This window comes from Aliiroseovarius crassostreae (assembly GCF_049803815.1).
In the GTDB taxonomy this organism is placed as follows: Bacteria; Pseudomonadota; Alphaproteobacteria; order Rhodobacterales; family Rhodobacteraceae; genus Aliiroseovarius; species Aliiroseovarius crassostreae_A.
This window is the reverse complement of the sequence record NZ_JBNAGI010000006.1, coordinates 1-54627: the sequence shown is the minus strand read 5'-3', so window position 1 is coordinate 54627 and position 54627 is coordinate 1. Positions and strand designations below refer to the sequence as shown.

61 protein-coding genes are annotated in these 54627 nt (G+C 59.0%); 42 read left to right on the top strand and 19 right to left on the bottom strand.

Annotation, left to right across the window (positions count from 1 at the left end; all coding sequences use genetic code 11):
• Positions 1 to 38: 38 nt before the first annotated feature.
• The 3 genes from ACP15V_RS14625 to ACP15V_RS14615 all read left to right on the top strand — a co-directional run bounded on the left by ACP15V_RS14625 (position 39) and on the right by ACP15V_RS14615 (position 2515).
• Positions 39 to 1478, top strand: a complete 1440-nt coding sequence (locus tag ACP15V_RS14625) for a cryptochrome/photolyase family protein (RefSeq protein ID WP_424944460.1) — start codon at positions 39 to 41, stop codon at positions 1476 to 1478.
• A 104-nt stretch (positions 1479 to 1582) separates the two neighbouring features.
• Positions 1583 to 1936, top strand: coding sequence for a hypothetical protein (locus tag ACP15V_RS14620; RefSeq protein ID WP_424944459.1), 354 nt, complete (start codon positions 1583 to 1585; stop codon positions 1934 to 1936).
• Positions 1937 to 2020: 84 nt separating this feature from the next.
• Entirely contained in the window at positions 2021 to 2515 is a 495-nt protein-coding gene (locus ACP15V_RS14615; protein ID WP_424944458.1) for an NUDIX hydrolase, read from the top strand.
• Between the two features lie 196 nt (positions 2516 to 2711).
• Here the strand turns inward: ACP15V_RS14615 and ACP15V_RS14610 are convergent, their stop codons facing one another.
• Together ACP15V_RS14610 and ACP15V_RS14605 are read right to left on the bottom strand one after the other, a co-directional pair.
• On the bottom strand, positions 2712 to 3254 hold the full coding sequence (locus ACP15V_RS14610; protein ID WP_424944457.1) for a L,D-transpeptidase family protein: 543 nt from the start codon (positions 3252 to 3254) through the stop codon (positions 2712 to 2714).
• A gap of 102 nt (positions 3255 to 3356) precedes the next feature.
• Positions 3357 to 4529: a MalY/PatB family protein gene (locus ACP15V_RS14605; RefSeq protein ID WP_424944577.1), complete on the bottom strand. Its 1173-nt coding sequence runs from the start codon at positions 4527 to 4529 to the stop codon at positions 3357 to 3359.
• A gap of 289 nt (positions 4530 to 4818) precedes the next feature.
• On the opposite strand from ACP15V_RS14605, the gene def (ACP15V_RS14600) reads away from it, so the two are divergent.
• From def (ACP15V_RS14600) to ACP15V_RS14580, 5 genes are all read left to right on the top strand, one after another.
• Positions 4819 to 5346 carry a peptide deformylase gene (gene def, locus ACP15V_RS14600; protein WP_424944456.1) on the top strand — a complete coding sequence of 176 codons (528 nt, stop codon included), beginning with the start codon at positions 4819 to 4821 and terminating at the stop codon, positions 5344 to 5346.
• Positions 5347 to 5349: 3 nt separating this feature from the next.
• Positions 5350 to 5856: a peptide deformylase gene (def, locus tag ACP15V_RS14595; protein WP_424944455.1), complete on the top strand. Its 507-nt coding sequence runs from the start codon at positions 5350 to 5352 to the stop codon at positions 5854 to 5856.
• Positions 5853 to 6752: a methionyl-tRNA formyltransferase gene (fmt, locus tag ACP15V_RS14590; protein WP_424944454.1), complete on the top strand. Its 900-nt coding sequence runs from the start codon at positions 5853 to 5855 to the stop codon at positions 6750 to 6752. The genes def (ACP15V_RS14595) and fmt overlap by 4 nt, the downstream gene beginning before the upstream one ends.
• Positions 6753 to 6955: 203 nt before the next feature.
• Positions 6956 to 7192, top strand: coding sequence for a GlsB/YeaQ/YmgE family stress response membrane protein (locus tag ACP15V_RS14585; RefSeq protein WP_424944453.1), 237 nt, complete (start codon positions 6956 to 6958; stop codon positions 7190 to 7192).
• A gap of 52 nt (positions 7193 to 7244) precedes the next feature.
• On the top strand, positions 7245 to 7919 hold the full coding sequence (locus ACP15V_RS14580; protein ID WP_424944452.1) for a hypothetical protein: 675 nt from the start codon (positions 7245 to 7247) through the stop codon (positions 7917 to 7919).
• A 20-nt stretch (positions 7920 to 7939) separates the two neighbouring features.
• Here ACP15V_RS14580 and ACP15V_RS14575 read toward each other — a convergent pair whose 3' ends face one another.
• The 6 genes from ACP15V_RS14575 to ACP15V_RS14550 all read right to left on the bottom strand — a co-directional run bounded on the left by ACP15V_RS14575 (position 7940) and on the right by ACP15V_RS14550 (position 11928).
• The gene (locus ACP15V_RS14575; protein WP_424944451.1) at positions 7940 to 8560 is read right to left on the bottom strand and encodes a trimeric intracellular cation channel family protein; all 621 of its coding nucleotides are present in this window, start codon (positions 8558 to 8560) and stop codon (positions 7940 to 7942) included.
• A 27-nt stretch (positions 8561 to 8587) separates the two neighbouring features.
• Positions 8588 to 9040 (bottom strand): ribonuclease HI, encoded by a 453-nt coding sequence (rnhA, locus tag ACP15V_RS14570; protein ID WP_424944450.1) that lies wholly within the window; start codon positions 9038 to 9040, stop codon positions 8588 to 8590.
• Positions 9041 to 9056: 16 nt separating this feature from the next.
• Positions 9057 to 9644, bottom strand: coding sequence for a class I SAM-dependent DNA methyltransferase (locus ACP15V_RS14565; RefSeq protein ID WP_424944449.1), 588 nt, complete (start codon positions 9642 to 9644; stop codon positions 9057 to 9059).
• Positions 9641 to 10252 carry a LysE family translocator gene (locus ACP15V_RS14560; RefSeq protein ID WP_424944448.1) on the bottom strand — a complete coding sequence of 204 codons (612 nt, stop codon included), beginning with the start codon at positions 10250 to 10252 and terminating at the stop codon, positions 9641 to 9643. The genes ACP15V_RS14565 and ACP15V_RS14560 overlap by 4 nt, the downstream gene beginning before the upstream one ends.
• Positions 10249 to 11214 (bottom strand): 4-hydroxy-3-methylbut-2-enyl diphosphate reductase, encoded by a 966-nt coding sequence (ispH, locus tag ACP15V_RS14555; protein ID WP_424944447.1) that lies wholly within the window; start codon positions 11212 to 11214, stop codon positions 10249 to 10251. Before ispH ends, ACP15V_RS14560 begins: the two co-directional genes overlap by 4 nt.
• 153 nt (positions 11215 to 11367) lie before the next feature.
• Positions 11368 to 11928 (bottom strand): NYN domain-containing protein, encoded by a 561-nt coding sequence (locus ACP15V_RS14550; protein ID WP_424944446.1) that lies wholly within the window; start codon positions 11926 to 11928, stop codon positions 11368 to 11370.
• Between the two features lie 98 nt (positions 11929 to 12026).
• On the opposite strand from ACP15V_RS14550, the gene folK reads away from it, so the two are divergent.
• The 15 genes from folK (at position 12027) to ACP15V_RS14475 (ending at position 22998) form a co-directional block, all read left to right on the top strand.
• Positions 12027 to 12623 carry a 2-amino-4-hydroxy-6-hydroxymethyldihydropteridine diphosphokinase gene (gene folK / locus ACP15V_RS14545; protein WP_424944445.1) on the top strand — a complete coding sequence of 199 codons (597 nt, stop codon included), beginning with the start codon at positions 12027 to 12029 and terminating at the stop codon, positions 12621 to 12623.
• Positions 12624 to 12735: 112 nt separating this feature from the next.
• The gene (gene rpoZ, locus ACP15V_RS14540) at positions 12736 to 13092 is read left to right on the top strand and encodes a DNA-directed RNA polymerase subunit omega (protein WP_424944444.1); all 357 of its coding nucleotides are present in this window, start codon (positions 12736 to 12738) and stop codon (positions 13090 to 13092) included.
• A gap of 89 nt (positions 13093 to 13181) precedes the next feature.
• The gene (locus tag ACP15V_RS14535) at positions 13182 to 15281 is read left to right on the top strand and encodes a RelA/SpoT family protein (RefSeq protein ID WP_424944576.1); all 2100 of its coding nucleotides are present in this window, start codon (positions 13182 to 13184) and stop codon (positions 15279 to 15281) included.
• 50 nt (positions 15282 to 15331) lie between these two features.
• Entirely contained in the window at positions 15332 to 15979 is a 648-nt protein-coding gene (locus ACP15V_RS14530; RefSeq protein ID WP_424944443.1) for a DUF2062 domain-containing protein, read from the top strand.
• A 32-nt stretch (positions 15980 to 16011) separates the two neighbouring features.
• Positions 16012 to 16779, top strand: coding sequence for a pyridoxine 5'-phosphate synthase (locus ACP15V_RS14525; RefSeq protein ID WP_424944442.1), 768 nt, complete (start codon positions 16012 to 16014; stop codon positions 16777 to 16779).
• On the top strand, positions 16776 to 17399 hold the full coding sequence (locus ACP15V_RS14520; protein ID WP_424944441.1) for a LysE family translocator: 624 nt from the start codon (positions 16776 to 16778) through the stop codon (positions 17397 to 17399). Before ACP15V_RS14525 ends, ACP15V_RS14520 begins: the two co-directional genes overlap by 4 nt.
• A 35-nt stretch (positions 17400 to 17434) precedes the next feature.
• Positions 17435 to 17776 carry a Dabb family protein gene (locus tag ACP15V_RS14515; protein ID WP_424944440.1) on the top strand — a complete coding sequence of 114 codons (342 nt, stop codon included), beginning with the start codon at positions 17435 to 17437 and terminating at the stop codon, positions 17774 to 17776.
• Positions 17748 to 18254: a hypothetical protein gene (locus ACP15V_RS14510; RefSeq protein ID WP_424944439.1), complete on the top strand. Its 507-nt coding sequence runs from the start codon at positions 17748 to 17750 to the stop codon at positions 18252 to 18254. Before ACP15V_RS14515 ends, ACP15V_RS14510 begins: the two co-directional genes overlap by 29 nt.
• Entirely contained in the window at positions 18251 to 18658 is a 408-nt protein-coding gene (acpS, locus tag ACP15V_RS14505) for a holo-ACP synthase (protein WP_424944438.1), read from the top strand. Before ACP15V_RS14510 ends, acpS begins: the two co-directional genes overlap by 4 nt.
• 70 nt (positions 18659 to 18728) lie before the next feature.
• On the top strand, positions 18729 to 19508 hold the full coding sequence (gene lepB / locus ACP15V_RS14500; RefSeq protein ID WP_424944437.1) for a signal peptidase I: 780 nt from the start codon (positions 18729 to 18731) through the stop codon (positions 19506 to 19508).
• Complete coding sequence (gene rnc, locus ACP15V_RS14495) at positions 19505 to 20191, top strand: ribonuclease III (protein WP_424944436.1); 687 nt, start codon at positions 19505 to 19507, stop codon at positions 20189 to 20191. Before lepB ends, rnc begins: the two co-directional genes overlap by 4 nt.
• Positions 20188 to 21093, top strand: coding sequence for a GTPase Era (gene era, locus ACP15V_RS14490; RefSeq protein ID WP_424944435.1), 906 nt, complete (start codon positions 20188 to 20190; stop codon positions 21091 to 21093). The genes rnc and era overlap by 4 nt, the downstream gene beginning before the upstream one ends.
• A complete protein-coding gene (locus ACP15V_RS14485; protein WP_424944434.1) occupies positions 21090 to 21422 on the top strand; it encodes a DUF1491 family protein in 333 nt (110 codons plus the stop codon). Before era ends, ACP15V_RS14485 begins: the two co-directional genes overlap by 4 nt.
• Positions 21423 to 21599: 177 nt before the next feature.
• Positions 21600 to 22346 (top strand): DNA repair protein RecO, encoded by a 747-nt coding sequence (gene recO, locus ACP15V_RS14480; protein ID WP_424944433.1) that lies wholly within the window; start codon positions 21600 to 21602, stop codon positions 22344 to 22346.
• Positions 22333 to 22998 carry a DNA-3-methyladenine glycosylase I gene (locus tag ACP15V_RS14475; RefSeq protein ID WP_424944432.1) on the top strand — a complete coding sequence of 222 codons (666 nt, stop codon included), beginning with the start codon at positions 22333 to 22335 and terminating at the stop codon, positions 22996 to 22998. The genes recO and ACP15V_RS14475 overlap by 14 nt, the downstream gene beginning before the upstream one ends.
• 6 nt (positions 22999 to 23004) lie before the next feature.
• On the opposite strand, the gene ACP15V_RS14470 is transcribed toward ACP15V_RS14475, so the two are convergent.
• Both ACP15V_RS14470 and ACP15V_RS14465 read right to left on the bottom strand, forming a co-directional pair.
• The gene (locus ACP15V_RS14470; protein ID WP_424944431.1) at positions 23005 to 23397 is read right to left on the bottom strand and encodes an META domain-containing protein; all 393 of its coding nucleotides are present in this window, start codon (positions 23395 to 23397) and stop codon (positions 23005 to 23007) included.
• 64 nt (positions 23398 to 23461) lie between these two features.
• Complete coding sequence (locus ACP15V_RS14465; RefSeq protein ID WP_424944430.1) at positions 23462 to 24022, bottom strand: TetR/AcrR family transcriptional regulator; 561 nt, start codon at positions 24020 to 24022, stop codon at positions 23462 to 23464.
• Between the two features lie 119 nt (positions 24023 to 24141).
• On the opposite strand from ACP15V_RS14465, the gene ACP15V_RS14460 reads away from it, so the two are divergent.
• A complete protein-coding gene (locus tag ACP15V_RS14460) occupies positions 24142 to 24480 on the top strand; it encodes a hypothetical protein (RefSeq protein ID WP_424944429.1) in 339 nt (112 codons plus the stop codon).
• Positions 24477 to 24887 carry a DUF3995 domain-containing protein gene (locus ACP15V_RS14455; protein ID WP_424944428.1) on the top strand — a complete coding sequence of 137 codons (411 nt, stop codon included), beginning with the start codon at positions 24477 to 24479 and terminating at the stop codon, positions 24885 to 24887. The genes ACP15V_RS14460 and ACP15V_RS14455 overlap by 4 nt, the downstream gene beginning before the upstream one ends.
• 82 nt (positions 24888 to 24969) lie before the next feature.
• Here ACP15V_RS14455 and ACP15V_RS14450 read toward each other — a convergent pair whose 3' ends face one another.
• Positions 24970 to 26619 (bottom strand): acyl-CoA dehydrogenase family protein, encoded by a 1650-nt coding sequence (locus ACP15V_RS14450; RefSeq protein WP_424944427.1) that lies wholly within the window; start codon positions 26617 to 26619, stop codon positions 24970 to 24972.
• A 194-nt stretch (positions 26620 to 26813) separates the two neighbouring features.
• On the opposite strand from ACP15V_RS14450, the gene ACP15V_RS14445 reads away from it, so the two are divergent.
• The gene (locus ACP15V_RS14445) at positions 26814 to 27584 is read left to right on the top strand and encodes a sulfite exporter TauE/SafE family protein (protein WP_424944426.1); all 771 of its coding nucleotides are present in this window, start codon (positions 26814 to 26816) and stop codon (positions 27582 to 27584) included.
• Between the two features lie 16 nt (positions 27585 to 27600).
• Here ACP15V_RS14445 and ACP15V_RS14440 read toward each other — a convergent pair whose 3' ends face one another.
• On the bottom strand, positions 27601 to 28428 hold the full coding sequence (locus ACP15V_RS14440; protein ID WP_424944425.1) for an alpha/beta fold hydrolase: 828 nt from the start codon (positions 28426 to 28428) through the stop codon (positions 27601 to 27603).
• A gap of 172 nt (positions 28429 to 28600) precedes the next feature.
• Between ACP15V_RS14440 and ACP15V_RS14435 the strand changes: the two genes are divergently transcribed.
• Together ACP15V_RS14435 and ACP15V_RS14430 are read left to right on the top strand one after the other, a co-directional pair.
• Positions 28601 to 30520 (top strand): helix-turn-helix transcriptional regulator, encoded by a 1920-nt coding sequence (locus ACP15V_RS14435; protein WP_424944424.1) that lies wholly within the window; start codon positions 28601 to 28603, stop codon positions 30518 to 30520.
• 195 nt (positions 30521 to 30715) lie between these two features.
• Complete coding sequence (locus ACP15V_RS14430) at positions 30716 to 31069, top strand: CBU_0592 family membrane protein (protein WP_424944423.1); 354 nt, start codon at positions 30716 to 30718, stop codon at positions 31067 to 31069.
• A gap of 142 nt (positions 31070 to 31211) precedes the next feature.
• On the opposite strand, the gene ACP15V_RS14425 is transcribed toward ACP15V_RS14430, so the two are convergent.
• Positions 31212 to 32810 carry a phosphoenolpyruvate carboxykinase gene (locus ACP15V_RS14425; RefSeq protein ID WP_424944422.1) on the bottom strand — a complete coding sequence of 533 codons (1599 nt, stop codon included), beginning with the start codon at positions 32808 to 32810 and terminating at the stop codon, positions 31212 to 31214.
• 408 nt (positions 32811 to 33218) lie between these two features.
• On the opposite strand from ACP15V_RS14425, the gene ACP15V_RS14420 reads away from it, so the two are divergent.
• The 9 genes from ACP15V_RS14420 (at position 33219) to ACP15V_RS14380 (ending at position 42740) form a co-directional block, all read left to right on the top strand.
• Positions 33219 to 33923, top strand: a complete 705-nt coding sequence (locus tag ACP15V_RS14420) for a response regulator transcription factor (RefSeq protein WP_424944421.1) — start codon at positions 33219 to 33221, stop codon at positions 33921 to 33923.
• Between the two features lie 68 nt (positions 33924 to 33991).
• Positions 33992 to 35686, top strand: coding sequence for a sensor N-terminal transmembrane domain-containing protein (locus tag ACP15V_RS14415; protein WP_424944420.1), 1695 nt, complete (start codon positions 33992 to 33994; stop codon positions 35684 to 35686).
• Between the two features lie 59 nt (positions 35687 to 35745).
• Positions 35746 to 36174, top strand: coding sequence for an HPr kinase/phosphorylase (locus ACP15V_RS14410; RefSeq protein WP_424944419.1), 429 nt, complete (start codon positions 35746 to 35748; stop codon positions 36172 to 36174).
• Positions 36164 to 37129, top strand: coding sequence for an RNase adapter RapZ (rapZ, locus tag ACP15V_RS14405; RefSeq protein ID WP_424944418.1), 966 nt, complete (start codon positions 36164 to 36166; stop codon positions 37127 to 37129). Before ACP15V_RS14410 ends, rapZ begins: the two co-directional genes overlap by 11 nt.
• Entirely contained in the window at positions 37126 to 37527 is a 402-nt protein-coding gene (locus ACP15V_RS14400; RefSeq protein ID WP_424944417.1) for a PTS sugar transporter subunit IIA, read from the top strand. Before rapZ ends, ACP15V_RS14400 begins: the two co-directional genes overlap by 4 nt.
• Positions 37524 to 37796, top strand: coding sequence for an HPr family phosphocarrier protein (locus tag ACP15V_RS14395; protein WP_424944416.1), 273 nt, complete (start codon positions 37524 to 37526; stop codon positions 37794 to 37796). The genes ACP15V_RS14400 and ACP15V_RS14395 overlap by 4 nt, the downstream gene beginning before the upstream one ends.
• 63 nt (positions 37797 to 37859) lie before the next feature.
• Positions 37860 to 38756, top strand: coding sequence for a lysophospholipid acyltransferase family protein (locus ACP15V_RS14390; RefSeq protein ID WP_424944415.1), 897 nt, complete (start codon positions 37860 to 37862; stop codon positions 38754 to 38756).
• Between the two features lie 94 nt (positions 38757 to 38850).
• On the top strand, positions 38851 to 41220 hold the full coding sequence (locus tag ACP15V_RS14385) for a methyl-accepting chemotaxis protein (protein ID WP_424944414.1): 2370 nt from the start codon (positions 38851 to 38853) through the stop codon (positions 41218 to 41220).
• Positions 41221 to 41912: 692 nt separating this feature from the next.
• The gene (locus ACP15V_RS14380; protein ID WP_424944413.1) at positions 41913 to 42740 is read left to right on the top strand and encodes a DUF6473 family protein; all 828 of its coding nucleotides are present in this window, start codon (positions 41913 to 41915) and stop codon (positions 42738 to 42740) included.
• Between the two features lie 65 nt (positions 42741 to 42805).
• On the opposite strand, the gene ACP15V_RS14375 is transcribed toward ACP15V_RS14380, so the two are convergent.
• From ACP15V_RS14375 to ACP15V_RS14350, 6 genes are all read right to left on the bottom strand, one after another.
• Complete coding sequence (locus ACP15V_RS14375; RefSeq protein WP_424944412.1) at positions 42806 to 43735, bottom strand: electron transfer flavoprotein subunit alpha/FixB family protein; 930 nt, start codon at positions 43733 to 43735, stop codon at positions 42806 to 42808.
• Positions 43735 to 44493, bottom strand: coding sequence for an electron transfer flavoprotein subunit beta/FixA family protein (locus tag ACP15V_RS14370; RefSeq protein WP_424944411.1), 759 nt, complete (start codon positions 44491 to 44493; stop codon positions 43735 to 43737). The genes ACP15V_RS14375 and ACP15V_RS14370 overlap by 1 nt, the downstream gene beginning before the upstream one ends.
• Before the next feature lie 440 nt (positions 44494 to 44933).
• Complete coding sequence (locus ACP15V_RS14365) at positions 44934 to 45506, bottom strand: cob(I)yrinic acid a,c-diamide adenosyltransferase (RefSeq protein WP_424944410.1); 573 nt, start codon at positions 45504 to 45506, stop codon at positions 44934 to 44936.
• The gene (locus ACP15V_RS14360) at positions 45506 to 45709 is read right to left on the bottom strand and encodes a twin transmembrane helix small protein (RefSeq protein ID WP_424944409.1); all 204 of its coding nucleotides are present in this window, start codon (positions 45707 to 45709) and stop codon (positions 45506 to 45508) included. Before ACP15V_RS14360 ends, ACP15V_RS14365 begins: the two co-directional genes overlap by 1 nt.
• 213 nt (positions 45710 to 45922) lie before the next feature.
• Complete coding sequence (locus ACP15V_RS14355) at positions 45923 to 46753, bottom strand: SDR family NAD(P)-dependent oxidoreductase (RefSeq protein WP_424944408.1); 831 nt, start codon at positions 46751 to 46753, stop codon at positions 45923 to 45925.
• 171 nt (positions 46754 to 46924) lie between these two features.
• A complete protein-coding gene (locus ACP15V_RS14350) occupies positions 46925 to 47467 on the bottom strand; it encodes an SH3 domain-containing protein (RefSeq protein ID WP_424944407.1) in 543 nt (180 codons plus the stop codon).
• Positions 47468 to 47714: 247 nt separating this feature from the next.
• On the opposite strand from ACP15V_RS14350, the gene ACP15V_RS14345 reads away from it, so the two are divergent.
• The 5 genes from ACP15V_RS14345 to ACP15V_RS14325 all read left to right on the top strand — a co-directional run bounded on the left by ACP15V_RS14345 (position 47715) and on the right by ACP15V_RS14325 (position 54473).
• Complete coding sequence (locus ACP15V_RS14345) at positions 47715 to 50048, top strand: DNA topoisomerase IV subunit A (RefSeq protein WP_424944406.1); 2334 nt, start codon at positions 47715 to 47717, stop codon at positions 50046 to 50048.
• A 3-nt stretch (positions 50049 to 50051) separates the two neighbouring features.
• Entirely contained in the window at positions 50052 to 51230 is a 1179-nt protein-coding gene (locus tag ACP15V_RS14340) for a DUF898 family protein (RefSeq protein WP_424944405.1), read from the top strand.
• Entirely contained in the window at positions 51227 to 52429 is a 1203-nt protein-coding gene (locus ACP15V_RS14335) for a M48 family metallopeptidase (protein ID WP_424944404.1), read from the top strand. The genes ACP15V_RS14340 and ACP15V_RS14335 overlap by 4 nt, the downstream gene beginning before the upstream one ends.
• 174 nt (positions 52430 to 52603) lie before the next feature.
• Positions 52604 to 53779 (top strand): elongation factor Tu, encoded by a 1176-nt coding sequence (tuf, locus tag ACP15V_RS14330; RefSeq protein WP_424944403.1) that lies wholly within the window; start codon positions 52604 to 52606, stop codon positions 53777 to 53779.
• 289 nt (positions 53780 to 54068) lie between these two features.
• A complete protein-coding gene (locus tag ACP15V_RS14325; protein ID WP_424944402.1) occupies positions 54069 to 54473 on the top strand; it encodes a hypothetical protein in 405 nt (134 codons plus the stop codon).
• Positions 54474 to 54627: the final 154 nt, after the last annotated feature.

The following is a 54627-nucleotide window of genomic DNA, read 5'->3' as shown; positions in this document are numbered from 1 at the left end:
AATATGCGTATAAACGTCATGCAACCAAAGAGGTTTTCATGAGTGACCGCGCACATCCCCCCGCCATTGTTCTGTTTCGCAACGACCTGCGGCTGTCAGATCACGCCGCTCTGACGGCGGCCTGTTCCGGTGGCAAACCTGTCATCTGTCTTTATGTGAACGATCCTGCCCCCGCCGACGCGATGGGCGGGGCGCAGCGTTGGTGGCTGCATCATTCCCTTTCGGCCCTGTCCGATCAGATTGCCGCAAAGGGGGGGCAGCTTGTTTTGCGCGCCGGGGCGACGCTGGATGTGCTTGGGCAGATCATTGCAGAAACAGGTGCCGATCAGGTCCACTGGTCGCGCCGTTACACCCCCAATGGCATCGCCGCGGATACCGCGCTGAAAGCTGCGTTGAAAGACCAGGGCGTGACTGTCGAAAGCCATGCCGGGCGATACCTGTTTGAACCCTGGCAGGTCATGACCAAAACCGGGACGCCGTTTCGGGTCTTCACCCCGTTTTGGCGTGCGTCTCTGACCCGTTTGGAGAGTGTGGAGCGCCCACTGCCCGTGCCCGATATGGCGCATGTCCTGTCTGATCTGCCGTCAGAACACTTGCCTGATTGGCACTTTTTGCCCACCTCCCCCAATTGGTCCACCGGGTTTGATCCGCTTTGGACCCCCGGTGAAGATGGGGCCTTTGCCCGGCTGGATCGGTTTCTGGCGGATCGGGCAAAGGGCTATGCCGAAGGGCGGAATTTTCCGGCCAAAATGCACGTCTCCAACCTCTCGCCGCATCTGCAAATGGGCGAGATCACCCCGCGCCAGATCCTGGCCAGCCTGCGCCGGGCAGAGTTTGAGGGGAACGTGGGTGAACGGGACGGGGCCAAGTTTCTGGCCGAGCTTGGTTGGCGCGAGTTTTCTGCCTATCTGCTTTTCCATAACCCGACCCTGCCAGATAAGGAGTTTCAGCCGAAATTTGCCTCTTTCCCCTGGCGGGAGGCCCCGGATGATTTGGCCGCGTGGCAACACGGGCGAACCGGGTATCCAATTGTCGATGCCGGGATGCGGGAATTGTGGCAGACCGGCACCATGCACAATCGGGTGCGCATGATCACCGCGTCCTTTCTGATCAAACATCTTCGGATTGATTGGCGTGCCGGGCGGGATTGGTTTTGGGACACACTGGTGGATGCTGATGTGGCCTCCAATGCGGCCAGCTGGCAATGGGTGGCCGGGTCCGGTGCCGACGCAGCCCCCTATTTCCGGATCTTCAACCCAATCACGCAGGCCGGAAAATTCGATCCCGACGGGGATTATATCCGGCAATGGGTGCCGGAACTTGCCAAACTTCCCACCCGCCATCTGGGTGCCCCATGGCAAGCGCCCGAACAGATATTGCAGGCGGCAGGGGCCAGGTTGGGCGAGACCTACCCCCTGCCGATTGTGGATCACAAACAGGCGCGTGAAGCGGCGCTGGCGGCCTTTTCTGACTTGTAACCAAACTGTGAAAAAAACAAAAAAAGATTACATCAAACAAAAGGTTAACTTGACCGTTACAATTCTCATGCCATCATTAAGGTCCGCGAAGGGGAGATGGATTGATGCTGGAACATTTGCCGAAAGAGGTGCGCGAAGGGCTGGAAGCCGCCCGCAAACGTGACCTGAAAAAGAAATCACGCCTGCGCATTCGGGTGAACGAAGAAGTGTTCCCGGTGCTGAAATTCTGGGAAACCGGCTTTGCGCTGGACGGTGACCGCGCGCCCCATTTGCGTGGGCTGGTCGATCTTTATGACGGGTCGCGCCACTTGTATCAGTGCCTGATCATCGCCTCGGAAGAGGAAGAGGGTGAGATGCATTACGAATTCAAGCGCAGGGCCGAAGCCCATGATCGCGCACCGCTCGATTTTGCCCGCGAGGAAAATGCCCCGGTCGGGCTGATCGCCAAGGACGCCTGACCCCGTATCACTCAGAGTTGACGGGGGCATCTGAACGGGTCATTTTCAACCCCTCTTGCCCCCGCAACCCAAAAGGCAAACCCCATGTCGACACTTCGCCGCGCCCGGCGCCTGCGCCCCTGGTTGGTGTCCGTGGTGGTCTTGCGCCCGGAACCCGACGGGACAAAAGTGCTTTTGATGAAACGCAACCACCCGCCAATTGGGATCTGGTGTCAGGTTGCGGGCAAAATCGAATCCAATGAAATGGCATGGGCCGCCGGCCTGCGCGAACTTCGCGAAGAAACCGGCTTGACCCCAACGCGCTACTACTCGGCAGATGTTTGCGAAGAGTTTTACGAAGTATGCACAGACGAAATTGTAATCGCACCGGTTTTTGTGGCTTTTGTTCAGGAAGATGTTGAAGTGCAGTTGAATGATGAACATTCGGAGTATCTGTGGCTTGATATGAGAGAGGCGATTTCGCGGCTCAGCTTTGCAGGGCAGAAACGGGTTATGCGCGAGGTGGAGGCGGGGTTTGTAAAATCAGAACCACTGTCGCTTCTGGAAATTCAGCTGCCCTCATCCGTCAGGACAGAGTGACCAAATGCGGCGCGTGTGCAATCCACATGGTTGTCAGGCCCGCCTTTGCCCGGCTCATTTTCTGGTCATAAATATCCCGGGGTGAGGACGTCGTCCGAGGGGCAGCGCCCCTTCTAGGCTCATCGTAGATGAGCCACGCCCAAGCCTGTCGACCGAAGGGAGAAAAGGCGCGGGAGCCACCTTATGAACCCCCGCCTCAGGGCAGAATTTCCACTTCGGTCCCGTCCGGGGTGATCGCCCAAAGCTCTTCGATCTCATCGTCTGACACGGCGATGCAGCCCGCAGTCCAGTCATAGGGGATGGTCACAAAACGCCCCGACCCGTTGGGCTGGCCATGGATGAAGATATCCCCGCCCGGGCGCACACCGGCCGCTTCGGCACGGGCGATGTCGTCCAGTTGCGGGTAATCGATCCCCAACGACAGGTGATAGGCGCTTTTGGGGTTGCGATGGGTGATCTTGAACACCCCTTCAGGGGTCTTTCCATCGCCCTCCACCGTCTTGTCCCCTTTCGGCGCAAACCCCAGTGCAACCTTATAGGTTTTCACTGCTTCGCCCTCGCGAAATACGGTCAGGGTGCGGGCGGACTTCTCCACCACGATCCGGTCGATCTGACCGGTGATCGGCTCCATCACCGGGGGGGCGGTCATTGGCGCAAAGCGATCCCACAGCACAACGCCCACAAGGACAAAAAGCGCAAGAAGGGTCAGGCGGGAAAAGAAACGGGCGAGGATCTGCATGATCTTTACTTGACCTTTGGGATGGCCGGTCGCAACCAAATGCCGCCCGGTAAGGTTGTGCCGGGCGGGGAATTGCTCATGTGTCGCGCAGGGGGTGGCGCCTTATTGCAGATCGGCAAACGCGCGTTGCAGGCGGGCGACCGCGTCTTCGACCCGCGCGCCCTGCGTGGCCAGATTGAACCGCTGGAACCCGTCGCCGCCGTTGCCAAAGCTCGGCCCGGGGCTGACCGCAATCTTGGCGTCGTCGCGGATGCGGGCGATCACCTCGTCATGGCTCATCCCGGTGTCGGAAAAATCGACCCAGGCCAGATAGGTGGCCTGCAGCGGCAGCGAGCGCACGCCGGGGATCGCATTCACGCCCGCATCAAAGATCTGCCGATTGCGGGTCAGATGCGCGATCTGCTGGTCCACCCAGATCGCCCCTTCGGGTGAATAGGCGGCGGTGATCATGTCGACCGACAGCATCGCCGGCGCGTAATCCAGCGCGGCCAGGCGTTTCTTCATGGTTTGGCGCAAGTCAGGGTCGGCGATGATCATGTTGCCCGTGCGCTGGCCGGCGATATTAAAAGTTTTCGACGGGGCCGACAGGGTCACAAGCCGCGACAGGGCGTCGGGGGCCGCCACGGCGGTTGGGGTATGTTTGAACCCGTCATACACCAGGTCCTGATGGATCTCGTCCGAGATCAGCATCAGATCATTGCGTTCGGCGAAATCGGCCACGGCGCGCAGCTCTTCCACTGTCCAAACCCGGCCAGACGGGTTCTGTGGCGAGCAAAACAGGATCATCTTTTCATCACCCGTCAGGCGCGATTGCGCGTCTTCCAGATCCAGCGTGTAAAGATCGCCGTCCCGCGTCAAAGGGCATTCCACAACCTTACGGCCGTTCTTACCAATCTTCAGAGCAAACTCGTGATAAACGGGGGTGAAGATCACCACCCCGTCGCCCGGTTCGGTCCAGGTTTGCAGGCACATGGCAATCGCATTGCCCAGACCCTGCGTGGTCAGCACCCAATCCGGGTCCACGTCCCAGCCGTGCCGGGTTTTGTGCCACCAGGCCACCGCATTCAGGTAATCTGGATGCTCCCACGAATAGCCAAACACACCAAGATCCGCAGCTTTGCGAATGGCGTCGATCACGCAGGGGGCGGTGGCGTAATCGCTGTCGGCGGTCCACATGGCCAACCCGTCTTCCGGCGAGACGCCAAAGAGCTTTTCCATCTTGTCCCATTTTGAGGCATTGGTGCCGCGGCGGTCGATCATCGTGTCAAAGGTCATGGCGGTGCTGTCGTCGAAAGTCATGGTGTCTCCTGCTCGGGGCACGTTAGCGGCTTTGGTCCATGGTGCAAGAGGCGGGTGGACCAATGTGAGTGGTTGAATGGGTGGAAATGTTGCAAAAAATGGCGTGAAAGGGAACGGTGTAAAGAGAGGCAGGGAAATAATGAGAAATTATTGCCTGAAATAGCCAATCAATGTGTGAATATACCTCACTCGGCCGAGTGCGCGCCGGCGGTATGGGAAAATTGCGCCCATTGCACCAACGCCCCTCTTGTCCTACATCCCCCTTATGACACTGCGAAACATCCTTATTCACCCCGATCCGCGCCTGAAAAAGGTGGCTGATTCTGTGCCCGACCTGTCGGACGAGCTGCGTGTGCTGGCCGATGACATGCTGGAAACCATGTATGACGCGCCGGGCATTGGCCTTGCCGCGCCGCAGATCGGCATCTCGAAGCGGCTGATTGTGCTGGATTGTGTGCGCGATGACGATGAACCGCCGCAGCCCATGGTGATGTTCAACCCCGAGGTCATTCGCGCCTCGGATGAGCTGAATGTCTACGAAGAAGGCTGCCTGTCGATCCCCGACCAGTTCGCCGAAGTGACCCGCCCGAAAGAGGTGGGTGTGCGCTGGCTTGATGTGGACGGGAACCTGCAAGAGAGGGATTTTGACGGGCTGTGGGCGACCTGTGTCCAGCACGAGATTGACCATCTGGATGGCAAATTGTTCATCGACTATCTGAAGCCACTCAAGCGCCAGATGATCACCCGCAAGATGCAGAAGCTGAAGCGTGATCTGGCGCGGGGCAAGGCGTAAGATATGGCCGCGACCACCCACCGCCCTTACGTGATGTGGCCCAACAAGGCCCTGAAAACGGTGGCAGAGCCGGTTGACGCGATCAGCGACGAGATCCGCGCGATCTGGGACGAGATGATCTTTGCGATGGACAGCATGCCCGGCGTTGGGCTGGCCGCGCCGCAGCTGGGTATCAATTTGCGCCTCGCTGTGGTGGATGCGTCCGACGAACGGGGTCAGGCGATCCGCATGGCCAACCCGGAAATCCTGCACGCTTCGACCCAGCTGCGCACCCACCGGGAAGGCAGCCCGAACCTGCCGGGCGTTTGGGCCGAAATCGACCGCCCCCGTGCGGTGACCGTGCGGTTCCTGAACGCCGCGGGTGAGGTCGAGGAACGCGATTTTGTGCATCTCTGGGCCACCTCGGTGCAGCACCAGATCGACCACCTGAACGGCAAAATGTATTTCGATCACCTGTCCAAAATGAAGCGCGACATGCTGATCAAGAAGGCAAGGAAACTGGCGCGATGAAGCTGGCCTTCATGGGATCCCCTGATTTCTCGGTGCCGGTGCTGGACGCGCTGGTGGAGGCCGGGCATGAGGTCGCCGCTGTCTATTGTCAGCCGCCTCGACCCGCTGGCCGTGGCAAGAAAGATCGCCCTGGCCCGGTCCACGCGCGCGCGCTGGAATTAGGGCTGGCGGTCCGCCATCCGGTATCCCTGAAAGGGGCAGAGGAGCAAGAGGCATTTGCCGCGCTCGACCTTGATGCCGCCGTTGTGGTCGCCTACGGCCTGATCCTGCCGCAGGCGATTTTGGAGGCGCCGCGGCAGGGATGCCTGAACATTCACGCGTCACTTTTGCCGCGCTGGCGGGGGGCGGCGCCCATCCACCGCGCGATCATGGCGGGGGACGCGGAAACCGGCATTTGCATCATGCAAATGGAAGCAGGGCTGGACACCGGCCCTGTGTTGCTGCGCGAGGCCACTCCGATCGGGGCCGAAGAAACCACGCTTCAACTGCATGACCGCCTTGCGCCGATGGGCGCGCGGATGATTGTCGACGCGCTGTCGCGGCTTGAGGATCTGACGGCGGACCCCCAGTCGGATGAGGGTGTGACCTATGCCGAGAAGATCCTGAAAGACGAGGCGCGCGTGGATTGGACCCGCCCCGCAACCGAGGTGGATCGTCTGATCCGCGGCTTGTCGCCCTTCCCCGGTGCAAAATGCGAGATGAATGGAGAGCAGATCAAGCTTCTGTCCTCGCGTCTGGCCAAGGGGCAGGGGGCGCCGGGGCAGGTGTTGTCCGGTCTGACCATCGCCTGTGGTGAAGGCGCGATTGAGGTTTTAAGCGCCCAACGTCCGGGCAAAAAGCCGATGCTGGCGGAGGATTTCCTGCGCGGCGTCGACATGCCCGACCGCTTGGGGTGAGGCTGCATCGCGGCACGAGCCCAGCGTCGATCGTCGCCCCCAAATTTCTTCTTTCCAAGCCCGGTGAACTGGATTCTAGTTTTCTAGTTTTCTAGTTTTCTAGTTTTCTAGTTTTCTAGTTTTCTAGTTTTCTAGTTTTCTAGTTTTCTAGTTTTCAGCCGAGAAGCCTTTGAATTGCCATTCGGAACAGCCATATAGACTCTATGAGCATCCTGTTCCTGATCATTTTCGGCATTGCCGCAGGCTTCATCGCCACCCGTCTGATGGGGATTGAGGCCGACGTACCAACCACCATTGCCATCGGCGTGCTGGGCGCACTTGTCGGCGGTTTGCTATTGCGTGGGCTCATGGCGCTGTTTGGAATGGCCGCCGGGTTTGTCGGGGCCGTGTTGGGCGCACTGGCGGTATTGTGGATCTACAAGACCTATCTGAAAAAGTGACCCCCCGTTGCGGTTAACACAATTTTAACCAAGGTGAAGCAATCCTTGCTTCATGCCCTGTCTGACCTCCCTTCGTGCCGTTGTGGCGATATTGCTGACCTGCCTGTTGGCCACGCCTGCCCTTTCGGGGGCCTGGCCGCGCGGGGATGGCAATGTGTTTCTGTCATTCCATGCGGTGCAAGACGACTTGAATTGGGCTGAGCGCCCGAGCTTTGCAGCCTATTTCGAATATGGCCTCACGGATCAATGGACCCTCGGGGCCAAGCTGGAATACGATTTTCAATCAGAAGAGTTTACCGAAGGTGAGCTTTTTGCCCGTTGGAGCTTCGCACCCGGTGACGGGCCGTGGCAAAAGGCCGTCAGCCTGACCGTGGCTGGCCTGGGCGACCAGCAGCACCGCCTGATCCCCGCCTTCCATTTGGGGCGGGGGTTCGACACGCGTTGGGGGAATGCTTGGACGGATCTGACCTTTAAGGCGGATCTTCCGCTGCAGGATGGGGACAAAGCGCTGGGGGTTGTTGGGCAGCTCGGGCTGAAACCTCATGACCGGCTGATGACGCTTTTTTCCGTGGATGTTTTCGCCAGCGAAACCGAAACCTATACCAAACTCATCCCGGCCGTCGCCTGGCAGATCCGCCCGGGCAAACACCTGCATCTGGAATGGAGCGAAACCGTTGATCCGGTGCCGGCGGGCAAGCTGTCATTGGGGCTTTGGATGGAGTTTTGACGCAGGTTTTCACCTTGGCTTCACTGCTGCGGTGGACGGGCCCGATAGACAGGTAGGCGCCAGCCAAACGCCAATGACCCTGCGCGCAAGGCAAAGGTGATCAGGATACAGGTCAGAACCGGCGCGAGGGGGTGGGCAAGAAATGAAGCAGACAGGATTGCGGCCCCCGCGCCCGCAAAGGCGGCGGTGACGTACAGCTCGCCCTGTTTCAGAACCAATGGCACCTCGTTGCAGACCACGTCGCGCAACAGCCCCCCAAATGTGCCAGTGGCAACGCCCATGACCAGAATGATGGGTGCGGATTGCCCCAGCCCCATCGCAACATTTACCCCGGCAGCCACAGCAATGGCCAACGCGGCGGCATCCAACCACAACAATGTGCGATATCGGCTTTCCAGAAGATGCGCGGTGAAAAACACAAGGATTGCGCCCGCACAGGCGATCCCGAGGGAAAGCGGTTCTTCGACCCAAAAGACTGCGTCGCGATCCAGCAATAGATCACGCACCATGCCGCCGCCCACGGCCGTGAGGCAGGCCATGAACATAAACCCGATGATATCGAGCTGCGCGCGGCTGGCGACCAGCGCCCCGGACAAGGCAAAGACAAAGACCGAGAGGTAATCGAGGATTTGCGGCGTCATATGCGCAGCCCTTCTAAAAAGTGCAAATCAGGATTTGAAAGGTTCCATGCCGGCGCGGGCAAGTTCATCGGCGCGTTCGTTTTCCGGGTGGCCTGCATGGCCTTTGACCCATTCCCAGGTCACGTGATGGCGGGCCTGGGCGGCGTCCAGACGCTGCCATAGATCGACGTTTTTCACGGGCTTTTTCGACGCGGTTTTCCAGCCGTTTTTCTTCCAGCCGAAGATCCAGCCGGTCACGCCGTTTTTCACATAGGCGCTGTCGGTGACCACGGTGATCGCACAGGGTTTGCCCAGGGTCTCCAGGGCCATGATCGCCGCCATCAGCTCCATCTTGTTGTTGGTGGTCAGCGCCTCGCCGCCCTTCAGTTCGCGCTCCTTGATGACCTTGCCGCCTTCCATGGCTTGCAGCAGCGCACCCCAGCCCCCGGGGCCGGGATTTCCGGAACACGCCCCATCGGTATAGGCAAAAAACTCGGCCATCTTCTCTCCTTTCGCCTCAACGGTGCGCGTGCACCACAATCCAGTCAGACGACCAACCATCCAACCCGGTGCCCGTGCCCAGAATGTGGGTGATGGGATCAAAGCCCGCCGAGGTCAACAGGGCATCCAGCTCATCTTGTTGGTAATAGGTATAAAACCGCCCCAGACGGTCCCGCGCCTCACCTTCCCCGAGTTTCAAACCGATATGCAAAAGCGCATTCGGTTTGGCGGCGCGATGCAATTGGTCGAGCATGTCTGGCATGCCGTTTCGCGGCAGGTGCAGCAGGCTGAAATTGGCAAAGATGCCGTCATACGTCTCCGCCTTGTGAATGTCCTGAAACAGCCCCTGCCGCGCGGGCACACCCAGTTCCTGCGCGCGAGTCACCATGGCTTGGGATCCGTCAACGGCATCGACCTGCATCCCCTGATCCATCATGTGCCGCGCGCTCAGCCCCGGACCACAGCCCAGATCCAGCACATGGGCGCCTGCGGGCAGGGCGGCGATGAACTCTGTCAAGCCTGGTGTGGATTTTTGGGCGACACGCGCCTCGTATTGCGCGGCCTGCGCGTTATAGACATCCAGCGTCTGGCGGTCTGCTGTCATGCCTTTTCAAAGGCCAGTTTTGCGGCCAACCCGGCGAAGCTTGCGGCAAAGCCACGGCGGATCCACCCCATGACGCGGGCATTGCCCAGCACCAGGTCTCGGGCAGAGGCCGCAAAAACGCCATAGGCAATGAAGACGATGAATGTCAGCCCCATGAACGCCCCGCCCAGTGTCAGCATTTCTGACGTGGCACTGGCAGAGTTACCAGACAGGAATTGCGGCAGGAAAGCCATGAAAAACAGCGCGAGTTTCGGGTTGAGGATGTTGATCAGTGTGGCATTCAGCGCAATGCGGCCCAGGCCCTTGGGGCTTTGCTTTTCGTCGACGGTCAGCACGTCGTCATTTTGCAGGGTCTGCCAGGCGAGATACAGCAGAAAGGCCACGCCCGCGAACTTCACCACCTGAAACAACAGGGCAGAGGAATAAAGCACAGCCGCCAATCCGAACAACGCTGCCAGAAGCGACGGCACAATGCCGATTGTGCAGCCAACGGCCGCCGCCACCGCGGCCAGCCGCCCGCGGGTCAGTCCGGTGGCCAGCGTGAAGATCACCCCGGTGCCGGGGGCCATCACAACCAAAAGCGCTGTGGCGAGGAAGGCCCAGCTCATCCCGCCACCTTGTCGCGCAACACGCGGGGCACCTTGAATTCGATATTCTCCTGTGCGGTTTCGACCAGATCGACGGTCACATTGTATCGATCCCGAAACGCGTCGATCACCTCGTCGACCAGAACCTGTGGGGCAGAGGCCCCGGCGGTCAGGCCGACGGCCTTCACACCGTCCAAGGACCGCCAATCAATTTCTGAGGCCCGCTGCACCAGCATCGAATAGTCACAGCCATTGGCCTTGGCGACCTCGACCAACCGGCGGGAATTGGAGCTGTTGGGCGCGCCGATGACCAAAAGCGCATCGACCTTGGGGGCCACAGCCTTGACCGCGTGCTGGCGGTTGGTGGTGGCGTAACAGATGTCTTCTTTGTGGGGGCCTATGATGGCCGGGAAACGGTCCCGCAGGGCGGCAACGATCCCTGCGGTGTCATCCACCGACAGAGTGGTCTGGGTGATATAGGCCAGCCGCTCGGGGTCACGCGGTTGAAGCGTCGCGACGTCTTCGGCGGTTTCCACCAACAACACCTCGCCGTCGGGCAGTTGCCCCATGGTGCCGATGGTTTCCGGGTGGCCGGCATGGCCAATCATCACCATCTGCAATCCGTTTTCAAAATGGCGTTCGGCCTCGATATGCACCTTGCTGACCAGCGGGCAGGTGGCGTCCACATAGACCATCTCGCGCCGGTTCGCCTCTTCGGGCACGGATTTCGCAACCCCATGCGCCGAGAAGATCACCGGGCGATCATCGGGGCAGTCTTCCAGCTCTTCGACAAACACCGCACCCTTTTCGCGCAAGCCATCCACGACGAACTTGTTGTGCACAATCTCATGACGCACATAAATCGGTGCGCCCCATTTCTCGATCGCCATTTCGACGATCTTGATGGCGCGATCCACCCCGGCGCAAAACCCGTTGGGCGCTGCGAGATAAAGGGTGAGGTCTGGCTTGGTCTGTGTGGTCATGGGCGGGGCTTCTCCGGTCGAGCCTGAACATGGATACTAACGCGACCTGTTGTGCCGCAAAAGAGCCGTGCAGAAAAGGGGAATAACCCGGACGAAAAAAGCCGAGGCGCAAGCCCCGGCTTTTTGGATGAATTCAGTCGACCTGAGGTCAATTTACTCTTCGGTCGGCGCGTCGCGATCAAATTCGCGCGGGGGGCGACCGATGACGTCTTTCAACTCGTCCAGCTCGATGAAATTGTCGGCCTGGCGGCGCAGTTCATCGGCAATCATCGGCGGCTGGCTGCGGATGGTTGACACCACCGATACGCGCACGCCTTTGCGCTGCAGCGCGGCTACGAGCGGTTTGAAATCGCCATCGCCCGAAAACAGCACCGCATGGTCGATATGATCGGCCAATTCCAGCGCATCCACGGTCAGTTCGATGTCCATGTTGCCCTTCACCTTCCGACGACCCATGCTGTCGGTATATTCCTTGGCAGGCTTGGTCACCATCGAGAAGCCGTTGTAATGCAACCAATCTACCAGGGGGCGGATCGGCGAATACTCGTCATTTTCCAGAAGGGCAGTGTAGTAAAAAGCGCGCAGAAGCTTGCCGCGGCGCATGAATTCCTGACGGAGCAGTTTGTAGTCGATGTCAAACCCCAGTGACTTCGCTGCCGCATACAGGTTAGAGCCGTCGATGAACAGCGCGAGCCGTTCGTCACGATAAAACATTTAAAGTCCTTTCCAATTTCCCTTCGCCAACAATTCCGTGAGTGTTAATGAGTGTAGCTGTCAACGAAGTATGATGTGCAATCTAAGGTAAGAATCGGATGCCGCAAGCAGCACTTTTGGACAAGTATAGCATAAATCGGCTTGTTGCGCTTGGAAGTAACGCCAGCAGTGATCTGGTATTATCTCAAGGGTTGGTGCGAGATGCCATTTTGCAACTAGAAGGCGAGGGTTTGCGAATCAATGCAATCAGCCGATTCTATCGCACCCCGTGCTTCCCGGCGGGGGCTGGACCGGATTTCGTGAATGCGGCGATCGCGGTCCAAAGCGATCTCTCGGATCGGGCGCTTCTCGATCTGTTTCACGAGGTGGAGGCGAGATTTGGCCGCGAGCGCCCCTCGCGCTGGGCGCCGCGCACGCTGGATATTGATCTGGTTGCCAGCGGAGTAACCATCGCCCCGGATCGCCCCACCCTGACCCATTGGATGGACCTGCCATTGGACGACCAAAAGCGGGTGGCACCGGACCAGATGATCCTGCCCCATCCGCGCCTGCAGGACCGTGGCTTTGTGCTGATTCCCTTGCTGGATATTGCGCCGGACTGGCGCCATCCTGTGCTTGAACGCACGGTGCGCCAGATGTGTGATGCCTTGTCAGAGGCCGAGAAAACCGGGATTCAGCCGCTCTCGGACCTTTGAATACCTTGAGAATCTTGCAAAACCCGTTGTCGGGGATAAATTCGGCTTGTAAACTGGCAACCCGCCCCCTAAATAGGCGGTTCACATCCCCTTGCAAGGAATGGAGCTTACTATGGCCCGCGTGACGGTCGAAGATTGCGTTGATAAGGTCCCGAACCGGTTCGAACTGGTGATGCTTGCGGCACATCGTGCCCGCGAAATCTCGGCAGGTGCCGAAATCACCGTGGATCGTGACAACGACAAGAACCCGGTTGTGTCCCTGCGTGAAATCGCAGACGAGACCCAGACCGCGGACGAGCTGCGCGAGCGCATGATCGAAAGCCACCAGACCCAGATCGAGGTGGACGAACCGGAAGAAGACCAGATGGCGCTTCTGATGGGGGCCGAAGCCGCCGACAAGCCGGAAGACGACGACATGTCGGAAGAAAAGCTGTTGCGTGCGCTGATGGAAGCCCAGGGCCAGGGCTAAGTCCCGGCCCTTATCAGGTTCCTCAAAGATCGGGGTAGATATCGGTGGCGAGCTGGCGCGAAGAGCTTGAACATCTCGAACTCGACGGGCTGATCGAAAAGATCGCCACCTATAACCCCAAATCCAATTCCGACCTGATCCGCGCCGCGTTTGAGTTTGGCGCGCAGGAGCATTACGGCCAGTATCGCCATTCAGGTGATCCGTATTTCACCCACCCATTTGAGGTGGCGGAAATTCTGGCCGATATGCAGTTGGATGATGCCACCATCATCACCGCCTTTCTGCACGACACAATCGAAGACACCGGCGCCACTTATACCAATGTGGCTGAAAAGTTCGGCCGCGAGGTGGCAGAGCTGGTCGATGGCGTGACCAAGCTGACCAATCTGCAGCTGTCGAGTTCCGAAACCAAACAGGCGGAAAACTTCCGTAAACTGTTCATGGCCATGTCAAAGGACATGCGGGTCATTTTGGTGAAGCTCGCAGACCGTCTGCACAATATGCGCACGATCCGTGCGATGCGGCCGGAAAAGCAGGTGATCAAATCGCGCGAAACCATGGATATCTATGCGCCGCTGGCCGGTCGCATGGGGATGCAATGGATGCGCGAAGAGCTGGAGGACCTGGCCTTTCACGTGCTCAACCCGGAAGGGCGCAGTTCGATCATGCGGCGTTTCCTGCGCCTGCAGAAAGAAAGCGGCGATGTGATCGAAAAGATCACCGGCGATATCCGGCATGAGCTGGCCGTGGCCGGCATTCAGGCTGAAGCCTTTGGTCGGGCCAAGAAACCCTATTCGATCTGGCGCAAGATGCAGGAGAAGGATCAGGGGTTCTCGCGCCTGTCCGACATTTACGGATTCCGAATTATCACGTTGGACGAGGCGGATTGCTACCGGGTGCTTGGTGTGGTGCATCAGCGCTGGCGCGCGGTGCCGGGGCGGTTCAAGGATTACATCAGCCAGCCGAAATCCAACGGCTATCGCTCGATCCACACCACGGTGTCGGGGCGCGACGGCAAACGGGTTGAGGTGCAGATCCGCACCCAGCAGATGCACGAGGTGGCGGAAACCGGGGTGGCGGCGCATTGGTCCTATCGCGATGGCGAACGGGTGGAAAACCCCTTTGCGGTCGATCCGGCGAAATGGATTGCCTCGCTGACCGAACGGTTCGAAGCGGCGGATGACCATGACGAGTTTCTTGAGCATGTGAAGCTTGAGATGTATTCCGACCAAGTGTTCTGCTTTACCCCCAAAGGTGAGGTGGTCAAGCTTCCGCGTGGGGCGACACCGCTGGATTTTGCCTATGCGATTCACACCCGGATCGGGGATCGCTGCGTGGGCGCGAAGGTCGATGGCATTCGTGTGCCGCTGTGGACCCGGCTTAAAAACGGCCAGTCGGTCGAAATCATGACCGCCGAGGGCCAGGCCCCACAGGCGACCTGGATCGACATTGTGGTCACCGGCAAGGCCAAGGCCGCGATCCGCAAATCCCTGCGCAGTGAAGACCGCGAGCGATTTGTGAAACTGGGCCGGGAACTGGCGCGGGTGGCGTTTGAAAACGCAGGTCGCAAGGTCACCGACAGGGCGCTGATGACCGCGGCAAAACAGCTGCGCATTGAGGACGAGATCGAGCTTCTGGCCCGTCTTGGATCAGCTGAATTGCAGGCGCGGGACGTGATCCAGATCCTGTATCCCGAAGCGGCGGTTATGGAAGATGTCATCGATGGCGACGCCGCGGTGATCGGTCTGGCCCCGGGGCAGGTGATCAACCGTGCGCAATGTTGCCAACCCGTGCCGGGCGAACGCATTGTCGGCATCACCTATCGTGGCAAGGGCGTTTTGGTGCATTCCATCGATTGTGATGCACTGGGGGAAGTGGAAGATGACGGCAACCGCTGGGTCGATCTGCAATGGGCCACCGGCAACCACCCTCCGATCCACACGGTCAGTATGAAACTGACCATTTCCAATGATGCGGGTGTGCTGGGGCGGATTTGCACATTGATTGGCGAGCAAAAGGCCAATATCTCGGATCTGAGGTTTCTGGACCGCAAACCAGATTTTTACCGGTTGCTCATTGATGTGGATTTACGGGATCTTGAACATTTGCATGCCGTTATGCTGGTGCTTGAAGCGGATAGTGACGTGGCGTCGATCCGACGGTATCGCGATCTAGAGCGTAAACCCTGATAAGTGACCATGTAACCACCCTGATCCCGCCAGCCTGAAAGGGGCCCGCCTTGTTCAAAAGAAACCCACGTTCCTATCTGCGGATTGTGGCGGAGTTCTTTTACCCGCGGGGTGGGTGGTATCGGGCAGCACGGTATGTGATCCACCGCTTGCGTCGCCTGCCGGACCCGGCACACCGCATTTCACGCGGCATTGCCGCAGGGGTGTTCACAAGCTTCACCCCGTTTTTCGGCCTGCATTTCGTGACGGCAGCAACCCTTGCCTGGATCATGCGCGGCAATATCCTGGCCGCGCTTCTGGCGACGTTCTTTGGCAACCCGATCACCTTTCCGCTGATTGCCGAACTGTCGATCAACCTGGGCAGTGCGATGCTCGATTTGCCAGACACGGTGCATTTGCCCGAGGTGGCCCAGTCGTTCGGCGCGGCCTCCAGCGATCTGTGGTACAACCTGCGCGCCGCCTTTACCGACGACACCGCCGACTGGACCCGCATCCACAGCTTTTACCATCGGGTGTTCCGACCCTATCTGGTGGGATGTCTGATCCCCGGGGTGGCGACCGGTCTTGTTTGCTATTTCCTGTCCAACCCCCTGATCCACGCCTATCAGCGCCGCCGGATCAAGAAGCTGAAAGAGCGGTATGAAAAACGTTTGGCAGAACGGCTTTCCCGGGCTGGCGAGGACAGAGAAATCAGGTAACACTGTGCGCAACACCAAATTTGGAGCGCGACATGTCTGAGACCCCCAAAAATCTGCGTCACGATAAACTGCGACTGGGCGTGAATATCGACCATGTGGCCACCGTGCGCAATGCGCGTGGGTCGGCCTATCCTGATCCGGTCCGCGCTGCCCTGCTGGCACAAGAGGCCGGGGCGGATGGCATCACCGCCCACCTGCGCGAAGATCGCCGCCACATTAAGGATGACGATATCGGCGGGTTGATGGAGGCCCTGTCGATCCCGCTGAACTTCGAAATGGCGGCAACCGATGAGATGCAGGAAATTGCGCTGAAATATCAGCCCCATGCCGTGTGCATCGTGCCGGAAAAACGCGAAGAGCTGACCACCGAAGGTGGGCTGGAGGTGGCCGCGCAGGACAATCGTCTGGCGGAGTATATTGCGCCGTTGCGCGATGCAGGCTCTCGTGTCTCGCTGTTTATTGGTGCCGACGAGGCGCAGATCCGCGCGGCTGCCCGCATCGGGGCGCCGGTGGTGGAGCTGCATACCGGCGCCTATTGTGATTACCATTACGAAGGTCGGCTGGCTGAGCGTGATGCAGAGCTTGCGCGCCTGCGCGAGGGCGCAGAGCTGGCGCATTCGCTGGGGCTTGAGGTGCATATGGGCCACGGGTTGACCTATGACACCGTCGCGCCAATCGCTGAAATGCCCGAGGTGATGGAGCTCAATATCGGGCATTTCCTGATCGGCGAGGCCATCTTCCGCGGCCTGCCAGACGCCATGGCCGAGATGCGCCGCCTGATGGATGAGGCACGGGCGTGACCGGGATCGAGCTGCTTTTGATCTGGGTCGGCTGGGTCCTGGCCGGTGGGTCCCCCGGACCTGCCACCTTGGGTATTGCAGGAACCGCCATGAGAGAAGGGCGCGGGCAGGCGCTTGCCTTTGCCACGGGGATCCTGACGGGCGGTGCCTTTTGGGGAATTGCTGCTGCGCTGGGGATGGGGGCCTTGATGCTCACCCATGTCTGGATCTTCTCGCTCGTCAAATATCTCGGCGCTGCCTACCTGATTTATCTCGCCATCAAGTCACTGCGATCAGCGTTGTCTGACAAGATCACCGATGGGGGGGCCGTGGTGGGCGGCACGCGTCTTTCGGCTTTCAGGAAGGGGGCCTTGATCCATTTGACCAACCCGAAGGCGATCCTGTCCTGGGGGGCAGTCTTTTCGATCATCCTTCCCCCAACCGCCACGATCACACAGATTTTTGGCATGTTCTTTTTTCTCTATAGCGGGGGCATATTGGTCTTTATTGGTTATGCCTTTCTGTTTTCGACGCCCGCAGCGGTGCGTGTCTATCAAGCGTCGCGGCGGTGGTTTGAGCTTGGCTTCGCGGCGCTTTTCGGCGCGGCCGGTGTGAAGATCCTGACGGTTCAACCGTCATGACGGGGATCCGTGGGATGGGTTTGTGAGGTGTTGATATGATCTCTCACGTTGTGGCGTTGGCGCTGGCCCCGGATGCTGATCGGGCGACATTGGCTCAGGTGATGCAGGGATTGGCGGATCTGGTGGGGCGCGTGGAGGGTTTCCTGTCGTTCACTTACGGCCCGAATATTGATCTGGAGCGGAAATCGCCGGACCATCCCTATGGCTTCGTGGCCTGCTTTGCCAACCAAGCGGCCTTGCAGCGCTACGCGGATCACCCGGAACACCAGGGACTTGGTCAACAACTGGTATCGCTTTGTGATGGCGGGGCTGAGGGCATATTGGTGTTTGATATTGAGGATGGCAAAGATGTTGGGAATGAAAATGAAATCCGGTGACCTGTCGCTGCCCGCGCTGATCGGGCCTGCCATTTTCCTTTCTCTCGGACTTCTTGCCGCCCAGCCGTCCTACGCCCAATCCGTCTCGGACTGCGACTGGCGGGCTGCGTCGATCAACCTGGTTGAACCATGGGACGAGACCAGCCGCACCTTTGCCAATGGAGACGTACGCATTGCCCTTTTGGACACGGTCGAACCGGCCGCTGCGGCCTATCATCTTCTCATCCTGTCGCCCCCGTATGACGAGGTGGGCGGGCGCCAGTGCCGGGTGATCAGCGCCGAGGACACTCTGGGTTTTATGGGGGTTACCTTTGACCAGATCGAGGCAGAGTATGATCCCGAGCACGGGCTGGTCTTTCGCCTGCCCGTGGCGCGCTACAATGCAGATACGTCAGAAGGCGATTGGTTGGATCTTCTGTTTGTCGTCAACCAGGCCAGCGGTCAGGTGGTGGCGGATGTGGTGGAGCCCGCGCAATGATCCTTGGCATAGGCACCGATCTGGCAAATATCGAACGCATTCAGGGCACGCTGGAGCGGTTCGGCGACCGGTTTCGCAACCGGGTGTTCACCGACCGCGAGTTGGCCAAGGCCGCGCGGCGAAAGGACGAGGCGGGGACTCTGGCGAAACGATGGGCCGCCAAGGAAGCGTGCTCCAAGGCGCTGGGCACCGGCCTTGCCATGGGGATCAGCTGGCGCGATATGGCGGTGTCGAACCTGCGCAGCGGTCAGCCTGTGATGGAGGTGACCGGATGGGCGCGGGAGCGGCTCGATGAAATGACGCCCGCAGGTCACACGGCCACCATCCACGTCACGCTGACAGATGACCACCCCTGGGCGCAGGCCTTTGTGGTGATCGAAGCCCGCCCGGATCCGCAGACGTAACCCCCGTCAAACTTGACTCTTTCCCCAGACCCGCCCATATCGCGGGGAACGCAGTTACAGGCAGGACCTCATGGCCGAGAAAAAAGAAGAAGGCATCTTCGACACGCTCAAGACGATCTTTTGGGCGCTGATCATTGCAGGCGTGTTCCGCACGCTGTTTTTCCAACCGTTCTGGATCCCGACCGGGTCGATGAAAGACACGCTGCTGATTGGCGATTTCCTGTTCGTGAACAAGATGGCCTATGGCTATTCGAAATATTCCTGCCCGTTTGGGATCTGCCCAATTTCCGGCCGGATCCTTGCATCAGAACCTGAACGTGGCGACGTGGTGGTGTTCCGCCATCCGACCCTTGGCACCGATTACGTGAAGCGCCTGATAGGCCTGCCGGGGGACAAGATCCAGATCAAGAACGGTGTGCTGTTCATCAATGATCAAGAGGCCAAGCAACGCCCCGATGGCACGTTTGAAGAGATCAAAGCGCCGCAGGGCCGTTTTGGCACTGTTCCGCTCTGCGCCAATCGCCCGGTGGGCCTTGGCGGCACGTGTGAAAAGCAGAAGCTGATTGAAACCCTGCCAAACGGGGTAGATCATTCGATCCTGGACGTGGCCCAGGGCCGTCTGGACAACACCAATGTGTTCACCGTACCGGAGGGGCATTTCTTCTTCATGGGCGACAACCGCGACAACTCCACCGACAGCCGGGTCAGCCAGAACGCGCGCGGTGTGGGCATGGTGCCGTTTGAATACCTCCTGGGCCGCGCGGACCGGATCATGTTCTCGGCAGCGGGGAAGCGGCTGGTTTATTTCTGGACCTGGCGGTCGGATCGTTTCTTTAAGGCCATCGAGTGAAGCTGTCGGCGGATCTCCAGGCTTTCGAGGGCCGTATCGGGCATAGTTTCAAGGACCCGGAGCTGTTGATCCGTGCGCTGACGCATGGGTCGCTCTCGTCCTCGACCCGACCTGACAACCAGCGGCTGGAGTTTCTGGGCGACCGGGTGCTGGGGCTTGTCATGGCTGAACGGCTGTTGGAAGATGACCCCAAGGCCGCCGAAGGCGTGCTGGCGCCGCGCTACAATGCCCTTGTGCGCAAAGAGGCCTGTGCCGATGTGGCGCGCGAGGTGGGCCTTGGCGAGGTTCTGAAACTGGGCCGGTCCGAGCAGAAAACCGGCGGGCGGCGCAAACAGGCGTTGCTTGGCGACGCGATGGAGGCGGTGATTGCCGCGGTCTATCGTGATGCGGGTTTTGACGTGGCGCGCGACATGGTGCTGCGTCTTTGGGGCGACCGGATCGGCAAGGTCGAGGCCGATGCCCGCGACCCGAAAACCTCGCTTCAGGAATGGGCGCAGGCGCGCAAGCTTGCCCCGCCGACATACGTGGAAATCGCCCGCGACGGCCCAGACCATGCGCCGGAATTCACCATCGAGGCGCGGTTGGACAATGGCAAAAGCGCGCAAGCGCGGGCCAATTCGAAACGGCAGGCCGAACAGGCCGCTGCAAAAGCGCTGCTGACGGCGTTGGAGACCACAAAATGACCAAAGCCGGATTTGTCGCCCTGATCGGTGAACCCAATGCCGGGAAATCGACGCTGACCAACCAGATGGTGGGGGCAAAAGTGTCGATCGTGACCCATAAGGTGCAAACCACCCGCGCGCGCATTCGGGGCGTGGCCATTGAGGGTGAGGCGCAGATCGTTTTTGTTGACACGCCCGGCCTGTTCCGCCCGCGCCGCCGTTTGGACCGCGCGATGGTGGCCGCCGCCTGGGGTGGGGCCGCAGACGCCGACATCGTTGTGCTTCTGGTCGAGGCGCACCGGGGCGTGACCGACGGGGTCGAGAAGATCCTGGAAGGCTTGGCCGAGATTGCCCAGGGCCGCACCGTGGCGCTGGCGATCAACAAGATCGACAAGGTGAAATCCGAGGTCCTGCTGGCCTTGGCCAAGGATCTGAACGACCGCTATGATTTTGCCGAAACCTTCATGATCTCGGCCGAAAAGGGTCACGGCGTGAAAGCGTTGCGGGAATGGTTGGCGGGGGAGTTGCCCGACGGGCCGTGGCTATACCCCGAAGACCAGATTGCCGATCTGCCGATGCGGATGATTGCCGCCGAAATGACCCGCGAAAAACTGACCCTGCGCCTGCATCAGGAACTGCCCTATCAGATGACGGTGGAAACCGAGAGCTGGGAAGAGCGCAAAGATGGCTCTGCCCGCGTGGATCAGGTGATCTACGTGATGCGTGACGGGCATAAGGGCATTGTGCTGGGCAATAAAGGCGAGACGATCAAGGCCGTGGGCAAGGCGGCGCGACTGGAGCTTGAGGAGTTCATGGGCCGCAAGGTGCACCTGTTTTTGCAGGTGAAAGTGCGCCCGAACTGGCTTGAGGAAAAAGAGCGCTATTCCGAGATGGGGCTTGATTTCAAGGACGGCAACAAGTGACACGCCTGACCGCGGATGTCTGGGTATCTGCCTATCTGACGCGGTTGCGGCTGGCGGATATCCCGGCATTTGTCACCCGCAAGGGCGACCTGACCGCCGGGGCGGTTCTGGTTAAGATGAACACGCTGGACGGTCAGGCGGCGGTCTATCAACGCAGTTTTGATCTGATGACGGGCGACCGTGCATGGGTGGTGTTGTCGGACGGCGCGGAGCGTGACGTGGATGCGACGCTGGAGCGTCAGAAGAGCTTCGACCCGGATCTTTGGGTGATCGAGGTGGAAGATAAAGCCGGGCGGCATTTGCTGGACGAACCGGGGTTGGCGGACTGACCGCGCGCTTTTCAAATGAGCTTCGCCCATGTTTTGCGCCCGGACGTCCTGCCCCTGCGGGGCCATCCTGTCCGGTCGCGGGGCCCTCGCGGTGCTCGGGTAGGGATATTTCCGGACCAAAGATGGCAGGGTTGTTTTCAGATTTGAACTGGATCATGGTTTTCTGCGGGAGGCCCTATGGATTGGCGAGACGAAGGCGCGCTTTTATCTGTGCGCAAACATGGCGAAAGCTCGGTGATTGCCGAGATCTTCACCGCCAAACATGGGCGTCATGCCGGGGTGATCCGCGGGGGCGTGAGCCGCAAGATGACACCAATCCTGCAACCGGGCGCGCAATTGGACGTGACGTGGCGGGCGCGGCTGGAGGACCATATTGGCAGTTTCACGGTCGAGCCAATCCGGGCGCGTGCCCTGATCATGACGGATCGCGCAGCTCTGACCGGGCTGAATGCGATCACTGCGCTTTTGGGGTATGCGCTGCCTGAGCGTGAACCTCATCCGGATCTGTACCAACGGACCCAGGCCATGCTGGATCTGTTGGGCACCAACCCCGTCTGGCCGGTGGCCTATCTGAGGTGGGAATTGGCCCTGCTGGAAGAGTTGGGGTTTGGGTTGGACCTGTCGCGATGTGCGGTCACCGGGGTGACCGAGGGTCTGTGTTACGTGTCACCCAAATCAGGTCGTGCCGTGTCAGAAGCCGGGGCAGGGGACTGGGCAGACCGGTTGCTGCCTTTGCCTGCTGACTTGCTTGGGAGGGGACAGGGACGGCTGCAAGATGTGATCAATGGGTTGCAGACCACCGGGTATTTCCTGACCCATCGGTTGGCGCATGCGATGGGTGATAAGCCCTTGCCCGAGGCGCGGGCGCGGCTTTTGGATCGGTTGAAACGGGATCTGGAAAGGGAAGGCGATGCTCAGCTTTGAACAGATCAAGACGCGGGCGATTGACCGCAAAGGGGCTGAGGCGTTTGAAGCCGCGATGCCAGTTGCGCCTGAATATCTTCTGGAAGATCAAAGCGATGACCGTATCTTATCGGCTTTTGCACGGGGGGTGTTTCAGGCTGGGTTCAGCTGGAAGGTAATCGAAGCAAAATGGCCGGGTTTTGAAGAGGCGTTTCACGGGTTTGACATTGGTCGGAATGCGCTGATGTCAGACGACGATCTGGACCGGTTGCTGGCGGACAAAGGCATTGTGCGAAACGCGCAGAAAATCCTGTCGGTGCGAGACAATGCGGTTTTTCTGTCTGATCTCGCCCGCGCGCATGGCAGCGCGGCACAGGCGCTTGCAGCCTGGCCGGAGGATGACGTGGTGGGGCTATACGCGTTGCTTAAAGCGCGCGGCGCACGGTTGGGTGGGATGACCGGCCCTTATGCGCTGCGCCGACTTGGGTTTGACGGGTTCATCTTATCAAAATCCGTGGTGGCGGCGCTGAATATGGCCGGGGTGATCGACGGGGCAGCCACATCGAAAACGGCGCAGGCGGCGGCGCAGGACGCCTTCAATACATGGCGGGCGGAAAGCGGTGAAAGCTTTGCCCGGATCAGTCGCACGCTTGCCCTCGCTGTGCCGGATTAAACCCGGCTACGGCGTGGCGACAAACACCATCTCGCGCCCGTCTTCATTGCTAAGAAGGAGCGTGTCACCGGCCACTTCTGCAAGGGTCATTTGTGTGAGCGCCCTGAAGAACTCGGTTTCGGCCTGCAGGTCTGAACAGGCCATCTTCGTGGCTGCGATCGTTTCCACCTTGAACCACGGATAGGGCACGGTCTGACGGGCGCTGTAGCTGTTGCAGGGGGCTTGCCCGGTCACCTGCCCCTGTTCCGGCAGGCGCAAGGTGGCGCGCGCCGGGGCAGGTTGCCCATCCAGTTCCTGCCAGACCCATGTGGTTTCCTTTGGCGCATATCCAGACAGGGTTTCATCTTTGCAGGCAGAGAGCGCCAGGAGAGACAGGGTGAGGATGCAAATTGATTTCATATGCTGTGCCTATCAGTTTGCCGGAAAAGACCAAGGGGCTGGCGATCACATTTCTGAAATTGCCTCAGGCATCACGTAGGGCCAGAAGGGCCGCAAGCAGGGTGCTCATCGCGCCGTGATTGTCCATCTGATCCGTGGCGGAAAGGGTGCCCAGGCCGATATAGGCACCATAGATGATCCGCGCGAAATCGGGGTTGGTCAGCTCCAGTTCGGTCAGAACCTGTTCCAAATAGGACAGGCGTTTTTGATCCACGCGTGCAACGGCCTTGGCCACGTCGGGATGGTCAAGCGCCCAGGCCCGGATTGCAGGTTCGGCACCGTCGCCGCCATGGGTCGAGTCATTCGCCGTGGCAATTTCACCTAGCTTGTAAAGGCGCCGCACCGGATCGGGTTCGGACGCCAACCCGTCGGTCACGGCATCCACGGCGCGATGTTCCCACAGTGCCAGCATCTGAGCGTGGAAGTCTGACAGGTCTTTGAAATGCCAGTAAAAAGACCCTTTGGTGGTGCCCAGATCGCGGGCCAGGGCTTCGGCTTTCAAGGCCTTGGAGCCCTTGTGCGCCAAGGCGCGAAACCCTGCCATGATCCAGTCTTCGCTGCTTAGTCGTGCCCGTTTTTCTGCCATCTTCCTCACCATACGCTAGCGTATTGACAAGCTACTCCTCCTGAATAACGTACGCAAGCGTATGGATTCGTATTTTGAGGGTTGAAATGAGATATCCAATGATTTTGGCGGCGGGTCTGATGGCGGTGACCACCGGGGTCCATGTTTTCGCAGGGGGACCGGAAATCCACGTTCCAATCCAGGCCAGCGACCTGTCCGCAGAATTGCGCGCCATTTCGGCCGTCCTCTGGCATGCGGTGACCATTGTTCTGGTCGTGTTCACTCTGTCATTGATCTGGATGGCAAGGCACCCAAACCGGGAACTTGCGGCGCTTCTTGCGGCCATCCAGCTCGGGTTTGCCGGATTGTTCGTGTTTTATGGGCTGTCCCAGCTTGGAACGCTATGGGTGATGCCACAATGGGTCATCTTCCTTTTGATCCCCGCTGTGATGCTGATTGGAATGCGGGGGCGAGCATGACCGTGGCGCTGTTGATCCTGCTGGCTGGAGCGGCAGCCATTCATCTGGTCTGGGCCGCGGGACTGAACTGGCCGATCCGGGATGAGGCGCAGCTGGCAAAAGCAGTTGTGGGCGCGCAGGGTATCACAAAAATGCCGCCCCGCTGGGCCAGTGCGCTGGTGGCGTTGGCTTTGGGATTGGCCATGGTGCTCATTGCCGCGCAGGCGGGGTGGTTGGGTCTGCCATTGGGACCCAAGCTTATGCAGATCGCGATCTTTTTGATGGTTGCCGTTTTTGCTCTGCGTGGGCTGGCGGGCTATTTGCCGGTCTGGCGTCAACGGATGGAGCCGCGATTTGATCGCTTGAATGCGCGGTTTTATAGCCCGTTGTGTCTACTTATCGCCACCCTGACGGTTTTGCAGATATAAGAAAAGGACGCGATCTTGCGCCCTTTCCTCTTGCTTCAAATACCTCGGGGTGAGGCCGTCAGGCCGAGGGGCAGCGCCCCTGTTACCCAAGCAGACGGCGGGCGATCACCTGCGCCTGAATTTCGGCAGCCCCTTCAAAAATGTTCAGGATGCGGGCGTCACACAGCACGCGGCTGATTTGATATTCGAGCGCGAACCCGTTGCCGCCGTGGATCTGCAAAGCGTTGTCGGCACAGGCCCAGGCAATGCGGGCGCCCAGCAGTTTCGCCATGCCCGCTTCCAGGTCACAACGCTGATCGTGGTCTTTTTCCCAGGCCGAGAAATAGGTCAGCTGACGCGCCACCATGATTTCCACCGCCATCATCGCGAGCTTGTTGGCCACGCGCGGGAAGTTGATCAGCGATTTGCCAAACTGCTTGCGGTCCTCGGCATATTGCATGCCGATTTCCAGCGCGTTCTGCGCCACGCCAATGGCGCGGGCGGCGGTCTGGATCCGGGCCGCTTCAAAGGTCTTCATCAGCTGTTTGAAGCCCTGACCTTCCACGCCGCCCAGCAGGTTTTCACCCTTCACCTTGAACCCGTCAAAGCCCAGCTCAAATTCCTTCATGCCACGATAGCCCAGCACCTCAATCTCGCCGCCGGTCATGCCTTCGGTCGGGAACGGGTTCTCGTCGTCCCCCGGGGTTTTTTCGGCCAGGAACATCGACAGGCCGCGGTGGTCTTTGCTGTCGGGATCGGTGCGCGCCAGCAGCGTCATCACATGAGTGCGCGCGGCATGGGTGATCCAGGTCTTGTTGCCGGTCACCTCGTAATCGCCCTCGGCGTTTTTCACCGCGCGGGTGCGCAGGCTGCCCAGATCCGACCCAGTGTTCGGTTCGGTGAAGACGGCGGTCGGCAGGATTTCAGCCGACGAAATTTTCGGCAGCCAGTGTTCCTTCTGCGCATCCGTGCCGCCCGCCAGAATCAGCTCTGCGGCAATTTCCGACCGGGTGCCCAGCGAGCCGACACCAATGTAACCGCGCGACAGCTCTTCCGACACCACCACCATCGAGGCTTTCGACAGGCCCAGCCCGCCGTATTCTTCGGGGATGGTCAGGCCAAAGACCCCCATTTCCGCCAGTTCTTCGAGGATTTCCAGCGGGATATAATCGTCTTTCAGGTGCCAGTCATGGGCGTTGGGGGCGACCCGTTCGTCGGCATAACGGCGGAACTGTTCGCGGATCATTTCCAGCTCTTCGTCCAACCCGGTGGCGCCAAAGGTGGCGTGGCCTGCATTGTCGCGCATCAGGTCAACCAGACGGTTGCGGGCCGTCTGATTATTGCCCTGTGCCACCAACGTATTGATCGCGTCCGTGTCCAGCGCAGCACCGTCGACGCCCATATCCGACAGACGGGCCATTTCGTTCTGGCTCATCATCATCCCGCCCTTGATCTGGGCCAGATATTCGCCAAAGGCGATCTGCAGGATCAGGGTTTCCATTTCACCAAACTGGCCGGCCTCGTTCAGGCGGGTGGCCCAGGCGTTCATCTGGCGCAGGCTTTCGGAATAGGTGGCGAGCCAGGACAGGGCGTGGGCGGCGGCCTGATGCTCTTCCAGCTTGCTGCCCGAGATACGGTCGCCATCGGTCACCATCGCGCGGACGGAGGATTTAGCGGCTTCAAACACCGTTTCAACCGGGGCCACGGCCGCTCCGGTCAGGTCAAGGATATTGTCGATCAGGGCGCTCATCATACTGTCTCCTGTCTGGGTGGGGCGGATTCGCACGCCCCCAAAAAGCTCTCTCCAACCGGATAGCCACTTTGCAGGTGCAGCGCAATAAAAATGCGCATGCAGCATAAAATTCGCACATATATGACGTGACGAGATGGCGCATGCAGCGGGGGCATGACTGGTGTATGAGAGGGGCAGCGGCAATCTTGGAGCACATGATGGGTATTTTGGCAGAGCTGTCACCTTGGGTGTTGTCACTGGCCATTGGCGTGACTTTGGCGGCCGGGTTTGTGAAAGGCGCGGTCGGGTTTGCCATGCCGCTGATCATGATCTCCGGGCTGGCCACGGTGATGCCCGCCGAAACGGCGCTGGCTGCGCTGATCCTGCCCACGGTGATGACAAATGTGCAGCAGAGCCTGCGGCAAGGCGGCAGGGCGGCCTGGGAAACCATCGGCAAATACAAGGTGTTCCTTGTGGCTTTGCTGATCATGATCAGCCTTTCCGCCCAACTGGTCACAGTGCTGCCGCAAAGCTGGCTGTTCATCGCCATTGGTGTCCCGATTGTCCTGTTTTGCTTGATGCAATTGCGCGGTTGGTCGCCGAACCTAAAGCCAGAACACCGGCTGCGGGATGAAGGGATTGTGGGCGCTATTGCCGGTTTTATCGGTGGTCTGTCCGGCGTTTGGGGGCCGCCCACCGTGGCGTATCTGACTGCGATCCACACGCCCAAGGCGGAACAGATGCGGGTGCAGGGGGTGATCTATGGGATCGGGGCGCTGGCGCTGGTGGCGGCGCATATGAAGTCGGGTGTATTCAACGCTCACACAGCCCCTTTGTCCGCACTGATGCTGGTGCCTGCAGGTATTGGAATGGTGATTGGCGGGCGGTTTCACGACGCCATGCCGCAGAAGACCTTCAAGCGCGTGACCCTGGTGATCCTGACCGTGGCCGGGTTGAACCTGATCCGCAAAGGGCTGCTGGGTTAATCTCGTCAGGCCAGTGTCAGGCCCCAATCAGATCCGGCCACATTGCTGCGTTGCGGCGTGAAAACGCGCTGATGTGCCCCACCTTGTCCAACCCGTATTGGGCGGGGGTCAGCAGCACGTGTTCATGTGGGCAATGGGGATAGCGTTTGGCCAGCCGCGCGGCCACGTCGGGCGGCACGGAGACATCGTCGCTCACACCCACCGTGCGCAGAGCACATTGTGGCGGCGAGGGCGAGAGGGGGGGAAGGCTGTTGTCGGACGCATCGAAGCCCGGTGTGGTGCACCAGCGCTTCCATTGCCGAAAGACCGGGCCGGGAATGTCGCTGCCAAGGCCAGAAAGCTTGCCGGGGACGTATCCAAAGACCGCCATAGAGGCCGGCCCGACCCCGAACCACAAGCTGCGCACCAAGGCCTGGTAGGGCCAGGGGTGATCACATGTGTGCACCGGGCCTGAACAGATGGCGATGATCCGGGAAATCTCACCCGTTCGGTCCTGATGTGAAATCATCAAGCCCCCCAGCGAGTGACCAATCACCCAAATTGGCACTCCATTGGCCCTGGCAGATACCCAATCGCGCGCGGCCTGTTGATCGGCAATGCCCCAATCGGCCATCGTGGCTTTCACCTCACGTATCGGGCCACGGGCCGAAGCGCCAAAATCACGATAATCATAGGTCAGGCAGCTGACATTTTGGTCTTCGGCCAACCATCTCGCGAAATGATGATAATACCCATGCGGCACGCCGGTGGCCCCGTTCAGCACGGCAACCGCGCGTGGGGTGTGGGCGATGTGCCACTGGCCTCGTAACGGCGCCGGGCCACCAATCAAAACATCTTTCATCATGGGAAAACCAAACTGCGTCGGCAGGCTGATGGTAAATACTGACCGCGCGTCATGCGGTGCCACGTCACCTTGTGGGAGGTCGCAACAACCTGATCATTTGATCAGTATGGATAACCGGTCTGGATTGACATGAGTTTTGTGTCAGAATGAGACTGCGGACAGGAACAGTTTCATGGGACATGACAGATCAAAACCTTTCCCTCGCAAAGATGGGGAAAAAGCCGGGAAAAAAGGCGGCGAAAAAGATGTGGGCCAGGAGGCGGGCACCGACATCCCGTCAGGGGCGGACCCGGCCGTTGCGCCTGATGTCGAACAAGAGGTCGAGCCCGTTCACGATAGTGCGCAACGTCGCGACCGGGTGATCTCTTTGCTCTATGATGTGGCACTGGATCCAGCGCGGTTTGATACGTTGTTGAACGGCTGGGAAGCGGCGATGGCCCCACGTCGAAAACGGGGCGAGGGATTTGCGGATCTCGAACGTGATGAGGCGCTGACCGCGCATTTTGACCGGGCCGACGCGGTGTTGGATAAGGTGGAGAGTTCCGCCACCCCGGACGCACCGCAACTGCCGGATATCTACGAAAATACGGCGGCGTTCATGGTGGATCGCCAGATGCGGATCGTGGCCACAAGTGCGCGGGCGCGGGCGCTGAAGGATCTTGCGCAGGCAAACAGTCTGGCGGAGCTTGGGTTGGAGGCAGGGGATCTGAGCGCGCTTGCCAATGCAGTGGGGCAATTGATTGACCGGTTTGATACCGCCCCCGCTGTTCTTCGGTTGCGACGGGCGGATCACGGGGCCGAGACCGGGCAAACTCGTGGCCAGGGGGTGGTCTTGCATCTGCGGCCACATCTGCAGGACAACGGTCAAAGGCTGGCGATTGTGATTGCGTCCTTTGTGGCGTGGCCTGACGGGTTTGATGCGTTGCTTGGGTCAACTTTCGGCTTGACGGGGGCCGAGGTGGATATCACCCGACAGTTGGTGGATGCCGCAACCCCGCGTGAAATCGCCGAGGCTCGGGGTCGGTCAGTTGATACGGTGCGTGCGCAGATCAAAGCCATTCTCGCCAAGACCGAAGCGCATACGCAGGTGGAATTGGTGCGGTTGATTCTGTCGATGATGAACATGTCGCAACTCAGTGATTCCGAGAAGCGCCCCGGGCCCTACGCGTTCAGCGAAGGCAGTGGCGGTCTGGTGCCCTTGCCCTATCACAGCATCTATGGGGAAGATGGGCGAAAGCTCGATTACCTTACCTTCGGGGATCCGAACGGGGCGCCGATCCTGTATCTGCATCTTGATTACGGTCTGGCCCGCTGGCCTGCGCCCGCCGAACGATGGGCTGCGCAAAACGGGCTGCGGGTCATTGTGCCCGTGCGTGCGGGGTACGGAGGGACCGATCCGGTGCCTGGAAGCGGTGATTTCGCCGCTGTAACCGTAGAAGATCTGCGCGCGGTGTTGCAGGCCGAACGGGTGACACAGGCGGTGGCGCTGAGCGTCGGATCCGATGTGTTTTACGCCTGTCACCTGGAACGCGCTTATCCCGGCAGCCTGTCACATATCATCGCCACGGGCGGTGCCCTGCCCACCACCCGACCAGAGCAGTATGAGCGGATGCACAAGCATTACCGTTTCATTCTGGCCTGCGCCCGCAATACCCCACGGTTCCTGCCCTTCATGGTCAAAGCGGGGTTCCATCTGGCGCGCAAGCTGGGCAAGCGGGCCTATCTGAATGCGGTCTTTGCGGACAGCAAAGGAGATGTGGAAACCTTTGCCGATCCGATGGCCTACGAAGCGCTTGCCATGGGGTCGGAAATTGCCTTGTCAGAGGAACATTCCGCCCATGATGCCTTCAGTCGTCAGGTGATCATGCAGGAAACCCGTGATTGGAGTGACGTGGTGCGGGCGATGGAAAATGGACCACCCATGGTGTTTTTCAACGGCGGCACCGATCCTCAGGTCCCACTGGAAACCCTTGCAGAGTTTCAGGAGGATTACCCCTGGATTGATTTCCGGGTGGATGAGGCGGCGGGTCAGCTGATCTTCTTCAAGAACTGGCCGGAAATCCTGTCGGAAATTGCTTTGCGGGTGAAATAAATCGGTCTTTTAACCAACATTGGGTATGACCCGCTTTGACCACGTGGACAAACTGGGATCAGGTGGCGCGCATATGTTCCTTGAACATTATTTCAAATGAGGACGGCGTCAGCTGATTTTTAGAACACGGGCGGGCCAGGTGCCGGCATTTTAAGCCAATGCCATCGCCGCCTTTATGATCAAGTGATGTTTGAAATGTATTTGATAGAGCAATACGGACACGACGTTGACGTGGCTTTGGTCTGCCGGTCCCTTGGGGTGGTTGGATTTTTGTCTTACATGGCGGGCTATGCGGCGCTTCAACTTAGGATGATTGATGGGGACGGACTGACCTATTCCATAAGCAAAGTGTTGGGAGCAACGCTTGTTTTGATCAGCCTGACCACGGATTTCAACCTGTCCGCAGCGCTTATTCAGGTGTCGTTTTTGGTGATCGGATTGGTGGGGATAGTCATCCGGTTGCGTGGCAGACGGCACCCAAGGCGGCTTGACCGGGTCGCCGACCGGGATCAGGGGATTACCCCCCTGATGCCACAAAAGCTGGTTTGAGACTTCAAGCAAACCATCCATTCTTCCTGACCTGTCCCAGCGCCTGTCGCTAGGATATCAGGCAGAAAAGAAAACCGCCCCGGTGTGAGTGACGGGGCGGTTTTTTTGTTTTCAGATGGTCTGGAAAGGCTTGGCCTTGGGGTTACCCAAGCGCAACGGCCTTCACATCCTCATCAATGTCAGCTTCGTACTGGGTAAAGTTCTTGGCGAACATTTCCACCAGTTTCTGCGCCTGCGCATCATAGGCGCTGGCATCGTCCCAGGTGCGGCGCGGGTCGAGCAGCAGATCTGCAACGCCCGACACTTTCACCGGCACTTCAAAGCCAAAGTTCTCGTCCTTGCGGAATTCCGCATCAGCGAGCGAGCCTTCCAGCGCGGCGGTCAGCAGGGCGCGGGTGGCGCGGATCGGCATCCGCGACCCGGTGCCATAGGCGCCGCCGGTCCAACCGGTGTTGACCAGCCAGCAGGTGGCACCGTGCTTGGCGATCTTGTCACGCAAGAGCGCACCATACTCGGCCGGGCGGCGCGGCATGAAGGGGGCGCCAAAGCAGGTCGAGAAGGTGGGTTCCGGTTCGGTCACGCCTTTCTCGGTGCCGGCCACTTTCGATGTGAAGCCCGAGAGGAAGTGATACATCGCCTGCGCCGGGGTCAGGCGGGCAATCGGAGGCAGAACACCAAACGCATCACAGGTCAGCATGATGATGTTCTTCGGATGCCCCCCAATGGCCGAACTTGACGCGTTCGAGATGTAGTGCAGCGGATAGGCGCAGCGCATGTTGGCGGTCAGGCTGTCATCTTCAAAGTCCAGTTCGAAGGTTTCTTCGTCATAGACCATGTTCTCGATCACGGTGCCGAACTTCTCGGTCGTGGCATAGATTTCCGGTTCGGCCTCCGCCGACAGGTTGATCGTCTTGGCATAACAGCCGCCTTCGAAGTTGAAGGTGCCGGTGTCTGACCAGCCATGTTCATCATCGCCGATCAGCGTGCGGTCAGGGTCAGCCGACAGGGTGGTCTTGCCGGTGCCCGAGAGGCCAAAGAAGATCGCGGTGTCAACCGGGTTGCCCGTGGCATGGTTGGCCGAGCAGTGCATCGGCATGATGCCTTTTTCGGGCAGCATGTAGTTCAGCAGGGTAAAGACCGATTTCTTGTTTTCACCCGCGTATTCCGTGCCGCCGATCAGGATCAGCTTGCGGTCGAAGTTCAGCGCAATCACCGTTTCCGAACGACAGCCGTGACGCTCGGCGTCGGCTTTGAAGGTCGGGCAGTTGATAATGGTGAACTCAGGCTCGAACTCGTCCAGCTCGTCGCGGTCGGGGCGGCGCAGCAGGTGACGGATAAAGAGGTTGTGCCAGGCCAGTTCGGTGACCATACGCACGTCAAGGCGATGGGCAGGATCCGCGCCGCCGAACAGGTCCTGAACGAAGTAATCGCCGCCCTTCATATGTTCCAGCATGTCGTCATACAGCACGTCGAACTTGGCCGGATCCATCGGCGGGTTGTTTTCCCACCAGATATGCGGCTCGACGCTGGGGGTCTTGACGACAAACTTGTCCTTGGGCGAACGGCCCGTGTGTTTGCCCGTCGTGACCAGGAAGGCGCCGCCTTTGCCCAGTTTGCCTTCGTCACGCTTCAGCGCTTCTTCGACAAGGGCCGGCTCCATCAGGTTGTAATAGACATTGCCCAGCCCGGTGATGCCTTGATCGTCCAAGCGGCGTGCCGGGTTTACCCGTCCAGTGGTCATAAAATTTGCTCCTGTCGCCGGTCCGTTACATCCCCGGCGTATCTGTCCACATGAAAGCGCATGGTCTGTCCGGGGGTCTGTCAGGCAGAGGCCCGGCCATGCACGCCACCCTCATGTGAACGAGGGCGGTGAGGGGGCTATAGCATGGCACCGGGAAAAGGGAACAGGTTGGTTTTCGCGAGTTAGCGCAACCAAGCGCCTGTTTGCGCAAACTGTCGCAGGAATGGGCGGAGGTGCCCCTTACGTAAGGTGAGGTATATTCGCCATGATTTTACACTTTTTGTGATTCAATTGATCCCGGATGCTTTGCGATTCGCAGTTCGCGGTTGATTCTCAAGGGCGAAAATCGGATTATGGCGAAAATAAGACAAAGCAAACAATATAACGAGCAGCACAAGGAGACCTCATATGTCGAGGATCGCTCTTGTTGACGACGACCGCAATATTCTGACGTCGGTGTCGATCACACTTGAGGCCGAAGGCTTCGAAGTCGAAACATATAATGATGGTCAGTCCGCGCTGGACGCGTTCACCAAACGCATGCCTGATATGGCGGTGCTGGACATCAAGATGCCCCGAATGGACGGGATGGATCTGCTGCAACGCCTGCGGCAAAAGACATCCTCGCTGCCGGTCATCTTCCTCACCTCGAAAGACGATGAGATTGACGAGGTGCTGGGGCTGCGCATGGGGGCGGATGATTATGTGACCAAGCCGTTTTCCCAGCGCCTGCTGGTGGAACGCATCCGGGCCCTTCTGCGTCGACAAGAAGTCGTGGCGAAGGACGAACAGGGCGATGTTGAGGAAAGCAAGATCCTGGAACGTGGGGATCTGACCATGGATCCGTTGCGCCATGCGGTGAAATGGAAAGGCAATGACGTGTCTTTGACCGTGACCGAGTTCCTGTTGCTGCAGGCGCTGGCCACCCGTCCGGGGTTCGTGAAAAGCCGCGACCAGCTGATGGATGTGGCCTATGATGATCAGGTCTACGTGGATGACCGCACCATCGACAGCCATATCAAACGGCTGCGCAAGAAAATGCGAACTGCGGATCAGGATTTCTCGGCCATCGAAACCCTTTACGGAATCGGTTACCGGTATAACGAAGAATAAAGCCACGATATGGGCCCCATCAGGGCCCTTCGCTGCACTGCCTGGGGCGACGGAAACTGGAGAAAACCTTGCGCGATACCAAATCAACATCCAGCTCTGATGTCGTGATCGGCGAAGACTGGGTTGGCCCGCAAAGCAAGCTGGAAACCGAGCTGCGCGACCGGCGTGCGCGGCGCGGGCTGATCTCGATCAACCGCTCTCCGCTGGCCCGCAAGATCATCACTTTCAATCTGCTGGGGCTTCTGGTTCTGGTGCTGGGGGTGCTCTATCTGAACCCGTTTCGTGACAGCCTGGTCTTGCAGCGCGAACGCGGGCTGGTGGTTGAGGCTGAACTGATTGCCGATGTGTTCGAGGCGCAGCTGACAGGCGATGCCACTTTGACCGAGGGGGTGGATATTGCGGCCACCCTATCGGGGCTTAGCCTGCCAGAGGGTGTGCAAGTCTTTGTTTTCGATGGTGAAGAAGCGCTTATGGGCAGCTCTGTGGGGCAGCCCCGCGCGATGCCGGCGCCGGTCAACGGGCTGCAACCCGAAGGCAATTCCACCATCATCACCGATATGCTGAACAACCTGTGGGAAGGGGTCTCGTCGATCCTGTCCGGCAAAGGAGACAGCAGCACGCCCTTGGATCGCGAAGCAATTGTGCGCGATCTTCTGACGGCCACGCTGGGCGGCTCGACCCAGGTGGCGCCGGGGGTTGAAAGCGAAGGGGGCACGGTGTTTTCCGTTGCCACGCCAATCCTGAAAAACGGCACTGCTGTTGGGGCGCTGGCGCTGTCCTCTGCAGCAGGAGAGCTTGATCTTCTGGTACGCAATGAACGTGAACAACTGCTGCAGATGTTCGTGATCGCCATTCTGGTTTCCATCGGTCTGAGCCTGCTTCTGGCCTCAACCATCGCAAACCCGCTGGCGGATCTGGCCACCGCGGCCGAGCTGGGCCGGGACAAAAACGCCAAAAAGGTCAATCCGGGCCGGGTGCGTATTCCGGATCTGTCCGGTCGCCCGGACGAGATTGGTCGCCTGTCAGGCGCGCTGCGCAGCATGGTCGCCGCGCTTTACGACCGGATCGACAGCAACGAACAATTTGCCGCCGATGTGGCGCATGAAATCAAGAACCCTCTGGCCTCTTTGCGCTCTGCCATCGGCACGCTGCGCTTGGCGAAAAAGGATGAACATCGCACCCGTCTTCTGGATGTGATTGACCATGACGTGCGCCGTCTGGATCGATTGGTCAGCGATATTTCCAACGCCTCACGGCTGGATAGCGAGCTGGTGAAGGAAGAGGAAGAAGCGTTCAACCTTCTGAAAATGCTTGGAAACCTGACCGAGTACCTGGGGGGGGAAGCAAATGATAAAGGTGTGGATTTCATCACCGATATGCCGCCCAAGCCGATTGTGATCCACGGGCTTGAAGCGCGATTGGCGCAGGTCTTCGTGAATCTGATCACCAATGCGCTCAGCTTCTGCGAAGAAGGCGACGCCATTCGACTTTGGGTGCGCAAACGCGACAATCGGGTGCTGGTGGTGGTCGAAGACACCGGACCGGGCATTCCGGATCAGGCGCTGACCAAAGTGTTCAAACGGTTCTATTCGGAACGGCCCGAAAATCAGTTCGGGAATAATTCCGGGCTGGGGCTGGCCATCTCGAAACAGATTGTCGAAGCCCATGGCGGCGTGATCTGGGCTGAAAACATTCGCCCGACGGATGCAGATGTGACATCCGAACCGCTGGGGGCCCGCTTTGTTGTTGGTCTGCCGGTGTGAGCGGCAAATCGGACGAGATATCAAAAAAACAACCTGATTCTGATGGGGCAGTTTTACCCATGGACGCGCATGGGTTTGTGCATGCCACAACCGTGGCCATCGACGGACGGGGGGTGATGCTGATTGGCCCCTCCGGGACGGGAAAGTCATCCCTTGCGCTGCAGCTGATTGGTCTCGGCGCGAGGTTGGTGGCCGATGATCGCACCCATGTTGCTGCCACAAAGGATGCACCCATGGCCTATGCGCCGACGCAGATGGTGGGTCTGATCGAAGCCCGCGGTGTCGGGCTGTTGCGTGTGCCGCATGTGCCGTCGGCCCCGGTCGGCCTTGTGGTGGATATGGCGCAGGTCGAACCGGAACGTCTGCCCCCCCCGCGCCCAGTCACTTTTGTGGCAAATCAACCCGTTAAGACGCTTTGGCGGGTTGACGCCCCCGCCTTTCCCAGTGCCTTATTTTATTTGATGAAACTTGGCGGGCATGACCACTAACATGGATGATCTTGAACTCAGCGCAACTACCCCAAGGGTTGTTCTGGTCACCGGGCAGTCGGGGGCCGGGCGCAGCACCACGGTCCGGGTGTTGGAAGATATCGGCTATGAGGTGATCGACAACCTGCCCCTGTCGCTTGTGACGCGGGTTTTGACCGGCCCTGCGCTGACCCACCCCATTGCGCTGGGGGTGGATGTGCGCAACCGGGATTTCTCGACCGAGGCGATGCTTGATCTGATCGAAACCCTGCGGGAGGATCCCCGGTATCGGATGGAGCTTCTCTATCTCGATTGTTCGCAGGACGTGCTGGTGCGGCGCTATTCGGAAACCCGCCGCCGCCACCCATTGGCCCCATCGGAAACCCCGGTGGACGGCATCGTGCGCGAGGCACAGCTGCTGGAACCGGTACGGGGCCGGGCCGATATCCTGATCGATACCACCGACCTGTCCCCACATGAGCTGAAAGAAGAACTGTTGCGCTGGCTTTCTGTGTCGGGCAGTGAACAACTGGCGGTCTCCGTGCATTCCTTCAGCTACAAGCGCGGCGTGCCGCGGGGGCTTGATCTGGTGTTTGACGCGCGCTTTTTGCGCAACCCGCATTGGGAACCGGAGCTGCGGGCCTTGAACGGGCAAGACAGGGCAGTGGCCGAGTATGTTTCTGAAGATGAACGATTTTTCCCGTTTTTCGACCGTGTGAATGATCTGGTTGAATTTTTGCTCCCTGCCTATGGGGACGAAGGGAAATCGCATCTGGCCATCGGGTTTGGCTGTACCGGCGGCAAACATCGATCCGTTGCCTTGACGGAAAGACTGGCAAAGGCCCTTGCACATAAGGGCTGGCAGGTGTCAATTAGACATCGGGAATTGGAGCGCCGTCTGGCCGGACAGCATCAGGAACAGATGCCGGGACCGGTGCGCGAGCAGGCGCAGGATGAAACGGGGAAAGAGGCGTGATCGGAATTGTGATCGTCGCACATGGTGGATTGGCCGGTGAATATCTGGCCGCGGTGGAACATGTCGTGGGCCGCCAGACGGGTGTGATTGCCATATCCACCACGGCCGAGCTGGACCGCGCCGCCAAGCAAAACGAGATCTGCGCCGCCGCCGACCAGGTGGATGGTGGCGATGGCGTGGTTGTTGTGGTCGATATGTTTGGCGGGTCGCCCTCCAACCTGTCCCTGCCGGCCTGCTGCAAGGATGACAGGCGCATCCTTTACGGGGCCAATCTGCCGATGCTGGTCAAACTGGCAAAATCGCGCCACCTCCCGGTCGAGCGCGCCACTGAAATGGCCCTGACCGCAGGGCGCAAGTATATTGATTGCATCAACACGGGGCAGGAGAGATCAGCATGAGCAACAGCCGCGTTCTGGAGATCATTAACGTCAAGGGCCTGCACGCCCGTGCGTCGGCCAAGTTTGTGGAAACCGTGGAAGCCCATGATGCTCATGCCCGCGTCGAAAAAGACGGGCTGGAAGCCGAAGGGGACAGCATCATGGGTCTTTTGATGCTGGCGGCCTCGCAAGGCACGGCTATTCAGGTGGAAACCTCGGGGCCAGATGCTGCGAAATTGATGGATGCGCTGGACGCTCTTGTTGCTGACAAATTCGGCGAAGGCATGTAAGCCGGGCAGGTAATTGCGAACGGGCCCAAAGATCGGGTCTTCAAGACTGGGCGTGTAAATTTGGTGCAAACGGATGTAACCCAAGCGCAGGATGGCGAAACCGGGAATGTGGCCTATAACCACTATGACCGGCGCAGCCTGACCTATGCGAACAGTTTCAACAATCCTGTGCAATCCGCGATCATCAAGATGATGGAGTGGATGACCGGCAAGCTGACCATCCTGCGCATGGTGCGCAAGATCGAAAAGCAGGGTGCGCCAAAAGGGCAAGCGTTCTGGAAGGCCTGCCTGGACGTGATGGGCATTCCGATCCAGACCCCGGATGCCGAACTTGAAAACATTCCGCTGGAGGGCCCCGTGGTGGTTGTGGCCAATCACCCGCATGGTCTTGTTGATGGTATGATCCTGGCCGAACTGATCGGCCGGCGCCGCAATGATTATCGCATTCTGACCCGGTCGGTTTTGGACGGGATTGATGAGGTGGCCTCCAGCTACATGATCCCGGTGCCCTTTGTGCATGACCCGGAAGCCCAGAAAAAGATGGTGGCCATGCGGGCGGAAACCATGTCCTGGCTGAAGCAGGGCGGGCTGGTGACGCTGTTTCCATCCGGTGTGGTGGCCTCTAGCGAGACCTTGTTGGGACCCGCGGTCGAGCAGGAATGGAACGTGTTTACCGCACAGCTTATCCGCCGGTCCGGCGCGCGCGTTGTGCCGATCTATTTTCCGGGGTCAAATTCGCGCTGGTATCAGATGGCGAACCGCATTTCAGCCACGATGCGTCAGGGCTTGTTGCTGCATGAGATCGTAAACAGCTGTAACAAACCACAACGCCCCGTCGTGGGGAAGGCGTTGAACGATGACCAGATGGCCCTGCTGGCCAGCGATCCACGCGGGTTCATGGCTTGGCTGCGTGACCATACATTGAGTTTGAAAATGTCTTCGGAAACGTCTGATCATTAAAGAAATTGTCAGATTTGTGAACTAGGGACGGGGCGTGTACTCATTTTTGGGGGGCGCTGCCATTATGCTCTTTTCTCGAATTCGCGACATCAGGGTGTCTCGCGCGATCTACATCGTCCCGATATTTCCGTTGATCATTGCTGTTGTCTTGTCGGCCATCCACATCGCAGGACAGCTGCGCGAAGTGAGGCAGCTGGATGATTTACAACGGCTTGTTTCCCCGGTGACGTTGTTGTCGCAGGCCGTGCATGAACAGCAAAAAGAACGGGGCGCCACCGCGGTTTTTCTTGCGTCCAAAGGGGCGGAATTCAAATCGGAGCTGGCCGCGCAACGGGCAGAAACCGACACGCGCCATGCCAAGATTCTGGCGTTCATCAACAGCAATGATCTAAGCGAAGTGGATGAATTTTTCTGGAGCCGTTTCAGGGACCTACAGATCTCATTTGCCAACATACAGGCGCTTCGCAGAAACGTGGATACGCTTGAAGTTGCGACAAAGTCGGCGATTGCCCGATACACGGTGCTGAACACCGATATGTTAGAGATGATCCAACATGTGGCGTTGATCAGTGAAAACAAGAGGGTCGCAGACGGCACCTCTGCCTTTGTAAACTTCCTTAAGGGCAAAGAGCAGGCAGGGATCGAACGGGCCGTGGGGGCGGGCGGGTATGCCGTCGGAGCCTTCACACTCGATCAGATCACCCGTCTGACGGAACTGATTGCAACTCAATCTGTTCATTTTGAGAACTTCCTTACCACAGCCTCGGTCGAACAGGGGGATGCCTATCGCAGATTGCTCGGGCAGCCAGCAGTGCAAGAGGTGGCAAAACTGAGGGAACTGGCCTTAGAAAATGGCCTCGAAGGCAACCTCAAGCCCTATACAGGCAAAGATTTTTTCTCGGCACAGACCAAGCGCATCAACCTTCTCAAAGACCTTGAAAATGAGGTTTCCGTCGAACTGGTCACCGTGATGGGGCAGGAAAAAGCCATTGCCACCACTCGGCTGACCACCTTTGTTGTGCTCTCCGTTTTGGCTGGCCTGTTGGCCGTGGCGCTTTCGATGAGTTTTGCGCGTTCGATTCGGCGCGGATTTGGTCAGGTTGTTCTTGCCGCCCGTGAATTGGCGGATGGGAACCTGGAACATCAGATCCCGGCCATGGGCGCCAATGAGTTTGGCGAAGTGTCCAAGGCCCTGGAAGTGTTTCGGGAAAACAGTCTGGAACGCCAGAAAATGCGGGCGCAAGAGGAAGCGGCGCGTGAAGAGCGTGCCGCCGCCCGCCGGGCCGAACAGGAACGTGAGGCTGAACTGGCGCGCCAGGAGGCCGACAGGGAACGGCAGTTGGCGAAAGAGCGCGAAGTGCGGCGTGTTCGTGACAATCAGATCGCAGAGCAAATTTCTACGGTCGTGTCGGCCTGTGCGCGAGGCGAATTTGATCAGCGCCTTCATCTGGAAAACGAAGAAGGGATACTCGCTGAAATCGGTGATGGGCTGAATCAGGTCTGCAACGTGACCGAAGACGGATTGAAGCAAGTACATCAAGCGCTTGCAACCTTGGCGCATGGTGACCTTACCTTCCAGATGGACGGCGATTTCAAGGGGGTCTTTGGTGAAATCCAGCAGCAAGTCAATCAATCGATCATGAGCCTTTCCCATAGCTTTGGCCGTGTCCGTGACAGCGGAAGCATGATCAACGGATCGACCCAGGAAATTGCCGGGGCCGCGCAGGATCTTGCCGCGCGCACTGAAAAGGCTGCAGCAACGCTCGAAGAAACCGCGACCGCAATCAAAACCCTGTCTGAATCTGTCGGCAGCACCGCACAGCTTGCGTCTGAGGTGAGCAATGCAGCCAATTCGGTCGACAGCGAAGTCAACGATGGCAATAAACTTGTGCAGCGCACGGTTGCGGCCATCCGGGAAGTGCAAAAATCCTCTGGTGCAATCGGTGCAGCCATTCGGCTGATCGACGACATCACCTTTCAAACCAACCTTCTGGCGCTCAACGCGGGGGTGGAAGCCGCACGAGCAGGTGAGGCCGGGCGTGGTTTTGCCGTGGTTGCGTCAGAGGTGCGCGACCTGGCAGCCCGATCGGCTGATACCGCGAAGGAAATTTCCGCTCTGGTCGGCCGGAGCGAAGGTGAAGTCGACCGCGGGGTTTTGCTTGTCACGCAAACCGGAGAGGCCCTGCAATCCATTTCCGGTTCCGTCTCTGGCATTGTCAGACGGATTGAAGAAATCGCCAAAGCGGCAGCGGATCAATCCGACAGCATTAATGAAATCACATCCGCCACAGACCACCTGGATCAGGTGACACAACAAAATGCGGCAATGTTTGAGGAGGCCAGCGCCAGCGCCGTTTCCCTTCGGGTGGAGACTGAAAATCTGGAAAATGTGATCGCCGCCTTCAAACTTGCCGAAGATAAGATGGATGCGGAATTCAACGAGCACCGGGATAAAGTGGCCTGATGTACGCGGGGAAACGAGGGACATGGTCCGTCATTTCCTGCCCAAGACAGACGAACCGATTGACGTGGACGTGCGCCGGCAATGCCGAATGTGGGGCAGTTGATCAGGTACAAAGATGCGCTATTTGTGCAGCCTGATGTGCCTTGAGCGTGGTGGACCACGCATTCAATGGGGTGGAGTTTTGATGGCTGTCAGGACCGTGGAAAGCAATTGGGCGATGATCACCGTCCTGTCCGCTCTGATCCGGTCTGAGAATACTACCATTGGCTTTGAACATGCGGCCTGCTGGCCATCAGCGCCGTGCGACACCAAGGTGTTTCGCACCTGTCCAGTTTTGCTCGAAAGCCCGCGATGCTTTGCAAAACCGATAAATCCGTGATGGATCCTGTTGAGACCCTGATCCCCAAAATAGCTTTGCGCAGCCTTCAATTGCCAACGCCGAACAGCCGTGAAAGCGATGTTTAAAGCATTTCGACTTATTGTTGAGACACAATAATGAGGCGAAACGCTCGAAACCTACTGATGTTGCGGGCGCTTCGAATTCAACGTGTTATTCAAGCCTGTCTCGAAACGCTTTAGGAGCGCCAAATTCCTAAGCAAGTGCTAATGAAATACGTTTCATTGTCAGTTTAGCAATTTCTCAAGAGCTTTCAGCGAATCTCCATATTGGGTGAATAAATGGAGTGGGTAACATGGCCTATCAGTCGCTTGGCGTGCAGTCGCTAGAGTATTTCCCGTGCCGCTATGGCGCATCGAAAATCCTGTTTCGTGGGCCACAACGTGATCTGGAGGGGGACTATATTGCCGTGATGGGCGGCAGTGAAACTTATGGAAAATTCGTACAACATCCCTATCCGGAATTGATGGAAGGGTTGCTGCGCAAACAGGTTGTGAACTTTGGCTGTATGAATGCCGGGGTCGATGTGTTTGCAAATGAGCAAACCTTGCTGGATGCCGCCAATGCGGCCAGCATGTCTGTTTTTCAGATCCCTGGGGCATTGAACCTTTCAAACCGGTTCTACGCCGTGCATCCGCGCCGCAATGACCGATTTTTGCGCGCGTCAAACATGTTGAAAACAATCTACCGAGAGGTGGATTTTACCGAATTCAACTTCACCCGCCATATGCTGCAAACCCTGCAAGAGCTGTCAGCCGAGCGGTTTTCCATGGTTGAATTAGAGTTGAAAGAGGCCTGGGTAGGGCGCATGAAGTCGCTCGTTTCGAAAATCAAAAGCCCGCTTGTCCTGTTGTGGTTGTCCGAACGCGCCATCAAAGATCGTTGTCCCAAAGGCATTTTGGGGGCAGATCCCGCATTGGTGGATGAAGAGATGATCAATGAAATTCGCCCGTTTGTGCGCGATGTTGTCGAAGTGGTTGTGTCGCCAAAAGATATCGAACTTGGCCGCAAAGAACTTGTTTATCCGGAAATGGACGAAGCCGCGGCGCATAGCATGATGGGCGCGGTTGCCCATGATATGGCGGCAGATGCGCTGGTGACTTGCATTCGTCAATCTTCCTGATCAAGCATAAGCAACAAAAAAGGCCCGCCATCAGGCGGGCCTTTTGATTTCAAATCACCCCAGGCTTAACCAAGCTTTTCGGTAAGCTCCGGCACAGCGTCGAAGAGGTCGGCGACCAGACCGAAGTCGGCGACCTGGAAGATCGGTGCTTCTTCGTCTTTGTTGATTGCAACGATGATCTTCGAATCTTTCATACCAGCAAGGTGCTGAATGGCGCCCGAGATACCGACGGCGATATAAAGCTCGGGGGCAACAACCTTGCCGGTCTGACCCACCTGCCAGTCGTTCGGCGCATAGCCCGAGTCAACCGCCGCGCGCGAGGCGCCAACAGCGGCGTTCAGCTTGTCGGCCAGGGCTTCGATCAGTTTGAAGTCGTCTTCCGACCCCACACCACGACCACCCGACACAACCACGCCAGCCGAGGTCAGCTCGGGGCGGTCGCTTTCGGCAACCTTGTCTTCAACCCATTCCGACAGGCCCGGATCAGCGGCGGCCGATACGGTTTCAACCGGCGCGGACCCGCCTTCACCAGCCGCATCAAAGGTCGAGGTGCGGAAGGTGATGACCTTCTTGGCGTCCGACGATTTCACGGTCTGCATGGCGTTACCGGCATAGATCGGGCGCACGAAGGTGTCGGCGTCCACCACTTCGGTGGCTTCCGAAATCACCATCACGTCCAGAAGCGCGGCCACGCGGGGCATCACGTTCTTGGCGTCGGTGGTGGCCGGGGCCACGATGTGGTCGTAATCGCCAGCCAGCGACACGATCAGCGCTGCGGTCGATTCGGCCAGGCGGTGACCCAGCGACGCATCTTCGGCAACCAGAACCTTGGCCACACCGTCGATCTTGGCGGCGGCGTCCCCAGCTGCAGCAGCGGTGCCGCCCGCGGCCAGAACGGTCACGTCACCCAGCGATTTTGCCGCGGTGACGGCTTTGGCGGTGGCGTCCAGCGCCAGTTCACCATTGTTGACTTCTGCGAGAAGAAGAACAGCCATTACACAGCCCCCGCTTCTTTGAGTTTCTCAACCAGCTCGTCAACGGACCCAACAATGATGCCGGCGTCGCGGGCAGCAGGTTCGGTGGTTGAGACGATTTCCAGACGGGGCGACACGTCGACGCCGTAATCGGCGGCGGTCTTCTCGTCCAGCGGCTTTTTCTTCGCCTTCATGATGTTCGGCAGCGACGCATAGCGCGGTTCATTGAGGCGCAGGTCGACCGTCACGATGGCCGGCATGTTGACCTTGATGGTCTGCAGACCGCCGTCCACTTCGCGGGTCACAACGGCCTTGTCGCCATCAATGTCCAGCTCGGACGCAAAGGTGCCTTGCGACCAGCCCAGAAGGGCCGACAGCATCTGGCCGGTGGCGTTCATGTCGTTGTCGATGGCTTGCTTGCCGGCCAGAACCAGACCCGGCTGCTCTTCTTCAACAACTTTGGCCAGGATCTTGGCGACGGCCAGCGGTTCGATATCCTGATGAACATCATCCGCAGCGTTGACCAGGATGGCGCGATCCGCACCCATGGCCAGGGCCGTGCGCAGGGTTTCCTGGGCTTGCTTCACGCCGATCGACACAACGACGATCTCGTCGGCCTTGCCGGCTTCTTTCAGGCGAATGGCCTCTTCGACGGCAATCTCGTCAAAGGGGTTCATCGACATTTTTACATTGGCGAGATCGACACCCGTTCCGTCCGCTTTTACACGAACTTTCACGTTGTAATCGATCACGCGTTTGACAGGTACAAGCACCTTCATTGGCGTGTCTCTCCCGGTTATGCCCCGTGGGGCGGTCATGCTCTCGCGACACGTTTAACGAGTCGTGGCCGTCAAAAACAGCGCAAAATCGTCACGTCTTGTCCCAAGGACGCCGCGTTTTTTAGTTTTGACGGGGATTCTTTGCGAGAATGTTTCCGCGCAGGGCACAGATTGGCGGGAAATGCGGGGAAATGTGATAACTCCCTTCCATCACCTCAAACCGTTGCCCCCAACGATCGCGCCTTTGGCAACCACTTAGAGCATGTCGCGCAAAAGTGGCTGCCGGTTTTGCGCTCCTCGGACATGCGAAATCAAGACGTTAGAGTGGGTCGCGTGAATGCGACTCGCTCAAGAGCCATCAAAACTACATCAAGGGCGGCGCGCCACCTGGGCCACACCCTGCCTTGATTTCCACACCCCATCCAACGGGACGCATCTTATCAGCGGTTCGCCCCTGGCACCCACAGCACATCCGCCTTGCCGCCGTCATTGGCCACACGGGCCGCAACAAAGCACCAGTCGGACAGGCGGTTGAGGTATTTCACCGCCACCGGGTTTACCTCTTCGACGCTGGCCAATTCGGTCGCGAGCCGTTCGGCGCGGCGCGAGACGGTGCGGGCCATGTGCAGATGGGCGGCCAAGGGCGTGCCGCCGGGCAGGATGAAGCTGCGCAGCGGCTCCAGCGCCTTGTTCATCACGTCAATCTCGGCTTCCAGCCGGTCAACCTGCTCCTGCGCCATGCGCAGAGGCGGATATTCGGCCTCGGCATCTTTTGCCATTTCGGGGCGGCAGAGGTCGGCGCCCAGATCAAAGAGATCGTTTTGAATGCGGGCCAGAGCCGCGTCGACCTCGCCGTCAGAATGCAGGCGCGCGATGCCAATCACCGCATTGGTTTCATCCACCGTGCCATAGGCCGTCACGCGCGCGTCATGCTTGGCACGGCGCGACCCGTCGCCCAGGGCCGTTTCGCCCGCGTCGCCCGTCCGGGTGTAGATCTTGTTCAGAACAACCATCAGTTTCCTCCGCGTAGCCAGATGAACAACAGAATAACCGCAATCGCCACCGCTTGTGCATAAATCCGATAGCGCATGAACCGGTTGGAATGCTTGCGGGACACCTCGCCCCCCACGCCGAATGTGCCAATGCCCATCAGAAGGATGATCAACACTGCGGCCACGGCCACCACAACAAGAATAAAAAGCGGGTCGCTGAACATGCGGGTCTCCGAACGGTTTTCAATTGGATAGCGCCAAGCAGGCAAAAAGGCGAGGGGCAAGTTGTGGGCAGGGGCGTTGCCCCTCTTGTCTCTTACAGAGCCAATTCACCCCAGGATGTTTTGGGACCAAAGATGGCAGATACGCCTCATCTTTGGTCTTCAAGTATCCCGGGGTGAGCGAGCTTGTCTCGCGAGGGGCAGCGCCCCTCCCCCTCAGCCGTTCGGCGTGAGACGATCCAGCATCCGCGTTGACAAAACCCGGCGCGCGGCCCCGGTGATATAGGTGGCGCGGGTGACATAGTAGCGCGGACGCGGGCGGGGATGTTCCAGCGCATGGATCAGCTTGTCGGTCACCGCAGATGGCGGCAGTTCAAACGGGTCGAGATCGCCGCTGTCATCATATAGCCGGTCGCGAAGTTTGCGATACAGGCCCGCGCGCGGGCTGTTTTCCCAGTCGATCCAGCGCTCAAACGGTGCCCGGGCGTTTTCGCGGATACGCGTGGTGATTGGGCCGGGTTCGATCAGCGAGACGCGGATGCCAGTGCCGCGCATTTCCAACCGCAGCGTATCTGTCAGCCCTTCCAACGCAAATTTGGTTGAGGCATAGGCGCCGCGCCAGGGCAGGGCGGCCAATCCCAGGACAGACGAGTTGTTGACGATCCGACCATGCCCCTGCGCCCGCATCACCGGCAGGGCCATACGGGTGAGGTGGTGATAGCCAAAGACGTTGACTTCATAAATCTCGCGAAGGGCGGCGGTGGGCACATCCTCAACCGCGCCTGGGATCGCAAACGCCCCGTTGTTGAAGAGCGCATCCAGCCGACCACCAGTGCGTGACAGGACGTCGTCCATAACCGCTTGCATCGAGCTTTCGTCGGAGTAATCGAGCCGCAGGCTTTCCAGCCCTTCGCCGGTCAGGCGATCCACGTCTTTTTGTTGTCGGCAGGTGGCAAAGACACGCCAGCCCCTTTTGGTCATGGCGTGGGCCGCGTCATAGCCGATACCCGAAGAGCATCCGGTGATAAGAAGAGTTTTTTGTGTCATGGCCATGACCTGACAAGAGGGGGTATGTCCGTCAACTCAAATCACCGAGGGGTGTTGGAAAAGACCTTCGGCGCGCCGCGTGGGCCACACAAAATCGTGGGCCACACAAAATAGAGTGCGGCCCAATAAGGTGTACTTGCGCGCGCCCAGTGTTCCGAGCGCCAAATTTTCTTATTGGCTGGCCGACAGGAATCTTGATGCCATGAAACCACGTTTGCCGCTGTCCACGACTTTGATCTGCGACCAGCCGTTGCCGGTGTCGCCGGTGATCAGAACGGCCGTGCCGCGGGTCAGCCGACCCACGATGCCGTTGCGGGTGGATGGCCCCGCGCGCAGGTTGACGGCGCTGGCCGACACATATCGTGTCTCAAATGCCGCCGAAGTTGCTTTGGCCGCCGCGGGCACAATATGCCCCTGCGCGGCCATGGCTTGTGCGGCTGCAATGGCACGGGCTGCCTGGCTGTCAGGTGCGGGCGGCGTGATCCGGGGTGCGGTCCGCGCCACGGCTTTTGTCGGGCGCATGACGGGTTCCGATCGGGTGGACACGACCAGCACCGGCGCCTTCACGGAAGCGGAGACCGGTTCGATTGTGGCCTGTTCCACGCTCGGCTCAAGGCCAAGCCGATCCGCCGGCAGGTTATCATCCCGCCCGAAATGCAACATTGCGGCACCCATTGCGCCCACAGTCAGAAAAGTAAGTTTGAACACACCCATAATATCCCCCTAAAACGTCTTCTTATTTGCGCCGGGTCACATACCCGGGCGCTTCCTTTGCTTTAAAAATAAACGCGGTTCGGTCTGTTTGGTTCCCAACTACCCATCGCTTTGTTGCAAACAGATGAAGCGCGCGTTTATGTCTGATCAAAATATCATTGCGCTTAGGAATAAAATGAGGGGAAACTACGCGTTCATTCCCCTCTAGCAGCTTTACCCACACTCCAGCACTCGATACACAACAATTATGACCGATTTGACCGACGACCGCAACATGAAGAGCCATTCCGTGTCCGAACCGCTGCGCCGCGCCATTGGCGAGCGGTACCTGACCTATGCGCTTTCCACCATCATGCACCGCGCCCTTCCGGATGCGCGTGACGGGCTGAAACCCGTGCATCGGCGCATTCTTTACGCGATGAGCCGGTTGAAGCTGACATCGGGTGGGAAATTTCTGAAATCGGCCAAGATTTCCGGTGACACGATGGGCGATTTCCACCCGCACGGCGATGCCGCAATCTATGATGCGATGGCGCGTCTGGCGCAGGATTTTGCCGTGCGCTATCCGCTGGTCGACGGGCAGGGGAACTTTGGCAATATTGACGGCGACAACCCCGCGGCCTCGCGCTACACCGAGGCGCGCATGACCTTTATCGCCGAGGCGATGTTGCAGGGTCTGGATGAAAACGCCGTTGATTTTCGTGACAATTACGATGGCCGCCTGACCGAACCGGTGGTGCTGCCGGCGGAGTTTCCGAACCTTCTGGCCAACGGGGCGGCGGGCATTGCGGTGGGGATGGCGACCAATATTCCGCCGCACAATATCTCGGAACTGATCGACGCCTGCTTGCACATGATCAAGGTGCCGGATGTGCGCGACGATACGCTTTTAAACTATGTGCCCGGCCCTGATTTCCCCACCGGCGGGGTGATTGTTGAACCGCGCGAAAACATCGCGAACGCCTATCGCACCGGGCGGGGCAGTTTCCGTCTGCGCTGTAAATGGGAGGTCGAGGATCTGGGCCGTGGTCAGTGGCAGGTTGTGGTCACCGAAATCCCCTACCAGGTGCAGAAATCCAAGCTGATCGAAAAGATCGCCGAGGTGATCCAGACCAAGAAAGTGCCGATCCTGGCCGATATTCGGGACGAATCGGCCGAAGATATCCGCATTGTTCTGGAACCCAAATCAAAGAACGTGGATCCCGAGCTGCTGATGAACATGATGTTCCGCAACTCGGATCTGGAAACCCGTTTTTCGCTGAACATGAACGTGCTGATCGACGGGGTCACCCCCAAGGTCTGTTCGATGAAAGAGGTGCTGCGCGCCTTTCTTGATCATCGCCGCGACGTGTTGGGGCGGCGGTCGCGCCACCGGATGGAAAAGATCGACCACCGGCTGGAAGTGCTGGAAGGCTTCATCATCGCCTTCCTCAACCTTGACCGCGTGATCGACATTATCCGCTATGACGACGACCCCAAAGCGGCGCTGATGCGCGAGGTCTGGGGCGGTGATTTCGCCCGTGCCATGTCCGAGGCCGATTATGTCTCGCCCAAGCCGGGCGAGGGCGAGCTGACCGAAGTGCAGGCCGAAGCGATCCTGAACATGCGCCTGCGCTCGTTGCGCCGCCTTGAAGAGGTCGAGCTGGTCAAGGAACGCGACAAGCTGATGGAAGAGCGCGCCGGGCTGGAAGACCTGTTGGCGTCGGAAGACCTGCAATGGAACAAGATCGCCGAACAGCTGAAACTGGCCAAGAAAACCTTTGGCAAGGATCACGACGGTGGCGCGCGCCGCACGCAGTTTGCGGAAGCCGCCGAGGTCGAAGATGTGCCGCTGGAGGCGATGATCGAGAAAGAACCGATCACTGTGGTCTGTTCCAAAATGGGCTGGATCCGCGCCATGTCGGGCCATATTGATCTGACCCGTGAGCTGAAATTCAAAGACGGGGACGGGCCGCGCTTTATCTTCCATGCGGAAACCACCGACCGGTTGCTGGCGTTTGATTCGAACGGCAAATTCTACACGATTTCGGCCGCCAACCTGCCCGGCGGGCGCGGCATGGGGGAACCTTTGCGCCTGATGGTCGACCTGCCGAACGAGGCGGAAATTGTCGATCTGTTCATCCACCGCCCCGGCGGCAAGCTGATTGTCGCGTCCAACGAGGGCAACGGTTTTGTGGTCAATGAAGACGATGTTCTGGCCCAGACCCGCACCGGCAAACAGGTGCTGAATGTGGGCGATGGGCACGCCAAGGTCTGTGTGCCGGTGGCCGGGGATCACGTCGCCGTCGTATCGGAAAACCGCAAGCTTCTGGTCTTCCCGGTGGAAGAGCTGAACGAGATGACGCGCGGCAAGGGCGTGCGGTTGCAGAAATACAATTCTGCGCGTGGCAAACAGGGCGTGTTGGAATTGGATGGCGGCTTGTCTGACCTCAAGAGCTTCTCGCTGGAAGAGGGGCTCTCTTGGCCCGCTGCCGGTGAACGCACCCGCACGGAAACCGACCTTTCCCCGTGGCTCGGCAAACGCGCCGGGGTGGGCAAGGCCCCGCCGCATGGATTCCCACGTAACAATAAATTCGAGTAAAAGATGCCGCCCCGTATTTTACCAGTTCACTATGCGGGGCGCGCAGGCCCCTTGTTTTTCCTGGCGTTGAAAACCGCGTTTTTCACACTGATCACGCTTGGTATGTATCGCTTCTGGGCGCGCACCCGCCTTCGGCGCTATTTCTGGAGCGCGATCCGCCCCGGCCATGTGCCGCTCGAATATGTGGGCGACCCGATCGAGAAGCTCTTGGGCTTTCTCGTCGCCGTGGTGATCATGGCGTTTTACATCGGGGTGGTGAACCTGATCCTGATGTATTTCAGCTTTGCCTTCTTTCAGGGCAATGTGGCGGCCTATGTGCTTAGTTTTGTCGGGCTCGTGCCGCTCTATTTCTTCGCGGCCTACCGCGCGCGGCGGTACATCCTGGCCCGCACCCGCTGGCGCGGCATCCGGTTCGGGTTGGAACCCGGCGCCTGGGGCTATGTCTGGCGGGCGATTGTGCATTGGGGGCTGACCATCCTGACCGCGGGCGCGCTTTTCCCGATGACCCGGTTGTGGATCGAGAAATATCTGACCAACCAGACCTATTACGGCACCGAACGCTTTCAGCAGGGCGGCGGGCGGTTCCTGCTTTTTGGGTCGATGAAACACATCTACTACCCGCTGGGCCTGTCTGCGGTGGCCATCGCCATGGGGGCGCTTGCGGAAAACCCGGCCTGGTTCGCCATGCTGCTTTTGACCGGCCCGTGGATGATCTATGGCTGGGCCTATTGGAAAGCCGATAGTTTCAAGCGGATGACCGAGGCCAAGACGCTGGGCGGCATCCGATTCACCTCCGAACCGCGCGCCGGTCGCGTGTTGGGCATCTACCTCTTGGGCGGGTTCATCCTGAACCTCGTGCTGACCGGCGTGATGATCGTGGCCGGGGTGATGATCGCCGTGGTTCTGGGGGCCGGGGACATGGTCGATATCGAGCAGACCGAAAATATCGAACTGATGCTCGCCTCGGCGTCACCGTTGTTTGTGCTGATCTATTTTGCCCTCTTTCTGGTGATCGGCGCGGCCTCGCAGGCGCTGTTCACCCTGCCGCTCGCGCGCCATTTCGCCGAAGTGACACAAATCGTCGATCCCGGCGAGATTGCGATGATCCGGCAACGCGACCGGGATGAGTTCGGCGAGGCCGAAGGCTTTGCCGATGCGTTGGATGTGGGGGCGGCGATATGAGCGATCCGAACAAAGATTTCGACTGTTTTGCCGATTACGCCCAGGGCGCGCGCGCCGTGGTGGCACGGGTCGGGCTGCGCATGGAACCCGCTGCACTGGCGCTGTACTTGCCCGACGGCACCGTGGACCATTGGCCGTGGGAAGAGATCCGCGGGCTGAAAGATCAGGCCGATCGCGATGGGATGGTGCTTTACCGCAAAGGGTCGGATCTGGCCCGCCTGTTTCTGCGCGACATGGCGGTTGCAGAGAAGCTGCGCCGCCGCGCCCCGAACCTTGCCAAACGCGCCCGCCCCGTGCCGGTGCGCCGCCTGATCACCTGGTCGGCCGGCGCGGTGGCGTCGGTGGCCGCGATCATCTTTGTGCTTGTGCCCCTGATGGCGGCGCAACTGGCGGCCATCCTGCCGCCCGAAGGGGAAAAGGCGCTGGGCGACACCACACTGGCACAGATCCAGGAGGTTCTGGGCGAGGCCGACATGGCGGTGCAAACCTGCAACGCGCCCGCCGGTCGTGCGGTTCTCGACACGCTGAGCGCGCGTTTGATGCCCGAAGAGGCGCTGCCGTACCCGGTTGATGTCCACGTGTTCGATCACGAGCTTGTCAACGCGTTTGCCCTGCCCGGCGGCCATGTGATCCTGTTTCGCGGGCTGATTGAAGCGGCGGAAAATCCTGACGAGGTGGCTGCCGTTCTGGCCCATGAAATTGGCCATGTGGTGGGGCGCGACCCCACCCGCGATGCGCTGCGCTCAGCCGGGTCGATCGGGGTTTTGGGCTTACTCTTTGGCGATTTCGCCGGGGGCACGGTGGCATTGTTGCTGGCAAACCAGTTGATCGATGCGCGCTACAGCCAGGCGGCGGAAACCGCGGCAGATGAATACGCACATGCCATCTTGCAACGCGAATGGATCAGCCCCAGCGCGCTGGGCACGTTTTTCCAGCGCCTGAAGGACGAGCACGGTGATGCGGAAGGGTTCCTGGCCCATCTCAGCACCCACCCGCAAATGGCCAAACGGATCCTCGCTGCGGCCAATGCCACCGATGAGGCCGAGATCTATCAGCCCTCTTTGTCCGCGAAAGACTGGCGTGATCTGCAAGAGATCTGCGGTGGGCGCGCGAAGCCGGATCGGGTGCCGCCCGAGGGGGATGTCGCGGACACCGAAGCCCGTGAGGATCGGCAGCAGGAAAGCGGCAAAAACAAGTGACACTGCCTTGTGTGGTGCTGTCTCTGCCCGCCCCAGCATGAGGTGGCGGCAGGATGCTCGATTTTCGCCGCTTATTCTCAAGGAAGGCTTGATTTTCCGGCCCCAACCAAGTAACGAGCGCGCGAAGATGAACTTGGGGCCACCCCGGCCCCCCTCAAGACAAGGCAAGGCGTAATGGCTAAGGAAAAGTTTGAACGCGGCAAACCGCACGTGAACATCGGCACCATCGGTCACGTTGACCACGGGAAGACCACTTTGACGGCAGCGATCACCAAGTTTTTTGGTGACTTCAAAGCCTATGACGAGATTGACGGCGCGCCGGAAGAGAAGGCCCGCGGGATCACCATCTCGACCGCTCACGTTGAGTATGAGACCGAGAACCGTCACTACGCCCACGTGGACTGCCCGGGTCACGCTGACTATGTGAAAAACATGATCACCGGCGCCGCGCAGATGGACGGTGGTATCCTGGTTGTGAACGCTGCTGACGGCCCGATGCCGCAGACCCGCGAGCACATCCTGCTGGCGCGTCAGGTTGGTGTGCCTGCTCTGGTTGTCTTCATGAACAAAGTTGACCAGGTTGACGACGAAGAGCTGCTTGAGCTGGTTGAAATGGAAGTTCGTGAACTGATGAACGAATACGACTTCCCGGGCGACGACATGCCGATCATCGCGGGTTCCGCGCTGGCCGCCATGGAAGGCCGTGACAACGCAATCGGCGAAGACAAGATCCGCGAGCTGATGGCGGCTGTTGACGAATACATCCCGACCCCGGATCGTCCGGTTGACGGCGACTTCCTGCTGCCGATCGAAGACGTGTTCTCGATCTCGGGCCGCGGTACCGTTGTGACCGGCCGTGTGGAACGTGGTGTTGTGAACGTTGGCGACGAGATCGAAATCGTTGGCATCAAGGACACCCAGAAAACCACCTGTACCGGTGTTGAAATGTTCCGCAAGCTCTTGGATCGCGGTGAAGCTGGTGACAACGTTGGTGTTCTGCTGCGCGGTATCGACCGTGAAAAAGTTGAGCGTGGCCAGGTTCTGTGTAAGCCGGGTTCGGTAAACCCGCACACCAAGTTCGAAGCCGAGGTCTATATCCTGACCAAGGAAGAAGGCGGCCGTCACACCCCGTTCTTCGCAAACTACCGTCCGCAGTTCTACTTCCGCACCACCGACGTGACCGGCACCGTTGAGCTGCCGGCCGGCACCGAAATGGTGATGCCGGGCGACAACCTGAAGTTCAACGTTGAACTGATCGCCCCGATCGCCATGGAAGAAAAGCTGCGCTTCGCCATCCGCGAAGGCGGCCGCACCGTTGGTTCGGGCGTTGTGTCGAAGATCATTGAATAATTCACACCAGTGAATGTTCAAAAAGAAGGGCCGCCCAATGGGCGGCCCTTTGCATTTGAACTCAATGATCCCGAGGCATATCATCAAGTTCTTGTTGGCAACCGAGGGGGGCCCATTTCACTGGTTGACGTGGTTAGGCGGTTGTTCTCAGGTGGCGCTGCGGAGTTTCCAATGGGAGTGAGAGAAAGTGCCGAGATGGTTCTTTGTTGTTTTGGGGATGATTTGCCTGTCCGCTGTCGTGGTGGAAAATAGGATTTCTGATCGGCGGAATGCTCCACCTGAGTGGACAATGAACGTTCTGAATTGTGTTTCGGAGAATGCGGACAGAACCACCTTTCCGGCTCGATACGATGCGATGGTCATAGATTTGAAGGAGGGGTATGAGGGAATTCAGGTCGTATTTCTTTGCGTTGATAGCATTATTTTCAGATGCGTGGGGGCCAATGATTATGACCGGTGTGAGGCTAAGCTTTTGAAAGAGGTACAGCGCTTCAATCGACATCTGGTTCAGCAGTTGGGTGCACGAAACAGCCCGGACAAAAGGCAGTCCGAATTAGAAGCTTGTCATGAAAAGTCAAAGACCCTGCCGCAGGACCGTCAGGCGAGTTTTCAATCATATTGCATTGCCGCCTCAGAGAAAGCCTTTACAGCCGATTTGCTTTTGATGTGGAAGAAAAAGTATCAATCGGATTAATCAGAAAGGTCGCCGCAAAGCGGTATTTCTTGTTGGGTATGGTAAATTGAGTAAGCCCAAGTATTTCTCTTGCGTCCACTGCCCAACGGGGTTCTAGTTTTCTAGTTTTCTAGTTTTCTAGTTTTCTAGTTTTCTAGTTTTCTAGTTTTCTAGT

Excerpts from the sequence above, each read along its gene's own strand:
- ACP15V_RS14625 (WP_424944460.1), top strand. The coding sequence starts at position 39 with ATGAGTGACCGCGCACATCCCCCCGCCATTGTTCTGTTTCGCAACGAC.
- ACP15V_RS14620 (WP_424944459.1), top strand. The coding sequence starts at position 1,583 with ATGCTGGAACATTTGCCGAAAGAGGTGCGCGAAGGGCTGGAAGCCGCC.
- ACP15V_RS14615 (WP_424944458.1), top strand. The coding sequence starts at position 2,021 with ATGTCGACACTTCGCCGCGCCCGGCGCCTGCGCCCCTGGTTGGTGTCC.
- ACP15V_RS14610 (WP_424944457.1), bottom strand. The coding sequence starts at position 3,254 with ATGCAGATCCTCGCCCGTTTCTTTTCCCGCCTGACCCTTCTTGCGCTT.
- ACP15V_RS14605 (WP_424944577.1), bottom strand. The coding sequence starts at position 4,529 with ATGACCTTTGACACGATGATCGACCGCCGCGGCACCAATGCCTCAAAA.
- def (WP_424944456.1), top strand. The coding sequence starts at position 4,819 with ATGACACTGCGAAACATCCTTATTCACCCCGATCCGCGCCTGAAAAAG.
- def (WP_424944455.1), top strand. The coding sequence starts at position 5,350 with ATGGCCGCGACCACCCACCGCCCTTACGTGATGTGGCCCAACAAGGCC.
- fmt (WP_424944454.1), top strand. The coding sequence starts at position 5,853 with ATGAAGCTGGCCTTCATGGGATCCCCTGATTTCTCGGTGCCGGTGCTG.
- ACP15V_RS14585 (WP_424944453.1), top strand. The coding sequence starts at position 6,956 with ATGAGCATCCTGTTCCTGATCATTTTCGGCATTGCCGCAGGCTTCATC.
- ACP15V_RS14580 (WP_424944452.1), top strand. The coding sequence starts at position 7,245 with ATGCCCTGTCTGACCTCCCTTCGTGCCGTTGTGGCGATATTGCTGACC.
- ACP15V_RS14575 (WP_424944451.1), bottom strand. The coding sequence starts at position 8,560 with ATGACGCCGCAAATCCTCGATTACCTCTCGGTCTTTGTCTTTGCCTTG.
- rnhA (WP_424944450.1), bottom strand. The coding sequence starts at position 9,040 with ATGGCCGAGTTTTTTGCCTATACCGATGGGGCGTGTTCCGGAAATCCC.
- ACP15V_RS14565 (WP_424944449.1), bottom strand. The coding sequence starts at position 9,644 with ATGACAGCAGACCGCCAGACGCTGGATGTCTATAACGCGCAGGCCGCG.
- ACP15V_RS14560 (WP_424944448.1), bottom strand. The coding sequence starts at position 10,252 with ATGAGCTGGGCCTTCCTCGCCACAGCGCTTTTGGTTGTGATGGCCCCC.
- ispH (WP_424944447.1), bottom strand. The coding sequence starts at position 11,214 with ATGACCACACAGACCAAGCCAGACCTCACCCTTTATCTCGCAGCGCCC.
- ACP15V_RS14550 (WP_424944446.1), bottom strand. The coding sequence starts at position 11,928 with ATGTTTTATCGTGACGAACGGCTCGCGCTGTTCATCGACGGCTCTAAC.
- folK (WP_424944445.1), top strand. The coding sequence starts at position 12,027 with ATGCCGCAAGCAGCACTTTTGGACAAGTATAGCATAAATCGGCTTGTT.
- rpoZ (WP_424944444.1), top strand. The coding sequence starts at position 12,736 with ATGGCCCGCGTGACGGTCGAAGATTGCGTTGATAAGGTCCCGAACCGG.
- ACP15V_RS14525 (WP_424944442.1), top strand. The coding sequence starts at position 16,012 with ATGTCTGAGACCCCCAAAAATCTGCGTCACGATAAACTGCGACTGGGC.
- ACP15V_RS14515 (WP_424944440.1), top strand. The coding sequence starts at position 17,435 with ATGATCTCTCACGTTGTGGCGTTGGCGCTGGCCCCGGATGCTGATCGG.
- ACP15V_RS14510 (WP_424944439.1), top strand. The coding sequence starts at position 17,748 with ATGTTGGGAATGAAAATGAAATCCGGTGACCTGTCGCTGCCCGCGCTG.
- acpS (WP_424944438.1), top strand. The coding sequence starts at position 18,251 with ATGATCCTTGGCATAGGCACCGATCTGGCAAATATCGAACGCATTCAG.
- lepB (WP_424944437.1), top strand. The coding sequence starts at position 18,729 with ATGGCCGAGAAAAAAGAAGAAGGCATCTTCGACACGCTCAAGACGATC.
- era (WP_424944435.1), top strand. The coding sequence starts at position 20,188 with ATGACCAAAGCCGGATTTGTCGCCCTGATCGGTGAACCCAATGCCGGG.
- recO (WP_424944433.1), top strand. The coding sequence starts at position 21,600 with ATGGATTGGCGAGACGAAGGCGCGCTTTTATCTGTGCGCAAACATGGC.
- ACP15V_RS14475 (WP_424944432.1), top strand. The coding sequence starts at position 22,333 with ATGCTCAGCTTTGAACAGATCAAGACGCGGGCGATTGACCGCAAAGGG.
- ACP15V_RS14470 (WP_424944431.1), bottom strand. The coding sequence starts at position 23,397 with ATGAAATCAATTTGCATCCTCACCCTGTCTCTCCTGGCGCTCTCTGCC.
- ACP15V_RS14465 (WP_424944430.1), bottom strand. The coding sequence starts at position 24,022 with ATGGCAGAAAAACGGGCACGACTAAGCAGCGAAGACTGGATCATGGCA.
- ACP15V_RS14460 (WP_424944429.1), top strand. The coding sequence starts at position 24,142 with ATGGCGGTGACCACCGGGGTCCATGTTTTCGCAGGGGGACCGGAAATC.
- ACP15V_RS14455 (WP_424944428.1), top strand. The coding sequence starts at position 24,477 with ATGACCGTGGCGCTGTTGATCCTGCTGGCTGGAGCGGCAGCCATTCAT.
- ACP15V_RS14450 (WP_424944427.1), bottom strand. The coding sequence starts at position 26,619 with ATGATGAGCGCCCTGATCGACAATATCCTTGACCTGACCGGAGCGGCC.
- ACP15V_RS14445 (WP_424944426.1), top strand. The coding sequence starts at position 26,814 with ATGATGGGTATTTTGGCAGAGCTGTCACCTTGGGTGTTGTCACTGGCC.
- ACP15V_RS14440 (WP_424944425.1), bottom strand. The coding sequence starts at position 28,428 with ATGATGAAAGATGTTTTGATTGGTGGCCCGGCGCCGTTACGAGGCCAG.
- ACP15V_RS14435 (WP_424944424.1), top strand. The coding sequence starts at position 28,601 with ATGGGACATGACAGATCAAAACCTTTCCCTCGCAAAGATGGGGAAAAA.
- ACP15V_RS14430 (WP_424944423.1), top strand. The coding sequence starts at position 30,716 with ATGTATTTGATAGAGCAATACGGACACGACGTTGACGTGGCTTTGGTC.
- ACP15V_RS14425 (WP_424944422.1), bottom strand. The coding sequence starts at position 32,810 with ATGACCACTGGACGGGTAAACCCGGCACGCCGCTTGGACGATCAAGGC.
- ACP15V_RS14420 (WP_424944421.1), top strand. The coding sequence starts at position 33,219 with ATGTCGAGGATCGCTCTTGTTGACGACGACCGCAATATTCTGACGTCG.
- ACP15V_RS14410 (WP_424944419.1), top strand. The coding sequence starts at position 35,746 with ATGGACGCGCATGGGTTTGTGCATGCCACAACCGTGGCCATCGACGGA.
- rapZ (WP_424944418.1), top strand. The coding sequence starts at position 36,164 with ATGACCACTAACATGGATGATCTTGAACTCAGCGCAACTACCCCAAGG.
- ACP15V_RS14395 (WP_424944416.1), top strand. The coding sequence starts at position 37,524 with ATGAGCAACAGCCGCGTTCTGGAGATCATTAACGTCAAGGGCCTGCAC.
- ACP15V_RS14380 (WP_424944413.1), top strand. The coding sequence starts at position 41,913 with ATGGCCTATCAGTCGCTTGGCGTGCAGTCGCTAGAGTATTTCCCGTGC.
- ACP15V_RS14375 (WP_424944412.1), bottom strand. The coding sequence starts at position 43,735 with ATGGCTGTTCTTCTTCTCGCAGAAGTCAACAATGGTGAACTGGCGCTG.
- ACP15V_RS14370 (WP_424944411.1), bottom strand. The coding sequence starts at position 44,493 with ATGAAGGTGCTTGTACCTGTCAAACGCGTGATCGATTACAACGTGAAA.
- ACP15V_RS14365 (WP_424944410.1), bottom strand. The coding sequence starts at position 45,506 with ATGGTTGTTCTGAACAAGATCTACACCCGGACGGGCGACGCGGGCGAA.
- ACP15V_RS14360 (WP_424944409.1), bottom strand. The coding sequence starts at position 45,709 with ATGTTCAGCGACCCGCTTTTTATTCTTGTTGTGGTGGCCGTGGCCGCA.
- ACP15V_RS14355 (WP_424944408.1), bottom strand. The coding sequence starts at position 46,753 with ATGACACAAAAAACTCTTCTTATCACCGGATGCTCTTCGGGTATCGGC.
- ACP15V_RS14350 (WP_424944407.1), bottom strand. The coding sequence starts at position 47,467 with ATGGGTGTGTTCAAACTTACTTTTCTGACTGTGGGCGCAATGGGTGCC.
- ACP15V_RS14345 (WP_424944406.1), top strand. The coding sequence starts at position 47,715 with ATGACCGATTTGACCGACGACCGCAACATGAAGAGCCATTCCGTGTCC.
- ACP15V_RS14340 (WP_424944405.1), top strand. The coding sequence starts at position 50,052 with ATGCCGCCCCGTATTTTACCAGTTCACTATGCGGGGCGCGCAGGCCCC.
- ACP15V_RS14335 (WP_424944404.1), top strand. The coding sequence starts at position 51,227 with ATGAGCGATCCGAACAAAGATTTCGACTGTTTTGCCGATTACGCCCAG.
- tuf (WP_424944403.1), top strand. The coding sequence starts at position 52,604 with ATGGCTAAGGAAAAGTTTGAACGCGGCAAACCGCACGTGAACATCGGC.
- ACP15V_RS14325 (WP_424944402.1), top strand. The coding sequence starts at position 54,069 with ATGAACGTTCTGAATTGTGTTTCGGAGAATGCGGACAGAACCACCTTT.